Origin of the sequence: Streptomyces sp. CY-1 (assembly GCF_047218265.1) — a bacterium.
In the GTDB taxonomy this organism is placed as follows: domain Bacteria; phylum Actinomycetota; class Actinomycetes; order Streptomycetales; family Streptomycetaceae; genus Streptomyces; species Streptomyces niphimycinicus.
This window is the reverse complement of record NZ_CP178393.1, coordinates 5308707-5363802: the sequence shown is the minus strand read 5'-3', so window position 1 is coordinate 5363802 and position 55096 is coordinate 5308707. Positions and strand designations below refer to the sequence as shown.

The 55096-nt window shown below is 71.9% G+C and carries 55 protein-coding genes (2 of these 55 only partly in view); 28 read left to right on the top strand and 27 right to left on the bottom strand.

From position 1 onward, the window contains the following. On the top strand, nt 1–582 hold the final stretch of the coding sequence (glmM, locus tag ACK1X7_RS22880) for a phosphoglucosamine mutase (protein WP_385138323.1). Its footprint begins 777 nt before the window's first position; only the last 582 of its 1359 coding nucleotides appear in the window; the start codon falls outside the window, past its left edge; its stop codon occupies nt 580–582. A gap of 260 nt (nt 583–842) precedes the next feature. Here glmM and ACK1X7_RS22875 read toward each other — a convergent pair whose 3' ends face one another. The 3 genes from ACK1X7_RS22875 to ACK1X7_RS22865 form a co-directional block, all read right to left on the bottom strand. Beyond that, a complete protein-coding gene (locus ACK1X7_RS22875; RefSeq protein ID WP_385157563.1) occupies nt 843–1763 on the bottom strand; it encodes a DUF389 domain-containing protein in 921 nt (306 codons plus the stop codon). Nucleotides 1764–1779: 16 nt separating this feature from the next. Continuing rightward, nucleotides 1780–2757, bottom strand: a complete 978-nt coding sequence (gene coaA, locus ACK1X7_RS22870) for a type I pantothenate kinase (protein ID WP_385157569.1) — start codon at nt 2755–2757, stop codon at nt 1780–1782. A gap of 118 nt (nt 2758–2875) precedes the next feature. After that, nucleotides 2876–3709, bottom strand: a complete 834-nt coding sequence (locus ACK1X7_RS22865) for a hypothetical protein (RefSeq protein WP_413115586.1) — start codon at nt 3707–3709, stop codon at nt 2876–2878. A gap of 130 nt (nt 3710–3839) precedes the next feature. On the opposite strand from ACK1X7_RS22865, the gene glmS reads away from it, so the two are divergent. Both glmS and ACK1X7_RS22855 read left to right on the top strand, forming a co-directional pair. Next, a complete protein-coding gene (gene glmS / locus ACK1X7_RS22860; RefSeq protein ID WP_216342596.1) occupies nt 3840–5687 on the top strand; it encodes a glutamine--fructose-6-phosphate transaminase (isomerizing) in 1848 nt (615 codons plus the stop codon). 16 nt (nt 5688–5703) lie between these two features. Continuing rightward, nucleotides 5704–6072 (top strand): holo-ACP synthase, encoded by a 369-nt coding sequence (locus ACK1X7_RS22855; RefSeq protein ID WP_208515769.1) that lies wholly within the window; start codon nt 5704–5706, stop codon nt 6070–6072. A 603-nt stretch (nt 6073–6675) separates the two neighbouring features. On the opposite strand, the gene ACK1X7_RS22850 is transcribed toward ACK1X7_RS22855, so the two are convergent. The 4 genes from ACK1X7_RS22850 to ACK1X7_RS22835 form a co-directional block, all read right to left on the bottom strand. Then, complete coding sequence (locus ACK1X7_RS22850; protein ID WP_390794438.1) at nt 6676–7923, bottom strand: MFS transporter; 1248 nt, start codon at nt 7921–7923, stop codon at nt 6676–6678. Next, nucleotides 7920–9053, bottom strand: a complete 1134-nt coding sequence (locus tag ACK1X7_RS22845; protein ID WP_390794439.1) for a PLP-dependent cysteine synthase family protein — start codon at nt 9051–9053, stop codon at nt 7920–7922. The genes ACK1X7_RS22850 and ACK1X7_RS22845 overlap by 4 nt, the downstream gene beginning before the upstream one ends. Before the next feature lie 128 nt (nt 9054–9181). Beyond that, a complete protein-coding gene (locus tag ACK1X7_RS22840; protein ID WP_385145500.1) occupies nt 9182–9592 on the bottom strand; it encodes a hypothetical protein in 411 nt (136 codons plus the stop codon). Nucleotides 9593–9629: 37 nt separating this feature from the next. Next, the gene (locus tag ACK1X7_RS22835; RefSeq protein WP_413115585.1) at nt 9630–11108 is read right to left on the bottom strand and encodes an NAD(P)H-hydrate dehydratase; all 1479 of its coding nucleotides are present in this window, start codon (nt 11106–11108) and stop codon (nt 9630–9632) included. Between the two features lie 84 nt (nt 11109–11192). Between ACK1X7_RS22835 and alr the strand changes: the two genes are divergently transcribed. Next, complete coding sequence (gene alr / locus ACK1X7_RS22830) at nt 11193–12347, top strand: alanine racemase (protein ID WP_385145496.1); 1155 nt, start codon at nt 11193–11195, stop codon at nt 12345–12347. Nucleotides 12348–12349: 2 nt separating this feature from the next. Next, on the top strand, nt 12350–13573 hold the full coding sequence (locus tag ACK1X7_RS22825) for an alpha/beta fold hydrolase (protein ID WP_385114456.1): 1224 nt from the start codon (nt 12350–12352) through the stop codon (nt 13571–13573). Nucleotides 13574–13655: 82 nt separating this feature from the next. Here ACK1X7_RS22825 and ACK1X7_RS22820 read toward each other — a convergent pair whose 3' ends face one another. Further along, nucleotides 13656–14438 carry an MBL fold metallo-hydrolase gene (locus ACK1X7_RS22820; protein WP_385145494.1) on the bottom strand — a complete coding sequence of 261 codons (783 nt, stop codon included), beginning with the start codon at nt 14436–14438 and terminating at the stop codon, nt 13656–13658. Nucleotides 14439–14530: 92 nt separating this feature from the next. Between ACK1X7_RS22820 and ACK1X7_RS22815 the strand changes: the two genes are divergently transcribed. From ACK1X7_RS22815 to ACK1X7_RS22805, 3 genes are all read left to right on the top strand, one after another. After that, on the top strand, nt 14531–15133 hold the full coding sequence (locus tag ACK1X7_RS22815) for a TetR family transcriptional regulator C-terminal domain-containing protein (protein ID WP_390794441.1): 603 nt from the start codon (nt 14531–14533) through the stop codon (nt 15131–15133). A gap of 163 nt (nt 15134–15296) precedes the next feature. Next, nucleotides 15297–15815, top strand: coding sequence for a tRNA (adenosine(37)-N6)-threonylcarbamoyltransferase complex ATPase subunit type 1 TsaE (gene tsaE / locus ACK1X7_RS22810; RefSeq protein WP_385145490.1), 519 nt, complete (start codon nt 15297–15299; stop codon nt 15813–15815). Nucleotides 15816–16025: 210 nt separating this feature from the next. Continuing rightward, nucleotides 16026–16220: a hypothetical protein gene (locus tag ACK1X7_RS22805; RefSeq protein WP_385145488.1), complete on the top strand. Its 195-nt coding sequence runs from the start codon at nt 16026–16028 to the stop codon at nt 16218–16220. A 59-nt stretch (nt 16221–16279) separates the two neighbouring features. Here the strand turns inward: ACK1X7_RS22805 and ACK1X7_RS22800 are convergent, their stop codons facing one another. Continuing rightward, nucleotides 16280–16819 (bottom strand): hypothetical protein, encoded by a 540-nt coding sequence (locus tag ACK1X7_RS22800; RefSeq protein WP_385145485.1) that lies wholly within the window; start codon nt 16817–16819, stop codon nt 16280–16282. Nucleotides 16820–17025: 206 nt separating this feature from the next. On the opposite strand from ACK1X7_RS22800, the gene tsaB reads away from it, so the two are divergent. The 4 genes from tsaB to ACK1X7_RS22780 are packed head-to-tail and all read left to right on the top strand — an operon-like array spanning nt 17026 to nt 19712. After that, nucleotides 17026–17694 carry a tRNA (adenosine(37)-N6)-threonylcarbamoyltransferase complex dimerization subunit type 1 TsaB gene (gene tsaB, locus ACK1X7_RS22795; RefSeq protein ID WP_385145483.1) on the top strand — a complete coding sequence of 223 codons (669 nt, stop codon included), beginning with the start codon at nt 17026–17028 and terminating at the stop codon, nt 17692–17694. A 26-nt stretch (nt 17695–17720) separates the two neighbouring features. Next, on the top strand, nt 17721–18335 hold the full coding sequence (rimI, locus tag ACK1X7_RS22790; RefSeq protein ID WP_390794449.1) for a ribosomal protein S18-alanine N-acetyltransferase: 615 nt from the start codon (nt 17721–17723) through the stop codon (nt 18333–18335). Beyond that, nucleotides 18328–19452 carry a tRNA (adenosine(37)-N6)-threonylcarbamoyltransferase complex transferase subunit TsaD gene (tsaD, locus tag ACK1X7_RS22785; RefSeq protein WP_361501974.1) on the top strand — a complete coding sequence of 375 codons (1125 nt, stop codon included), beginning with the start codon at nt 18328–18330 and terminating at the stop codon, nt 19450–19452. Before rimI ends, tsaD begins: the two co-directional genes overlap by 8 nt. Beyond that, nucleotides 19449–19712, top strand: a complete 264-nt coding sequence (locus tag ACK1X7_RS22780; protein WP_385145481.1) for a hypothetical protein — start codon at nt 19449–19451, stop codon at nt 19710–19712. Before tsaD ends, ACK1X7_RS22780 begins: the two co-directional genes overlap by 4 nt. A gap of 41 nt (nt 19713–19753) precedes the next feature. Here the strand turns inward: ACK1X7_RS22780 and ACK1X7_RS22775 are convergent, their stop codons facing one another. Next, on the bottom strand, nt 19754–22243 hold the full coding sequence (locus tag ACK1X7_RS22775) for a BTAD domain-containing putative transcriptional regulator (RefSeq protein WP_413115584.1): 2490 nt from the start codon (nt 22241–22243) through the stop codon (nt 19754–19756). Nucleotides 22244–22347: 104 nt separating this feature from the next. On the opposite strand from ACK1X7_RS22775, the gene ACK1X7_RS22770 reads away from it, so the two are divergent. Further along, the gene (locus ACK1X7_RS22770; RefSeq protein ID WP_390794443.1) at nt 22348–23271 is read left to right on the top strand and encodes an alpha/beta fold hydrolase; all 924 of its coding nucleotides are present in this window, start codon (nt 22348–22350) and stop codon (nt 23269–23271) included. A 188-nt stretch (nt 23272–23459) separates the two neighbouring features. Here ACK1X7_RS22770 and ACK1X7_RS22765 read toward each other — a convergent pair whose 3' ends face one another. The 4 genes from ACK1X7_RS22765 to ACK1X7_RS22750 form a co-directional block, all read right to left on the bottom strand. Continuing rightward, complete coding sequence (locus tag ACK1X7_RS22765) at nt 23460–24599, bottom strand: ABC transporter permease (RefSeq protein WP_385145508.1); 1140 nt, start codon at nt 24597–24599, stop codon at nt 23460–23462. A gap of 62 nt (nt 24600–24661) precedes the next feature. Next, nucleotides 24662–25423 carry an ABC transporter ATP-binding protein gene (locus ACK1X7_RS22760; protein WP_385145506.1) on the bottom strand — a complete coding sequence of 254 codons (762 nt, stop codon included), beginning with the start codon at nt 25421–25423 and terminating at the stop codon, nt 24662–24664. Nucleotides 25424–25464: 41 nt separating this feature from the next. Further along, entirely contained in the window at nt 25465–26529 is a 1065-nt protein-coding gene (locus ACK1X7_RS22755) for a peptidoglycan-binding protein (RefSeq protein WP_413115583.1), read from the bottom strand. Further along, nucleotides 26526–27080 carry a hypothetical protein gene (locus tag ACK1X7_RS22750; protein ID WP_385145474.1) on the bottom strand — a complete coding sequence of 185 codons (555 nt, stop codon included), beginning with the start codon at nt 27078–27080 and terminating at the stop codon, nt 26526–26528. The genes ACK1X7_RS22755 and ACK1X7_RS22750 overlap by 4 nt, the downstream gene beginning before the upstream one ends. A gap of 219 nt (nt 27081–27299) precedes the next feature. Here ACK1X7_RS22750 and ACK1X7_RS22745 point away from each other — a divergent pair, with 219 nt between their 5' ends. Together ACK1X7_RS22745 and ACK1X7_RS22740 are read left to right on the top strand one after the other, a co-directional pair. Next, nucleotides 27300–27974, top strand: coding sequence for a response regulator transcription factor (locus tag ACK1X7_RS22745; protein WP_361498202.1), 675 nt, complete (start codon nt 27300–27302; stop codon nt 27972–27974). Nucleotides 27975–28000: 26 nt separating this feature from the next. Continuing rightward, nucleotides 28001–29179, top strand: coding sequence for a sensor histidine kinase (locus ACK1X7_RS22740; protein WP_385145472.1), 1179 nt, complete (start codon nt 28001–28003; stop codon nt 29177–29179). A gap of 34 nt (nt 29180–29213) precedes the next feature. Here the strand turns inward: ACK1X7_RS22740 and ACK1X7_RS22735 are convergent, their stop codons facing one another. Further along, nucleotides 29214–30080, bottom strand: coding sequence for a polysaccharide deacetylase family protein (locus ACK1X7_RS22735; protein ID WP_385145470.1), 867 nt, complete (start codon nt 30078–30080; stop codon nt 29214–29216). Between the two features lie 228 nt (nt 30081–30308). Between ACK1X7_RS22735 and ACK1X7_RS22730 the strand changes: the two genes are divergently transcribed. Then, entirely contained in the window at nt 30309–31034 is a 726-nt protein-coding gene (locus ACK1X7_RS22730) for a hypothetical protein (protein WP_385145468.1), read from the top strand. On the opposite strand, the gene ACK1X7_RS22725 is transcribed toward ACK1X7_RS22730, so the two are convergent. The 4 genes from ACK1X7_RS22725 to ACK1X7_RS22710 all read right to left on the bottom strand — a co-directional run bounded on the left by ACK1X7_RS22725 (nt 30992) and on the right by ACK1X7_RS22710 (nt 33416). Beyond that, nucleotides 30992–31324, bottom strand: coding sequence for a hypothetical protein (locus ACK1X7_RS22725; RefSeq protein ID WP_382961270.1), 333 nt, complete (start codon nt 31322–31324; stop codon nt 30992–30994). The genes ACK1X7_RS22730 and ACK1X7_RS22725 overlap by 43 nt on opposite strands. A gap of 101 nt (nt 31325–31425) precedes the next feature. Beyond that, complete coding sequence (locus ACK1X7_RS22720) at nt 31426–32259, bottom strand: arylamine N-acetyltransferase family protein (protein ID WP_385145466.1); 834 nt, start codon at nt 32257–32259, stop codon at nt 31426–31428. An 82-nt stretch (nt 32260–32341) separates the two neighbouring features. Continuing rightward, on the bottom strand, nt 32342–32554 hold the full coding sequence (locus ACK1X7_RS22715; RefSeq protein ID WP_361498212.1) for a DUF397 domain-containing protein: 213 nt from the start codon (nt 32552–32554) through the stop codon (nt 32342–32344). Between the two features lie 10 nt (nt 32555–32564). Then, on the bottom strand, nt 32565–33416 hold the full coding sequence (locus tag ACK1X7_RS22710; protein ID WP_361498214.1) for a Scr1 family TA system antitoxin-like transcriptional regulator: 852 nt from the start codon (nt 33414–33416) through the stop codon (nt 32565–32567). A gap of 189 nt (nt 33417–33605) precedes the next feature. Between ACK1X7_RS22710 and ACK1X7_RS22705 the strand changes: the two genes are divergently transcribed. Then, on the top strand, nt 33606–34073 hold the full coding sequence (locus ACK1X7_RS22705; RefSeq protein WP_413115582.1) for an ATP-binding protein: 468 nt from the start codon (nt 33606–33608) through the stop codon (nt 34071–34073). Nucleotides 34074–34103: 30 nt separating this feature from the next. Here the strand turns inward: ACK1X7_RS22705 and ACK1X7_RS22700 are convergent, their stop codons facing one another. Continuing rightward, a complete protein-coding gene (locus ACK1X7_RS22700; protein WP_390794446.1) occupies nt 34104–35513 on the bottom strand; it encodes an acyltransferase in 1410 nt (469 codons plus the stop codon). Nucleotides 35514–35668: 155 nt separating this feature from the next. Next, a complete protein-coding gene (locus tag ACK1X7_RS22695) occupies nt 35669–36850 on the bottom strand; it encodes a class I SAM-dependent methyltransferase (RefSeq protein WP_385145460.1) in 1182 nt (393 codons plus the stop codon). A gap of 77 nt (nt 36851–36927) precedes the next feature. Here ACK1X7_RS22695 and ACK1X7_RS22690 point away from each other — a divergent pair, with 77 nt between their 5' ends. The 3 genes from ACK1X7_RS22690 (at nt 36928) to groL (ending at nt 40262) form a co-directional block, all read left to right on the top strand. Further along, nucleotides 36928–37992: a polysaccharide deacetylase family protein gene (locus tag ACK1X7_RS22690; protein WP_385145458.1), complete on the top strand. Its 1065-nt coding sequence runs from the start codon at nt 36928–36930 to the stop codon at nt 37990–37992. Nucleotides 37993–38236: 244 nt separating this feature from the next. After that, complete coding sequence (groES, locus tag ACK1X7_RS22685) at nt 38237–38545, top strand: co-chaperone GroES (RefSeq protein ID WP_014054228.1); 309 nt, start codon at nt 38237–38239, stop codon at nt 38543–38545. Nucleotides 38546–38636: 91 nt separating this feature from the next. Then, on the top strand, nt 38637–40262 hold the full coding sequence (gene groL / locus ACK1X7_RS22680; protein ID WP_216346313.1) for a chaperonin GroEL: 1626 nt from the start codon (nt 38637–38639) through the stop codon (nt 40260–40262). Nucleotides 40263–40561: 299 nt separating this feature from the next. On the opposite strand, the gene ACK1X7_RS22675 is transcribed toward groL, so the two are convergent. Both ACK1X7_RS22675 and ACK1X7_RS22670 read right to left on the bottom strand, forming a co-directional pair. Beyond that, the gene (locus ACK1X7_RS22675; RefSeq protein ID WP_385139234.1) at nt 40562–41335 is read right to left on the bottom strand and encodes an SDR family NAD(P)-dependent oxidoreductase; all 774 of its coding nucleotides are present in this window, start codon (nt 41333–41335) and stop codon (nt 40562–40564) included. A 72-nt stretch (nt 41336–41407) separates the two neighbouring features. Next, complete coding sequence (locus ACK1X7_RS22670; protein WP_398159755.1) at nt 41408–42076, bottom strand: MOSC domain-containing protein; 669 nt, start codon at nt 42074–42076, stop codon at nt 41408–41410. 80 nt (nt 42077–42156) lie between these two features. Between ACK1X7_RS22670 and ACK1X7_RS22665 the strand changes: the two genes are divergently transcribed. Continuing rightward, nucleotides 42157–43059, top strand: coding sequence for a LysR family transcriptional regulator (locus ACK1X7_RS22665; RefSeq protein ID WP_385139227.1), 903 nt, complete (start codon nt 42157–42159; stop codon nt 43057–43059). 70 nt (nt 43060–43129) lie between these two features. Here ACK1X7_RS22665 and ACK1X7_RS22660 read toward each other — a convergent pair whose 3' ends face one another. Then, the gene (locus ACK1X7_RS22660) at nt 43130–43444 is read right to left on the bottom strand and encodes a WhiB family transcriptional regulator (RefSeq protein ID WP_014054233.1); all 315 of its coding nucleotides are present in this window, start codon (nt 43442–43444) and stop codon (nt 43130–43132) included. A gap of 408 nt (nt 43445–43852) precedes the next feature. Between ACK1X7_RS22660 and ACK1X7_RS22655 the strand changes: the two genes are divergently transcribed. The 5 genes from ACK1X7_RS22655 to ACK1X7_RS22635 all read left to right on the top strand — a co-directional run bounded on the left by ACK1X7_RS22655 (nt 43853) and on the right by ACK1X7_RS22635 (nt 49572). Then, nucleotides 43853–44464, top strand: a complete 612-nt coding sequence (locus tag ACK1X7_RS22655) for a response regulator transcription factor (RefSeq protein WP_003948568.1) — start codon at nt 43853–43855, stop codon at nt 44462–44464. Between the two features lie 290 nt (nt 44465–44754). Continuing rightward, a complete protein-coding gene (locus ACK1X7_RS22650) occupies nt 44755–45366 on the top strand; it encodes a sigma-70 family RNA polymerase sigma factor (protein ID WP_243979620.1) in 612 nt (203 codons plus the stop codon). A gap of 157 nt (nt 45367–45523) precedes the next feature. After that, a complete protein-coding gene (guaB, locus tag ACK1X7_RS22645) occupies nt 45524–47026 on the top strand; it encodes an IMP dehydrogenase (protein ID WP_014054235.1) in 1503 nt (500 codons plus the stop codon). An 84-nt stretch (nt 47027–47110) separates the two neighbouring features. Then, on the top strand, nt 47111–48238 hold the full coding sequence (locus ACK1X7_RS22640) for a GuaB3 family IMP dehydrogenase-related protein (RefSeq protein WP_014054236.1): 1128 nt from the start codon (nt 47111–47113) through the stop codon (nt 48236–48238). Nucleotides 48239–48330: 92 nt separating this feature from the next. Further along, complete coding sequence (locus ACK1X7_RS22635; protein WP_413115268.1) at nt 48331–49572, top strand: IS30 family transposase; 1242 nt, start codon at nt 48331–48333, stop codon at nt 49570–49572. A gap of 72 nt (nt 49573–49644) precedes the next feature. Here the strand turns inward: ACK1X7_RS22635 and ACK1X7_RS22630 are convergent, their stop codons facing one another. Both ACK1X7_RS22630 and ACK1X7_RS22625 read right to left on the bottom strand, forming a co-directional pair. Beyond that, nucleotides 49645–50358, bottom strand: a complete 714-nt coding sequence (locus ACK1X7_RS22630) for a hypothetical protein (protein WP_385139220.1) — start codon at nt 50356–50358, stop codon at nt 49645–49647. 210 nt (nt 50359–50568) lie between these two features. Continuing rightward, complete coding sequence (locus ACK1X7_RS22625; RefSeq protein WP_398159752.1) at nt 50569–51012, bottom strand: hypothetical protein; 444 nt, start codon at nt 51010–51012, stop codon at nt 50569–50571. Between the two features lie 89 nt (nt 51013–51101). Between ACK1X7_RS22625 and ACK1X7_RS22620 the strand changes: the two genes are divergently transcribed. Together ACK1X7_RS22620 and ACK1X7_RS22615 are read left to right on the top strand one after the other, a co-directional pair. Continuing rightward, the gene (locus ACK1X7_RS22620) at nt 51102–52259 is read left to right on the top strand and encodes a rod shape-determining protein (protein ID WP_385139213.1); all 1158 of its coding nucleotides are present in this window, start codon (nt 51102–51104) and stop codon (nt 52257–52259) included. A gap of 125 nt (nt 52260–52384) precedes the next feature. After that, nucleotides 52385–54760: a DUF6049 family protein gene (locus ACK1X7_RS22615; RefSeq protein ID WP_413115581.1), complete on the top strand. Its 2376-nt coding sequence runs from the start codon at nt 52385–52387 to the stop codon at nt 54758–54760. Nucleotides 54761–54771: 11 nt separating this feature from the next. Here ACK1X7_RS22615 and ACK1X7_RS22610 read toward each other — a convergent pair whose 3' ends face one another. After that, nucleotides 54772–55096 carry the 3' end of a nucleotide sugar dehydrogenase gene (locus ACK1X7_RS22610; protein ID WP_216347819.1) on the bottom strand. 950 nt of this gene lie beyond the right edge of the window, so the window shows 325 of its 1275 coding nt (coding positions 951–1275); its start codon lies off the right edge, out of view; the stop codon is at nt 54772–54774.

Below are 55096 nucleotides of genomic sequence, written 5' to 3'. Positions count from 1 at the left end.
CGCGAGGTCGACGGCGACCAGATCCTCGCCGTCCTCGCCCTGGCCATGCGCGAGGCGGGCGAGCTGCGGGGGGACGCGGTGGTCGGCACCGTGATGTCCAACCTCGGCTTCAAGCTCGCCATGAAGCGCGAGGGCGTCGACCTGGTCCAGACGGCGGTCGGGGACCGCTATGTCCTGGAGGAGATGAAGACCCGCGGCTACGCGCTCGGCGGCGAGCAGTCCGGCCATGTGATCGTCCTCGACCACGCCACGACCGGTGACGGCACCCTCACCGGACTCCTGCTGGCGGCCCGCGTCGCCGCGACCGGCCGTACCCTGGCCGACCTCGCCGCCGTCATGGAGCGACTGCCCCAGGTGCTGGTCAACGTCCCCGACGTGGACAAGTCCCGCGTCGCCTCCAGCGCCGACCTGGCCGCGGCCGTCGCCGAGGCCGAGCGCGAGCTGGGCGAGACCGGCCGCGTCCTCCTCCGCCCCTCGGGCACGGAGCCGCTGGTGCGGGTCATGGTCGAGGCCGCCGACATCGAACAGGCCCGCTCGGTCGCGGGGCGCCTGGCGGACGCGGTGAAGTCGGCCCTGGGCTGATCGCTTCGCGGGAAGCGGCGCAAGGTGCGGTCGTTCCGCGGCCGCGTCGTGGCTGGTCGCCCACGCGGCGGAGCCGCACATCGACACAGCCGCGGCGGAGCCGCACAACGGCACAGCCCCGCGCCCCTTCGGGGCGCAACCGAACCGCACCGGACTTCTCGCGCCTGAGGGGCTGGAAAATCCAGCCCCTCAGGGGGCACATCCAAGCGGTAGCTGGGGCAGCTTGAGGAGCGGGGTCCGGGGCGGAGCCCCGGTGGGAGCTACCCCCGCCGTCCCCACAAAGCCTTCTGCACTCCCAACGTCAGCGTCCCCGCCACCACGATCCCCACCAAATTCAGCAGCAGCTGCTCCGTAGAGCCCCACATCTGGTCGATCTCCCCGTACCCCAGCGCCACCGCCGCATTGGCCGCCGCCGGCACCGTCGTCACCGAGATCGCCACCCCCACCAGCGCCCCGGACTTCGCCGACGTCAGCGAAAGCGTTCCCGCGATCCCCGCGAGCACGGCGACCACGAACGAGAACATGTCCGGCTTCCAGATGAAGTCCGTGTTCGGCCGGGCGCGCTCCAGCATGTCCCTGCCGAAGAGCCCCACGGCGTCCATCGCGATGCTGAAGCCGGTGGTCAGCGCCATCGCCGCGGCGAACCCGACCAGCAGCGCGATCGCCGATCGCGCGGCCAGCCGCGGCGCGCGCCGCACCAGCGCGGTGCACAGCCCCGCCAGCGGCCCGAACTCCGGCCCCACCGCCATCGCGCCGACGATCAGGATCGCGTTGTCCAGCACCACACCGCACGCCGCGATCATCGTCGCGATGACGAGGAAGGCGAGATAGGTGACCGAGAGCGTGGACTCCTCATGGGTGGCCTCCGCCAGGTGCTCCCACAGGACCGCGTCCGCCCCCTCGCCGGGCGCCTCCTCCTCCGCCTTGTCGGCGCGCTGGGACAGCGAGAGGTCGATGTTCTCCACCGCGATCGACCCGGTCTCGTCAAGACCCAGCTCGCGCAGCTCGCCCAGCAGCCCGTCCCCGGCCTCGCGTGCCACGTCGCACATGACGACGTCCCCCGCGGGGTCGCGGGCGGCGCCCGGCAGCACCACCAGATGGGCGGTGCCGACCGTCCGCTCGACGGCGCCTACCACCGCCTCGGTGCGCTCGGCGGGGACGATCAACCGCAAGTGCAGCATGGCGTACGTACGCTCCTCACAGCTTGCGCAGGGACAGCCGCTGGACCTTGTGGTCCGGCCCCTTGCGCAGCACCAGCGTCGCCCGGCCCCGCGTGGGCTGGACGTTCTGCTTCAGATTGGGCTTGTTGATGGTCCGCCAGATCATCCGGCCGTAGTCCAGCGCCTCCTCCTCGGAGACCTGGGTGTACTTGCGGAAGTACGAGGAGGGGTCCTGGAAGGCCGTCTCCCGCAGCTTCCTGAAGCGGCCCAGATACCAGCGCTCGATGTCCTCGGTCCGGGCGTCCACGTACACGCTGAAGTCGAAGAAGTCGGCGAGCCCCACCCGGGTCAGCCCGTCGTTCCCCGGCAGCGCGGGCTGGAGCACATTGAGCCCCTCGACGATCAGGATGTCGGGGCGGTGCACGGTCAGCCGCTCGTCCGGCACGATGTCGTAGATCAGGTGCGAGTAGACCGGCGCGGACACCTCCGCCCGGCCCGCCTTCACATCGGCGACGAAGCGGGTCAGCGCCCTGCGGTCATAGCTCTCGGGGAACCCTTTGCGGGACATCAGCCCGCGGCGCCGCAGCTCGGCGTTGGGATACAGAAAGCCGTCGGTGGTGACCAGCTCCACCCGCGGATGCTCGGGCCAGCGGGCCAGCAGCGCCTGGAGCAGCCGGGCGGTGGTCGACTTGCCGACCGCGACACTGCCCGCCACGCCGATGACGAAGGGCGTACCGGGCTGGGCGCCGTTGCCCCGCTTGGTGTCGCCGAGGAAGGTGTTGAGCGCGCCGCGCAGATTGCCGGTGGCGGCCACATAGAGGTTGAGCAGCCGGGACAGCGGCAGATAGACGTCCCGCACCTCTTCGAGGTCGATGACGTCGCCCAGCCCCCGCAGCTTCTCCACCTCCTCGGCGGTCAGCGGCAGCGGGGTCTTGTCCCGCAGCGCGCTCCACTCGGCGCGGGACAGATCCACATACGGGGTTGCCTCGCCGCTCCGCCGCTGCGGGCCGCGCACGGTGCGCGCCGCGCGCGCGCTTGACGTGATCACCCCCTCATTGTCATGGCAGGGACCGGCCGAGTGAGCGGTGCGCGGGCGTGGGGTCGGTCACCCCGGCCCGGGGCCGGAGGAAACGTCACCCGGGGAGCACGCCCGAGACGGCGTCGGTCGGGATGGTCCTGGACGGGTCCGGGACCGTCACCTTCACGGGCTTCCCGAAGTCGGTCAGGTCCATGGTGGCGGTGACGGTTTGCGTGTTCAGCGCGGCGGACAGCTCGATCCGGGCCGGCCGTCCCTCCGCGTCCACCCAGACCCGCGCGGACGAGGGCAGCCCGCCGCCCATCGCCTTCCGGACCGCGTCGAGCCGCCCGCGGTGCTCGTCCACCAGGCCGAGGGTGAGCGTCCGGTAGTCGAGCGTGCCGCGATAGAGGTGCACCGGACGGCCGTCGATCGTGGTCGTGCCCCGGTCCGACACGTCGCGGATGGCCGACGCCTGGCGCAGGACGAGCTCGGGGTCGTTCAGCGGGGCCCGCAGCAGGGAGTGGGCCCTGGCCTTGGCACGGTCGATGACGGCCCAGTGGCCCTTGGGCACGGTGCGGGTGAGATAGACCTTGCCACCGTTGAAGACCTCGTCCATGTGGTCGACTGCGCCGTCCGGGAAGTCGACCGACAGTTTGCCCCGGTCGGCGGCCAGGTCGAACGGGCCCGCGATGGAGAGGGTGAATTCCTTGCCCTCGCCACGGGTCACCACGGTCTCGTCGATCCGCGCGCTGGTGGCGCGGGCCTTCGCCACGGCGCTGCGGATGATGTCGATGGGTCTGCCGTCCGCGCTTTTCGTGGCGGACGCTTTCGCTCCGGCCTTCGCGCCTGGTTTCTCGGCGACGCGGGCCTTCTCGTTCGAAGCCGATGAACAGCCGGTGCCGAGCGCTAAGAGCAGTACGGCGACGGACGGCATGGTGATATGGCGCACGATCCCCCCCAGGGAAGTGAAAAGTAAAAGGGCGGCCCCCCAGCCGCTCGTGCGCATTATGCACGGCATGCGAGGGGCCTGGGCGTGGCCGGTTGTCGGTCTGCCACCCCGGGGGTCGTACGCTGCGTCCATGTGCGGAATCGTTGGTTATGTGGGAGGGCAGTCGGCCCTCGATGTCGTCCTCGCCGGGCTCAAGCGGCTGGAGTACCGCGGCTATGACTCGGCGGGTGTCGCCGTGCTGGCCGATGGCGGACTGGCGGCCGCCAAGAAGGCGGGCAAGCTGGCCAACCTGGAGAAGGAGCTGGCCGACCGCCCGCTGCCCACCGGCAGTACCGGCATCGGCCACACCCGGTGGGCCACCCACGGCGGCCCCACCGACGCCAACGCCCATCCGCACCTGGACAACGCGGGCCGGGTCTCGGTCGTCCACAACGGCATCATCGAGAACTTCGCCGCGCTCCGCGCCGAGCTGGCCGAGCGCGGCCACGATCTGGCCTCCGAGACCGACACCGAGGTCGTGGCGCATCTGCTCGCCGAGTCGTTCTCGTCCTGCGGCGACCTCGCCGAGGCGATGCGCCAGGTCTGCCGCCGCCTGGAGGGCGCCTTCACGCTGGTCGCGGTGCACGCGGACGCGCCCGATGTGGTGGTCGGGGCGCGCCGCAACTCGCCGCTGGTCGTCGGCGTCGGCGAGGACGAGGCGTTTCTCGCCTCCGATGTGGCCGCCTTCATCGCCCACACCCGCGAGGCCATCGAGCTGGGCCAGGACCAGGTCGTGGAGGCCCGCCGGGAGGGTGTGGTCGTCACCGACTTCGAGGGGGCGCCGGCCGAGGTCCGCCCGTACCACGTGGACTGGGACGCCTCCGCCGCCGAGAAGGGCGGCTACGACTACTTCATGCTCAAGGAGATCGCCGAGCAGCCGAAGGCCGTCGCCGACACCCTGCTCGGCCGGATCGACCTGGCCGGGAACCTCTGCCTGGACGAGGTGCGCATCCCGGCTTCGGTGCTGCGCGAGGTCAGCAAGGTCGTGATCGTGGCGTGCGGCACCGCCTACCACGCCGGCATGATCGCCAAATACGCCATCGAGCACTGGACCCGGATCCCCTGCGAAACGGAGCTGGCCAGCGAGTTCCGCTACCGCGATCCGATCCTGGACCAGCGGACGCTGGTGATCGCCATCTCCCAGTCCGGCGAGACCATGGACACCCTGATGGCGCTGCGCCACGCGCGCGAGCAGGGCGCGAAGGTGCTGGCCATCTGCAATACGAACGGCTCCACGATTCCGCGCGAGTCGGACGCGGTGCTCTACACCCACGCCGGGCCCGAGGTCGCCGTCGCCTCCACCAAGGCGTTCCTCACCCAGCTCGTGGCCTGCTACCTGGTGGCCCTCTACCTGGGCCAGGTGCGCGGCACCAAGTGGGGCGACGAGATCCTCTCCGTGATCCGCGAGCTGTCGGAGATCGCGACCCAGGTGGAGGAGGTCCTGGAGACGATGGAGCCGGTACGGGAGCTGGCCCGCACCCTGGCCGACAAGAACACCGTGCTGTTCCTGGGGCGGCATGTCGGTTACCCGGTCGCCCTGGAGGGCGCGCTCAAGCTCAAGGAACTCGCGTATATGCACGCCGAGGGCTTCGCGGCGGGCGAGCTGAAGCACGGGCCGATCGCGCTGATCGAGCAGGACGTACCGGTCGTGGTGGTCGTGCCGTCGCCGCGTGGGCGGTCCGTGTTGCACGACAAGATCGTCTCCAACATCCAGGAGATCCGGGCGCGCGGCGCCCGCACGATCGTCATCGCCGAGCGCGGGGACGAGACGGTGGCCCCCTACGCCGACCACCTGATCGAGATCCCCGCCACGCCTACGCTGCTCCAGCCCCTGGTCGCGACCGTCCCGCTCCAGGTCTTCGCGTGCGAGCTGGCCACGGCGCGCGGCAACGAGGTCGACCAGCCCAGGAACTTGGCGAAGTCGGTGACCGTGGAGTGACCCGACGGATGACGGCGTGATCGTCGGCGTGGGCATCGACGTGGCCGGTATCGACCGTTTCGCGGAAGCGCTGGAGCGCACGCCCGGGATGGCGGACCGCCTCTTCGTCGAGCGCGAACTGTGGCTGCCGAGCGGGGAACGCCGCGGTATGGCCTCCCTGGCAGCCCGCTTCGCGGCCAAGGAGGCCCTGGCCAAGTCCCTGGGCGCCCCCGGCGGCCTCCGCTGGACGGACGCCGAGATCCTCACCGAGCCGAGCGGCCGCCCCCGTCTCTCGGTTCGCGGCACGGTCGCGGTATGCGCGGAGCGGCTGGGGGTGCGGGGGCTGCATGTCTCCCTGAGCCATGACGCGGGGGTCGCGTCGGCGGTGGTGATCGCGGAGGGGTGAGGGTTCCGCTGGGTGAGGGTTCTGCTGGGTGCGGGTGCGGGTGCGGGTGCGTGGTGGTTGCTGAGGTGCGCGGTGGGTTGTGTGGTGGGTGCCGGGGGCGGGGCCTCCGGTGCGGCGCCCTGGACCGCGTATTTACGGCGCCGGTGCTCGGGGGCGTGGTGTGGGCCGGGGGTTGGCGCCACAAATATGCGAGAGCGTCCAGGACACCACCCCTGCGACCCCGCCCCCTCCCGTCTCGTCGGCGTCCGCGCGCCGGTGGCGTGAATTTCAGTCCCTCCGGCGTTTGAGGAGCGGGGCGAGGCGGAGCCGGGAATTCAGCCCCTCCGGCGTTTGAGGAGCGGGGTCCGGGGCGGAGCCCCGGCAGGGGTCTAGGGGGCGGAGCCCCCCACGCGGCGGAGCCCCCCACGCGGCGGAGCCCCCCACGCGGCGGAGCCGCGTATTGATGCTGTGGGAAGGGGCGGGGTGGGGGCTGTCCGCCGGAGGCGCCCACGGCCCGCACTCGGAGTGCGGACCGTGGGCGCGGGTGTTGGGTGGGTGCGGCCCCTCCCGTCGTCCTGCGGCCACCCGCCGGGCTGGTTCCGGGCCGCCTGGTGGCGGGTGCGATCAGGCGGGCGCGGCCCGGGGTGCGGTGGTGAGGCGCCCGTTGCGGGCCAGCGCGCGCACGGCCGCCGCGCAGCCCAGACCGGTGGCGGTCAGCACCAGCCAGGGCAGCCAGGCGACGTTGTGGCGTTGGGCGTGGTCCCAGATCGCGCCGGTGGCCAGGTTTCCCAGGGTGATGCCGAGCCCGGAGACGGTGTTGTAGAGCCCGTAGTGGGTGGCCACCAGGCGGCCACTGGCGAGGGAGACGACGGTGTCCATCTCGAAGGGGTAGACCACCGCGCTGCCCACCGCGAGTAGCGTTACGGCGGCGGCGAGCGCGGTCACGACCGCCGCGGTGGCGGACGGCGTCAGGGCGAGCGGGAGGAAGGCCAGGCCCATCAGGGTGAGCCCGCGGACCAGGGCCTGGTCCGCGCTCCAGCGCCGCCTGGCCCAGCCGGTCAGCCGCAACTGTCCGGCCACCGCGACGGCGGCGGAGAGCACGAACAGGCCGCTGGTGGCCTTTGTGCCGTCCGTGCCCAGTGCCCGGTCGGCGGCGAGCGGGAGTGCCAGGTAGACCTGGAACGTCAGTACGTAGGAGCCGATCATCGCGGCGGAGAAGAGCAGGAACGGTCGGTTGGCGACGACCGTGCGCCACTGGGCCAGCACCCCCGCTGTCCCCTCGCCCGCCGTCTCGTCGGCGTGGCGGGCGGGCAGGGCCCGCCACTGGAGAACGCTCAGCAGCGCGAAGATCAATGCCGCGCTCGTGCATACGAGGCGGAAGTCGGCGGCCAGCAGCGCGAGGCCGACCAGTGGGCCGAGCAGCATCCCGGCCTGGTAGTAGACGTTGAACGTCGCGAACGCCGCCACCCGCCGCGTCCCCGCCTCGGCCGCGAGGTAGGCGCGGACGGCGGGGTTGAACAGCGCGCCGGCGAAACCGGTGGCCGCCGAGGCGATCACCAGGGCGGGCAGCGCGTCCACCCAGCCCAGCAGCGCGAATCCGCCGGTCCGCAGCAGACACCCGGCCATGATCGGGGCCTTGTAGCCGTAGCGGTCGGCGAGGGTCCCGCCGATCAGGAACATGCCCTGCTGGGAGAGGTTGCGCACCCCGAGGACCAGGCCGACGGCCCAGGCCGCCAGGCCCAGGTCCCCCGTCAGATGGGCGGCGAGGTAGGGCATGAGCATGTAGAACGCCAGATTGATGGCGAACTGGTTCGCCATCAGGAGCTGGGCGCTGGGCGGGAAGGAGCGGGTGCTGCGCCACAGGGCCTTCATCGCCGCACCGCCGTGGTGTGGGTGAGGTCGGCGAGCGGGTCGGTCACCGTGGTGCACCGGGTCCAGGAGGTGACCGTCCGCTCCCGGGGATGGGCGATCTCCTGCGGTGCGTCGGGCGGGAAGTGGCACAGCAGACCGTGTTCGCGGCAGTAGGTCTCGCAGAAGACGGTGCCGGTATATCGCTGGGGTCCGTCGGGGAAGATCGCGGCGATCCGGGCCTCGGCGGGCAGGACCCCGGCGAGCCAGCGGGCGGTCAGCGCGACCGCGCCCACGCTCCAGCCGCCGGTGGCGTAGTGGCAGCGGGCCAGCCGCCGAGCGGCCCAGACCGCTTCGGGGGCGGCGACCCAGTGGACTTCGTCGAAGAGGTGGTAGGCGACGTTGCGGGGATGGATGCTGCTGCCCAGGCCGCGCATCAGCCGCGGGGCGGCGGGCTGGCCGAAGATGGTGGAGCCGGTCGTGTCCACGCCCACTACCTTCAGGTCGGGGAAGAAGTCGCGCAGCACCGAGCCGACACCGGCCGAGTGGCCGCCGGTGCCGACGCTGACCACCAGGGCGTCGATCCGCCCGAGCTGGGCGACCAGCTCATGGGCCAGCGGCCGGTAGGCGGCCACGTTGTCGGGGTTGTGGTACTGGTCCGGGCACCAGGTGTCCGGGTGGGCGGCCAGCAGTTCGGCGACCTTGTCCCGGCGGGCCTGCTGCCAGCCGCCGGCCGGATGCGGCTGCGCCACGACGTGGACGGTGGCGCCGTAGGCGGCCAGCAGGCTGCTCATCATCGGCTCCATGCCGGGGTCGGTGACCACCGTGACGGGGTGGCCGAAGGTGTTCCCGGCCAGCGCCAGGCCGAGGCCCAGGGTGCCGGAGGTCGATTCCACGATAGGGGCGCCGGGCAGCAACTCGCCCCGGTCGCAGGCGGCTTGGACCATGTACAGGGCGGTGCGGTCCTTGATTCCGCCGGGGTTGGCGCCCTCCAGCTTGGCCCAGAATCCGCGGCCCGGGGCGGCGAACGGCTCGCCCACCCACAGCAGCGGGGTGTTGCCGACCAGCCCGGCCGGGGTCCGTGCGCTGGGTGCGGTCGCGGCCAGCAGGCCGGCGGGAGGGCAGGGGGAAGTCACAGCGGTGATGGTGTTCATCGGCGTCTCTTTCGACGGCCCGGCCCGCTCCGGGGCCGGCCGCTCGGGTTGGCGAAGAAGATGGCCTGCGTACCGCCGCGGACACGGGAACGGCGACGGTCCGCGTCCCGCTCCGTGCGCGGCCCCTTCTAGATCCGCCAGACCCCCAGTACCGCCCGGCCCCCGGCGGGCGGCGCCCTCTTGCCCCCGCCCGCCCCCGCCTGCCAACCGGGCGACGGCATGTCATCCGCGGCGAACGCGGCGCCGGAGGCGGCCACCGCGCCGGGAAGCGTCAGGGGGCAGTCCTGCTGGACCCGGCCGGGCTCGTCGCCGTCGTGACAGCGCGAGGCGGCATCGCCGTCCGCCGCCCGGAGATGGTCGCCGGTCGCGACGGGCGCCGTCGCCGCCGAGCGGACAGCACTCAGCGAATCCACGCCGCCCATCCGCTGCGGTCCGTGCGCACAGGCAAGGAGATGGACCAACGTGGCCAGCGCTGTGACCAGCCCGGCCAGGGCCCACCACCCGGCCCGGCCGCCACGGTGCGGCACTCCGACAGTCACATCGCTCAAAGTAGCCGATCGACTGCTTAGGGTGTGCTCAGGCCAGCACGTCCCGCCACGTGTCCGTCAGCGCCGTCGAGACGTCGTACGCGGCGATGGGGGCGCCATGCGGGGTCGTGGCGCGGCGGGCGGCCAGGCCGTGGAGGTAGGCGCCGACGGAGGCGGCATCGCGGGCGGGGAGGCCCGTGGCGAGGAGGGAGCCGATCAGGCCGGAGAGCACATCGCCGCTGCCCGCCGTGGCCAGCCAGCCGGTGCCGGTGGGGTTGACGCGTACCGGCTGGTGCTCGGCGGCGATCAGCGTGGTGGACCCCTTCAGGAGGACGGTCGCGCCGTAGCGTTCGGACAGGGTCCGCACGGCGGCGAGGCGGCCCGACTCGACCTCCTCGCGGCTCACGCCGAGCAGCGCCGCCGCCTCGCCCGCATGCGGGGTGAGGACGGTGGCCGCCTCGCGTTTGCGCACGTCGCTCCCGGTGGGCAGCAGGTGGAGCCCATCGGCATCGACCAGGACCGGGACGTCGGAGGCGAGGACGTCGTCCAGGGAGTGCTTGGCCGCCGCTCCGTCGCCGAGGCCGGGGCCGACGACCCACGACTGGACGCGGCCCGCCTTGGCCGGGGGACCGGTGTGGACGAGGGTCTCGGGGAAGCGCGAGATGACGTCGTCGGCGGCGGGGCCGACGTAGCGCACCGCCCCCGCGCCGCCCCGCAGCGCCCCCGAGACGGCCAGGACGGCCGCGCCCGGGTAGCGGGCGGAGCCCGCGACGACGCCCACCACGCCGCGCCGGTACTTGTCGCTCTCGGGCGTCGGCCGGGGCAGCAGCGCCGCCACGTCCTCGTGCTGGAGCGCCTCCACGTCGGGGTCGGCCGGGAGATGGGGGCCCAGGCCGATGTCGATCAGCCGCAGGGCGCCCGCGTGGGTGTGGGCGGGGTCGATGAGCAGCCCCGGCTTGTACGCGCCGAAGGTGATCGTGGCGTTCGCGCGCACGGCGGAGCCGCGTACCTCGCCGGTGTCGGCGTCGACCCCGCTGGGCAGGTCCACGGCGACGGCGATGCCGCGCACCGCCCGGACCAGCCGCTCCGCGTCGGGCCGCAGCCCGCCCTTGCCGCCGATGCCGACGATTCCGTCGATGACGAGGTCGGCGCGGGCCACGGCCGCTTCGGCGCTCCCGTCCGCCGCCGGGCCGCCGTCCGCCGCCGCGTCACCGGCGGTCACCACCCGCCCGCCCGCTGCCCGCAAGGCGGCAAGGCCGCCCCCGTGCGCCCGGTCGGGGTTGAGCAGCACCGCCGTGACCCCGGCGCCGCGCCGGGCCAGCCGGGCGCCCGCGTAGAGCGCGTCACCGCCGTTGTCGCCGCTGCCGACGAGCAGGGCCACCCGGGAGCCGTACACCCGGCCCAGCAGATCGGCGCACGCGGCCGCGAGCCCCGCCGCCGCGCGCTGCATGAGCGCTCCTTCGGGCAGCCGCGCCATCAGTTCGCGCTCGGCGGCCCTTACGGTCTCCACGCTGTAGGCAATCCTCATGCTCTTAAGTCTCCCGAACAGAGGGCACTCCGTGCGTGGAAGCACACACTCCGGTGGGCTGATCGGCCTGAGAGACTGACGGAGATGGACGAGACACCGATGCGCGCCCGTGCCGTGGTCGATCTGGCCGCCCTACGGGCCAACGTAAGGGTGCTGCGCGACGCGGCACCCACGGCCGAGCTGATGACCGTGGTCAAGTCGGACGCCTATGGCCACGGCATGATTCCGTGCGCGCGTGCCGCCCGTAAGGCGGGCGCGAGCTGGCTGGGCGCGGCCACGCCCGAGGAGGCGCTGGCGCTGCGGGCGGCGGGGGACACGGGCCGGCTGATGTGCTGGCTGTGGACGCCCGGCGGCCCGTGGCGGCAGGCGATCGAGGCGGATATCGACGTCTCGGCCAGCGGGCTGTGGGCGCTGCGCGAGGCCGTCGCGGCGGCCCGCGCGTGCGGCCGTACGGCGCGGCTCCACCTCAAGGCGGACACCGGGCTCGGCCGTAGCGGCTGCCAGCCCGCCGACTGGCCCGCGCTGGTCGACGAGGCCCGAGCGGCCGAGGCGGAAGGGGCCATTCGGGTGGCGGGGCTGTGGTCCCACTTCGCCTGCGCGGACGAGCCGGGCCACCCCTCCATCGGCGCCCAGTTGTCGGTCTTCCGCGACATGGTGGCGCATGCCGAAGGGGCGGGGCTGCGGCCGGAGGTGCGCCATCTGGCCAACTCCCCGGCGACCCTGACCGTGCCCGAGTCCCACTTCGACCTCGTACGGACCGGCATCGCCACCTACGGCATCTCCCCGAGCCCCGAACTCGGCACGGCCGCCGACTTCGGCCTGCGGCCGGTGATGACGCTCTCCGCCGCGCTCGCCTCCGTCAAGCGGGTGCCGGGCGGACACGGCGTCTCCTACGGGCACCGCTATGTGACCCCCGGCGAGACGACCCTCGCGCTGGTGCCCGTCGGGTACGGGGACGGCATTCCGCGCCATGCCTCGGGCACCGGCCCGGTGCTGGTCGCGGGGAAGTGGCGGACCATCGCGGGTACGGTCGCCATGGACCAGTTCGTGGTGGACTTGGGCGGGGACACCGCCGCCCCGGGGGACGAGGCGGTGCTGTTCGGCCCGGGGGACCGGGGCGAGCCGACCGCCGAGGACTGGGCACGTGCCGTGGGCTCGATCGCCTACGAGATCGTGACCCGAATCTCGGCCCGGATTCCCCGCGTTTATGTAGGTGAGGACGGGGGCACAGGGAACTGACCATGGGCGACGAGAGCACGGCCGGCAGTACGGCAGAGATGGCGACGAGAGTCGCGGCGGGGGCCACAGCCGTGAGCTGGCGCCGGGGCGCCGGATTCGCGGGAGCCACGATCGGCGTGCTCGCGGCGGGGGCGGCCGCGGGCGTCGCGCTGGAGCGGCTGACGGTCGGCCGCGGCGTACGGCGCAAGGCCCGGCTCGCACTGGACGCCGAGGGCCCTTACGGCACCCTGCGCGGCACCCCGGGCAGGGCGATCGCCGACGACGGCACCGAGCTGTACTACGAGGTGGAGGAGGTGCGGGAGAACGCCGCCGCGCCCTCGCCGCGGCGCAAGCGGCGGTTCGGGCGCCGCACCCCCACCCCCGTCACCATGGTCTTCAGCCATGGCTACTGCCTCGGCCAGGACTCCTGGCACTTCCAGCGCTCCGCGCTGCGCGAAGTGGTCCGCACCGTCTACTGGGACCAGCGCTGCCACGGCCGCTCGGCGCGCGGCTGCGCCCAGGCGGACGGCGAGGCGATCAGCATCGACCAGCTCGGCCGCGATCTGAAGGCGGTCATAGACGCGGCCGCGCCCGAGGGCCCGCTGGTGCTGGTCGGCCACTCCATGGGCGGGATGACGATGATGGCGCTCGCCGCGCAGTACCCCGACCTGGTGCGCGAGCGCGTGATCGGAGCGGCCTTCATCGGCACCTCGGCGGGCCGCCTGGGCGAGGTCAGCTTCGGCCTCCCGGTGGTCGGGGTGAACGCGGTGCGGCGGGTGCTGCCGGGGCTGCTCAAGGCGCTGGGCTGGCAGGCCGACCTGGTCGAGCGGGGGCGGCGGGCCACCGCCGATCTCTTCGCGGGGCTGATCAAGCGCTATTCGTTCGGCTCGAAGGACGTGGACCCGGGGGTCGCGCGGTTCGCCGAGCGGCTGATCGAGGCCACGCCGATCGATGTGGTGGCGGAGTTCTACCCGGCGTTCATCGCCCACGACAAGGCGGCCGCGCTGCCGCACTTCGACGGGCGGCCGGTGCTGGTGCTCGCGGGCGACAAGGACCTGATCACCCCGATGGAACACAGCGAGGCGATCGCGGAGCTGCTCCCCGGCGCCGAGCTGGTGATCCTCGAAGAGGCCGGGCATCTGGTGATCCTCGAACATCCCGAGGTGGTCAACGGCCATCTGACCGAGCTGCTCTCGCGGGCCGTGGACGGGGCGGGCGACCGGGCGAAGCGGGGCGTGTCGGGCTGAGGGGCCGGGCCTGTGGGGGCCGCCGTGCCGGGCCGCCGCGGCGGCCTGGTGCCCGTGCTCGGTGGAGCGGCGGAGTCTCCGGTCAGGTGGCCAGGTCCAGCCATTCCCCGACGGCAAGCACATGTGCGCGCCGTCCGGCGTGGGTGCGGAACTCGTTCTCCGGGTCGGAGACCTCGACATAGCCCGCGATCTTGTCCGGCTGTTCCGTCTCGTAGTGGATCGGCACCGCGTACCGGGCGTCGAGGATCTCCGCGGCCGCGGCGGCCTGCCTCGGGTCCATCGCGGCGGGCAGCGGGCTCGGCGGCTGGAGGTGCGGCGCGTCGACCACCGCGCCGTTGGCGGGCAGGAACACCGCGTCGAACGGGCTGAACCGGCGCGCGATGAGCCACCAGTAGCCGTGGAACATCGTGTCGCCGCCGTGGAAGACCCGCTGCCCGTCGGCCTGTACCACCCAGTTCAGTTGCGGGTCGCCCAGCCCGTCGACGGAGGGGACCGCGGTGACGCGGAACGGCCCGATGTCGCGGGTGGACCAGGCATCCACGACCTCGGCGGCCAGCCGGTGCAGGACCAGCTCGCGCTCGGCCGGCAGCGTCGTCACGTTGTCCACGTCGTCGCCGTGACCGGGCGCCGGTCGCAGCACCGGTGCCCCCGGCGTCAGCGCGTTCGCGAGCGCGGACGCGTCGGTGTGGTCCCGGTGCAGATGGGTGAGGAGTGCGGCGGTGACCTTCCCGCTCGGCACCGCCAGCCCCTCGCCGGGCTTCCACCCCGTGAACAGCGGTGAGAGGTCCCGCACGTAGTCGATCACCAGTCGCTCGCCGCCTGCCTCGATCTCCAGTCCGGCCCAGCCCAGTCGTCGCACCCGCATCCCGCACTCCTTCGTTCCGGTGGTTGCCCCGGAATTTAGCGTACGGTCGTTCTCCAAAGCAATAGCGAACAGGCGTACGCTATCCTTGTCGTATGTCACCACGACGCTCAGCGGCGGAAGCGCGGGCCACCAGGGGCCGGATCCTCGGCCGTGCCGCCGAGATCGCCTCCGAGGAAGGGCTGGACGGCATCACCATCGGCCGGCTCGCCGAGGAGCTGGAGATGAGCAAGTCCGGGGTGCACAAGCACTTCGGCACCAAGGAGACGCTCCAGATCTCCACGCTGGACAAGGCGTTCGTGGACTTCTGGCACCGGGTGGTCGAGCCCGCACTGGCGCAGCCGCCGGGTCTGCGGCGGCTGCGCGCGGTGTGCGCCAACTCCGTGGGCTACCTGGAAGCGCCGCTGCTGCCCGGCGGCTGCCTGATGACCGCGGCACTCAGCGAGTACGACGGCCGCCCCGGCCGGGTCCGCGACGCGGTGGCCGAGGTGTGGTCGCGCTGGCGGGAGCAGTTGCGGGCGGACCTGGCCGCGGCGGTGGAGATGGGCGAGCTGCCCGCCGGGTTCGACGTCGACCAGGCGCTGTTCGAGATCGTCGCCGCCGGGCTGGCGCTGAACGCGGCCATGCAGCTCCAGCACGACCGGGCGGCCGCGGGCCGGGCCCGCCGAGCGATCGAACGGGCCTTGGACCAGTCCTGACCGGTCCTGACCGCACGCCGGACCGGGCACCGGTATCCGGTGGGCGGGCTCGATGTCTGTTTCGACGGTGCCCGCGTGGCCGTCCGTTCGGCTGTCCGACCGCCCGGCCAGGGCGTTCGTGCCGGTCCGCGCCGGGCTTTCGCTGCCCGTACCATCGGCGAGTATGGACGTAGGCACGCGCATCACCGTCACCTCTCCCGACCAGATGCGGGACCTGGGCCGCAGACTCGCCAAGCTGCTGCGCCCCGGCGATCTGGTCCTGCTCACCGGTGAACTCGGCGCGGGCAAGACGACCCTGACGCGGGGCCTGGGCGAGGGTCTGGGCGTTCGTGGCGCCGTCACCTCGCCCACCTTCGTGATCGCCCGGGTGCACCCCTCGCTGGGCGACGGCCCGCCGCTGGTCCATGTCGACGCGTACCGGCTGAACGGCGGCCTCGACGAGATGGAGGACCTGGACCTCGACGTCTCCCTGCCGGATTCGGTGGTGGCCGTGGAGTGGGGCGAGGGGAAGGTCGAGGAGCTGGCGGAGGACCGGCTGCATGTGGTGATCCAGCGGACGGTGGGCAGCGATATGGCGGTCACGGACGCGATGGCCGCCGACGTGGACGACGTACGGGACGTGGTGTTGACGGGTGTCGGCCCCCGCTGGGCGGGGGAGGACCTGGCGTCGCTCGCGGGGTAGCGACGCGGGGTGGCGCCGGGGTGGCCCACGGGGTGGCCCGGCCCGGCGGGGCCGCCGGGTAGAGCTCGCGTGCAGATGCCGGGTAGTTTCCGACAAGCCGTCGGCATGCTGTTGCATTCCGGGCATCGCCCGTGGTCACATGGGGAGAGAAAGCGTGGGTTAGGTCTGCCTAACTCCGCTCGACTGCCCCAGCACCCTCAGGAGGCATCCATGTCGGCCCACGACCCCGTGGCCGGGACCGGCGCGCGCGACGACCGGTCACCGTCGATGTCGGAGCTCCTGGCGGCGTGTGCGGCGGCGAGCGCGGTCTCGACGCCCCCGCGGCCGACCGAGGAGGAGACTCCCGCGTCCGCCGAGTCCGAGCCCGAGTCCGAGGTGGACGACGAGGAGCGCGACGCGGCGTAGCGCCCGTCGCGGACGCGTCGTCTCCGCCACGGATCATGGGGGATTACGCGACTACGGGGCTACGGGACGACGACGACCTTCGTGTCCACCTGGGCGAACTCCCACATCGCCGCACTGTCCGCCCGGCTCTCCCGGACGGCCCCGGTTCGCTTGCGCGCGTTCGGGTCCGGCATCGACCCGTCCACCGCCGCGCTGAAACCGAACACGACTCCCCCTTCCGAGTGGAAGACGACGACGTGCTCGACCTGCACTCCGTCCGATCCGACCCCGCCCTTGTTGCGCGACGTCACGGAATAGGTCCCCGGGTCGGGGCTGGCCGGGCTCGGGCCCACCCGGAAGGTGTGAGTGGCCTTACCGTCGGCACCGACCAGCCAGACCCGCTTGTCGCCCAGTGCGTAGACGACCCGTACGCCGGTGCCGGAGCCGGCCGGAAGGGCGGTGGACTTCTGCTTCGACCCCGCGTCGCCCTTGTCCTTCTTCTTGGACTCGGCGGCGTGCGACCCGGGCCGGGCCTGAGTCGGATGGTCGGGCGCGGTCGCGGCGGCCTGGTAGCCGAGGAACCCGACGACGCCCAGCGCGGCGGCGGTGAGTACGGCCACAGCAGGCCCGGTACTGCTCCTTGGCACGGCGGCAACCCTCTCCTGCGGTCAGTACGTGCTGACGGCCCGTACACACTTACGGCGACGGTAGCACCGGCGCCCGCCGCCCCGCCGCGCTCCGGCCGAGCGGTGACCGAGCTGTTCCACCGTCGGTACGAAAGGGCGGTATGAAAGAACGACCTCCCGGCGCGCCGTAGGCTGTTCTCGTGCTGTTGCTCGCTCTTGATACCGCCACCCCCGCCGTGACCGTCGCCCTGCACGACGGCTCCGCCGTGATCACCGAGTCCTCGGACGTGGACGCCCGCCGCCATGGCGAGCTGCTGCTGCCCGCCGTGCACCGGACGCTGAAAGAGGCGGGCACGGAGCTGGCCGCGGTGACGGAGATCGTCGTCGGCGCGGGCCCCGGTCCGTACACCGGACTGCGGGTGGGCCTGGTGACCGCGGCCACCTTCGGGTCGGCCCTCGGCGTGCCCGTCCACGGGCTGTGCACCCTGGACGGGATCGCGTACGCCGCCGGGCTGGCCGGTCTGGACGGCCCCTTCGTCGTGGCCACGGACGCGCGGCGCAAGGAGGTCTACTGGGCGCGCTACGACGACGCCCGGACCCGCGTCACCGAGCCCGCCGTCGACCACCCCGCCGATCTCGCCGAGCGGATCGCCGGGCTGCCCGCGGTCGGCGCGGGCGCGCTGCTCTACCCGGCGGCCTTCGCCGACGTACCGGCCGGGATGCCGGAGTACCAGTCGGCCGGGGCGCTCGCCGCGCTCGCCGCCGAGAAGCTGGCGCGCGGCGAGGAACTGCCGCCGCCCCGGCCGCTGTATCTGCGCCGCCCCGACGCCAAGGTGCCCGCCAACTACAAGGTGGTCACCCCGAAGTGAGCGGCGCGACCGTGACGCTGCGCGAGATGCGCTGGTGGGACCTGGACCGGGTGATGGAGCTCGAAGAGGAGCTGTTCCCCGAGGACGCCTGGTCGCGGGGGATGTTCTGGTCCGAGCTGGCCCATGCGCGGGGCCGGGACGCCACCCGGCACTATGTGGTGGCGGAGAGCGGGCCCCGGCTGGTCGGATACGCCGGGCTCGCCGTCTTCGACCGCACCGGCGACGTCCAGACCATCGCCGCCGCCCGCGACCACTGGGGCACCGGCCTCGGCGCCCGCCTCCTCACCGACCTCCTTATGGCCGCCACCGCCTTCGAATGCCGTGAGGTGCTGCTGGAGGTGCGGGTCGACAACGCCCGCGCGCAGCGGCTGTACGAGCGCTTCGGCTTCGAGCCCATCGGCATACGCAGGGGCTACTACCAGCCCGGCAATGTGGACGCCCTGGTCATGCGGCTGTCGGACCCGGCGGCGCCGGGTGTGGCGACCGCGGCGTCCGCCGACCCCAACGCGTCCACCGAGACCATCACGTCCACCGAGACCAACGCGTCCACCGCGAACACAGCGGCCTCCGCGAACCCCACGAACCCTGCGGCCTCCGCGAACCCCGCGACCTCAGTACAAGGAACCGAGACCCATGGCTGACGAACCCCTCGTCCTCGGCATCGAGACCTCCTGCGACGAGACCGGCGTCGGCATCGTCCGCGGCCACACCCTCCTCGCCGACGCCGTCGCCTCCAGCGTGGACGAGCACGCCCGCTTCGGCGGTGTCGTCCCCGAGGTCGCCAGCCGCGCCCATCTGGAGGCGATGGTCCCCACGATCCAGCGTGCGCTGAAGGAGGCCGGGGTCGCCGCCTCCGACCTCGACGGCATCGCCGTCACCGCGGGCCCCGGGCTCGCGGGCGCGCTGCTGGTCGGCGTCTCGGCCGCCAAGGCGTACGCCTACGCCCTCGGCAAGCCGCTCTACGGCGTCAACCACCTCGCCTCCCACATCTGCGTCGACCAGTTGGAGCACGGGCCGCTGCCCGAGCCGACGATGGCGCTGCTGGTGAGCGGGGGCCACTCCTCGCTGCTTCTCGCGCCCGACATCACCTCCGACGTCCGCCCGCTCGGCTCGACCATCGACGACGCGGCGGGCGAGGCGTTCGACAAGATCGCCCGGGTGCTGAACCTGGGCTTCCCCGGCGGCCCCGTCATCGACCGCATCGCCCGCGAGGGCGACCCGGACGCGATCGCCTTCCCGCGCGGACTGACCGGTCCGCGGGACGCCGCGTACGACTTCTCCTTCTCGGGGCTGAAGACCGCCGTCGCCCGCTGGATCGAGGCGAAGCGGGCGGCGGGCGAGGAGGTGCCGGTCGCCGATGTCTCGGCCTCCTTCCAGGAGGCGGTCGTGGACGTGCTGACCCGTAAGGCCGTGCGCGCCTGCAAGGACGAGGGCGTGGAGCATCTGATGATCGGCGGCGGCGTCGCCGCCAACTCCCGGCTGCGGGCCATGGCCGAACGCCGCTGCGAGGACGCGGGGCTCACCCTGCGGGTGCCGCGGCCGAAGCTGTGCACGGACAACGGGGCGATGGTCGCGGCGCTCGGCGCGGAGATGGTGGCGCGGGGCCGGTCCGCCTCGGCCTGGGACCTGTCGGCGGACTCCTCGCTTCCGGTGACCGATCCGCACGTCCCGGACCCGAACGCGCACACCCACTCCCACTCGCACGGTCACTCTCATGACCATGTGCACGAGCTGAGCCGGAAGAACCTGTACGCATGACCGTCGCGCTGATGTGGGAAGCCCGGGCCGTGGCGGGGAAGGGCGCGGAGCTGCTGGCGTGGGCCACCCGCCAGCCCCTCGACCCGGCCCCGCTGCGCCGCGAGACCTTCCGCGCGCCCGAGGACCGCGTCCTCGTCATCACCTGGTGGGACGGCGCCTACGACACCCCGGACCTGCCGGAACTCCCCGAACCGGGGGAGGACTTGGCCCGACGCGCGGTGCACCGCTGGCGCTTCGAAGCGGTCACGGACCAGAACTGATCCGAACGGCATGCCTCGGCCGTACCGCCCCGGCCACGCCCTCACCCTTTCCGGAGGGCGTCGCCGAGATCGGCCAGGTGCCGGGAGACCGGGCCCAGGGTGAGCAGTCCACTGCCCGCCCCGGCCAGCTCGGCCGCCGCCGGGGCAAGGGCGGTGTGGGCGCGCGCCATCGTTTCCCGGTCGCCGACGGCGATGGCCGCCCGGCCGGTGAGACACCACAGGGCCTCCAGCAGCAGATCGCGGGGCGGCTCCGGGACCGCGCGCAGCGCCGCCGCGGCCTCGGCGGGCCGGTCCCGGGCCAGCAGCACCAGCGGGCGGACCCAGGGCGCGTACGGCCCCCAGTCGAGGTCCGCGTCGGTCGGTGCGGGCCGCCCTCGCTCCACACGCAGACAGAGCAGCGCGAGCGGCAGCAGACCGTGTTCCAGACCGGGCATACCGGCGCCGTCCAGCCGTGTGGCCGCGTCCCGGTAGGCCGCCTCGGCCTCGGCGGCCTGCCCGGCCGCGGCAAGCCGCAGTGCCCGGTACCACTCGGTGAACACGCTTACCAGCGGCCGTTCGTGGCGTTCGCCCAGACGGTCGGCGGCTGCCGCGTGCCGGTCGGCCGACGCGAAGTCCGCGAGCGCGCTGCGGGCCTGGAGCCGGATGAGATGGCCGAGCACCTCGAAGGTGACCAGACCGTGCCGGGCCGACAGGGCGATCAGCTCGGCCCCGGTCGCGTCCCGGCGCGGCGCCAGCCCCGCGCGGTCGAACGTCTGCATGAAGACGCCGTTGAGGGCGAACGCCAGCAGCGCGGGATCGTCCAGCCGCCGGGCGATCTCCTCGGCCTGCCGAGCCGCTTGGCGGCCACGTTCGGAGCGACCCCCACGCGACTCGACGGCAACCGTCGCCAACAACCGCGCCCGCACCGCCTCATAACGCGGCGCCGCCTCGCCGGTGGGCCCGGGCTCGACGGCCTCGTGGCCGGAGGCCCAGCGGCTGGGCAACCCGCGCCCGGTCACCGCGCGCCCCGGCGAGCCGTGGTCGGGCGCATCGCGGCCGGTTGCCCCGTGGCCGGGGGACTCGCGAGCTGGGCCCTCGTGAGCAGTTGCCCCATGCCCGGGGGCCTCGTCGCCCAGTGGCTCGTGCCCGGGGCCCTTGTGCCCGGTCACCGCGCGTCCCGGTGCTTCGTGGCCGGGCGCGTCGGGGCCGGTTGCCCCGTGGTCGGGCGCCCCGTGGCCGGTTGTCTCATGGCTGGGCGTCCCGTGGCCGGGGGCCCGGTGAGCGCGCGTCTCGTGGCCTGAGGGCTCATGGCCGGTTCCCTTGCGAACGCCGGCCGCGTGATCGGTTGCCCCGTGGCCGAGGGCCTCACGACCGGGGGTCTCGTGAGCGGGCTCCCCGGGAGCAGGCCCCCCGTGGTCTGGCGGCTCAATGTCAGGGGCCCCGTCGTCCGGCACCCCGGGACCGGCCGCGAGAGCGGCCAGCGTGCGTTCGGCCGCCGCTACGATCGACGCCGCCTGTTCCGGGTCGTCCAGGCGGGTCCAGATGGCCGGGACGTCGTAGGCGCCGATGACGCGGGCGGTCAGTTCCGGGTCGCCCAGTTCCTCCGCTGCCGCGACGGCGGCCACGCGTTGCTGTCGGGCCGTCCGGAGGCCGCCGCCTCCGGTCATCGAGAGGTCGCGGAGCAGACCGACCGTGGACTCCAGACGGGCCCGCGCGCCGGAGGCCACCGTGCGGTCGTAGGCGGCGGCGGCCTCCGCCCATACCTGGGCGGCCGCCCCGCCGCGGGCCGTGGCGGGGTCGAGGTGGGGCGCCTGGTCGAGGATGTCGGTCTCCAGGCGGCGCAGTTCCGGGCCCGGGTCCAGGCCCAGTTGCTCGACCAGCAGCGTCCGGGCCCGGCGCAGGACCGCCAGCGCGTCGCCCTGGCGGCCGGTGCGGTACAGCGCGAGGGCCAGCGCCCGCCAGGCGCCCTCGCGCCAGGGGTGCTCGGCCAGGTGCGCCTCCAGGTCCGGAACCGCCTCGGCGGCCCGGCCCAGGGCCAGGCGGGCCTCCGCCTGGCGTTCGACGGCGTGCAGCCGCAGCTCCGCCAGCCGGGAGCGCTCGCCCCGGGCCCAGTCCTCGTCGGCGAACTCCGCGTACGCGGGGCCGCGCCACCGGCTCAGCGCCTCCTCCAGCCGGGGCAGCGCGCCGTCCGGCGGCAGGGTCGCGGCGGCGGACACGTCCTGTTCGAAGCGCCAGGCGTCCACCGCGTCCGCATCGGCGCGCAGCGCGTATCCGGGCCCCTCGGTGACCAGCAGCCGGGCCGGGGTGCGGGGCGGGCGCTGTGGTTCCAGCGCGCGGCGCAGCGCGGACACGAACGTACGCACCGCGCCCACCGCCCCCGCGGGCGGCTCCGTCCACAGGTCCTCGACCAGCCGGGATACGGGTACGACGCGGCGGCGGGCGACGATCAGCCGGGCCAGCACCGCGCGGTGCCGTGGCCCCTTCAACGCGATGGCGCGCCCGTCGGCGTCCCAGGCCACCACCGGCCCCAGCACCCCGAACCCGACCCGCATGCGGTCACCGTAGCGCGCTGATCGGATGCTCATCCGCACCCGGCAGGCTGACGGGCACCTGGTCACACCAGGGCACCTGGAACATTCACAGCAAGGGCGGAAACATGGGCCTTCTCATCCCCGGCTTCGACTACCGGCGCGTCCCCGTCGCCGACGGCGTGTCCCTGAACGTGGCCGTCGCGGGCTCGGGCAGCCCCGTCGTGCTGCTGCACGGCTTCCCGCAGACCCACCTGATGTGGCGGCATGTCGCCGCCGACCTCGCGGCCGACCACACCGTGATCTGCCCCGACCTGCGCGGCTACGGCGCCAGCGACAAACCGGCCGCCGGCACCGGCACCGGCACCGGCACCGGCACCGACGCCACTGCCGATGCCGAGGGCGCCGCCTACGCCAAGCGCACCATGGCCGCCGACATCGTCGCCCTGGCCCGCGCCCTCGGCCATGACCGCTTCGCCCTGGCCGGGCATGACCGCGGTGCCCTGGTCGCCTTCCGGGCCGGCCTCGACCACCCCGCGGCCATCACCCACCTCGCCTGCCTGGACGTGCTGCCGACCCTGGACATGTGGGACGTGATGCGCGGCACCACCGCCGCGGTCGGCTTCCACCTCTTTCTGATGGCCCAGCCCCCGGGGCTGCCCGAGCGGATGATCGCCGCCTGCCCCGACGACTTCTTCGGCCACTTCCTCGACCTGTGGGCGGGCGACCCGGGGGCCATCCCCGCCGAGGTCCGCGCCGCCTATCTGGACGCCTGCCGCGCCGCGGTGCGCTCGATCGTGGCCGACTACCGCGCCTCCGCCGGTGTCGACGTCGACCACGACCGGGCCGACCGGGACGCCGGGCGCCGGCTGACGATGCCGGTCACCGTGCTTCAGCAGGACTGGGGCGCCGCCCTCGGCTATGACGCGGCGGCGGTGTGGCGCGCCTGGGCCGACGACCTGGAGCACCGCACCGTCGGCTACGGCCACTTCATGGCCGAGGAGGCACCCGCCGACATCGCCGAGCACCTGCGGGAGCTCCTCGCCCGCTAGGAGTTGTCGTCACATGTCACGCCCACATCAGCGGGGATGCGAGGGTGACGGTCTGTGCGGTACAGCGCCTGGTGGCCGCGTCCTGAGGGCCCTGGTGGCCGCGCCCCTGAGCGCCCTGGTGGCCGCGCCCCTGAGCGCCCTGGTGGCCGCGCACAGCGGCCGGTTTCGCCGTGGCGGGGCCGCCTGGATCAGGTTGCGTGGAGAGCGAGGGTCGGGGACAGATGGGAGGCGCGGACCGCTGGGTAGAGGCCCGCGAGGGTGCCGATGACGAGGGTGGCGCCGAAACCGCCACCGATCGTCCACGGCGGGATCACCCAGGGAATGCCGTTGCTGATCGCGTAGCCGCCGGTGGCGGCGGCACCCAGGAGGATGCCGGCGAGACCACCGAGCCCGGACAGGAGCAGCGACTCGGTGACGAACTGGCCCCGGATCTGACCTCGGGTCGCGCCGATGGAGCGGCGCAGGCCGATTTCGTAGCGGCGCTCCAGCACTGAGATGATCATGGTGTTGGCGACGCCGACCCCGCCGACCAGGAGGGCCACTCCGCCGAGTCCGAGCAGCAGGTTGCTGAAGGCGCCCTCGGTGGCGGCCTTGGCCTGGAGTCCGGATGACGGGTCGGTGACCTCGACGTTATGGGGCGTTTGGGGGTCGACGGTTCGCGGGATCAGGCTGTGGACCGATTCCACCCTGTCGTCGGCGGAGCGTTCGTAGAGCGTGGTCGGCCGGCCGTCGAAGCCGAGTCGGGTCTGTCCGACCTCCCAGCCGACCAGGGCGGAGCGGGCGATCTCGGGGGCCAACGGCAGTTCGTCGAGGATGCCGAGGACGGTGAAGTACTCGTTGTCGATGTAGACCCGCCGGCCGGGCTCGGTAATGCCGAGGCGCTGAGCCGCGACGTCGCCGAGCACCACCGAGGGGTACTTGCCGGTGGCCGCGTTGAGCCAGGTGCCGCTGCGCATGCTGCCCCGCAGGGTGGCCAGCAGGTCCTCGGTGGCACTCTGGACCGAGATACCACCGGTGATCATGTCGTCGATCTTCTCCGACCGGCGGACGGCGTGATCCAGCAGGCCGGTGGCGCCGACGTGTTCGACGCCGTCGATCCGGGCCACCCTGCCTGCCGCGTCCTTGGCCATCGGCACCTTCTTCTGGGTGACCAGATCCTGGCCGGGGGTGACGACCAGCATGTTCGTGCCGAGCTTGTCGAGTTCTTGGAGGAGCTCCTCCTTGCTGGAGGCGGAGATGCCCACCACCGAGATCATCGTCGCGATACCGATGGCGATACCGAGAGCGGACAGCACGACGCGCATCGGGCGGTTGCGCATCCCGGCCATTCCGGTGTGCAGGATGTCCAGCGGTGTCAGACGGGCCGGTGTGAGCACCGACCGCCGCCGCCTCACCGGGCCTCGCTCGGTACGTGGCCGGGGGTATGCGCGTGCCCCTGGTCGTGGGCGGTGTCCTGGACGATGTTGCCATCGCGGATCCGCACCTGCCGGGGCAGTTCGCCGGCGATCTCGGTGTCGTGCGTGATGACCGCGATGGTCGCGCCCTCCTTGTTGAGTTCATGGATGAGTTCCACGACGGCCTCGCCGGAGGCGGAGTCCAGCGCGCCGGTCGGCTCGTCGGCGAGGAGCAGATCGGGCGCGCCCACGACCGCACGGGCGATGGCGACTCGCTGCTTCTGACCGCCGGACAACTCATGCGGCCGGTGGTTCAGCCGGTCGCCGAGGCCGACCCGTTCCAGGGTCTCGACCGCGCGCCTGCGGCGTTCGGCGCGCGGCAGACCGGAGTAGAGCAGGCCCTCGGCGACGTTGGCCTGCGCGCTCATGCCCGGTACGAGGTGGAACGCCTGGAAGACGAAGCCGATGTGCTGGGCGCGCAGCGCGGACAGGGCGCGGTCGCTGAGCCCGGCCGCGTCATGGCCCGCGATGCTGACCGAACCGGCCGTGGGCTGGTCGAGGGTGCCCACGATGTGCAGCAGGGTCGACTTGCCCGACCCCGACGGGCCGACGATGGCCACCAGTTCGCCCCGGCCGATGGTCAGATCCACACCGCGCAGGGCCACCACCCCGCCCGGATACTCCTTGGTCACACCCCTCAGCCGCACCACGGGTCCGGTCCGGGCGGCATCGCCGACGGGCACGTCAGCGGCGGGCATGGCGTCGGCGGTCGCGTCAGCGACCGGGAGGTCAGGGGTGGTCATGTCGTGGGCACCCCGACGCGCATACCGTCCCGCAGCCCGGCGCCGGAGACCTCGACCCGGCCTTGAGCGAACATGCCGAGCCTCACCTTGATCTCGCGTGCCTTGCCGCCCGCGACGACCTGGACGCCGAACGAGCCGTCCTCCAGGGCGAGCAGAGCGCTGACCGGAACGCTGAGCACGTCCTTGCGGATCCGGCCGGTGAACACGACGGTGGCGGGGGACTTGTCGACGCCCTCCACCGCGCCGGGATCGTCGAAGGTGACCGTGACGTCGACCTTCGGGGTCTTGTCGTTCGAGTCGTCCCCCATCGTGGCGACCTCGCCCACGGAGGAGACCGTCCCGTCGGCGACGGTTCCGCCGGGCAACTCCACCCGCACCTTGTGGTCCGGCTTGGCCAGCGCGGCCTCGGAGACCTTGACCTCAAGGCGCACGAGCCGGTCGGAACCGGTGGTGGTCATGATCTTCTGGCCCGGCGCCGCCACGTCGCCGGCCGCCGCGCTCACGCTCTGCACCCGCAGCGGGCCGGACGCGAAGGCGATCTGGTCGGGCCCGATCCGCCCGGTCTCCGCCAGCCCGTGGTGCTCCTGCCAGCGCTCGACGGCCGCGGTCGTGCCTGCCGTGAACTCGTCGTTGGCGACGAGGGCGCCGCCGTACCCGAGCTCGACGAGATTCTCCTTGAGCTGCTTGACGTCGGTGCCCGTGTCGCCTTCCTTCAGCGTCCGGTACATCGGCTCGCTTCCGTACATCAGGCGTACGTCCTTGCCGCCGAGGGCGTACAGACGGCCGTCCCGCTTGACGGTGGAGCCGCTGCGGGGCACCCAGGTGAGGGTGCCGGCCGCCCCGGAGTTGAGCTTGCGTTCCCGGGAGTAGCCGAGCGTGCCGTCGACGCTGGTGCTGCTGGTCAGGTCGCCGCGCTCAACGGGTTGTGTCGACGCGGGCAGTTGGGACCGCTGCGGCCCGGATTCGTCCTTCCGCGGCTGGGCCAGTCCCGTCACGGCGATGCCGCCGCCGACGACGGCCGCGACCGCCACCAGCGAGAGGACGATGGCTGCCCGCCTCATGCCGCACACTCGTTGAGGGCCTTGAGGAACTTGTCGGGGTCGGCTCCCTTCGGGATCCGGAAGCCGGGGTTGGCCCCGCCGCTGCCGGGCTTCGGGTCGGGCATGTCGAAGCCCTTGCCGCGCACGCACTCGGCGATCTTGACCTGCTGGTCGAGCGCGTCCTGCTGGTCGGCGGCGCCGCCGGAGCCGCCCCCGGCCATGGTGGATCCGCAGTCCTTGAGCGCCTTGGACCACTTTGCCGCGGATGTGCCCTCCGGCTGCGCGAGTGTCGCCGAGTGCGGGTCCTCACCCGGCTTGAGGTCGGGAACGTCGATGCCCTTGCCGCGCAGACACGTGCGCAGCTTCTGGGCCTTGTCGAAAGCGGCCGAGTCCGAGCCGCCCGAGCCACCGGATCCGCCCGAGCTGCCGGATCCGCCCGAGGCGGCGGAGTTCTCGGACGAGGACGAATCCTTGGACCCGCCGGAGTCGGACGAGCCGGAGCAGCCGGTCACGAACAGGGCCAGACCGGCCGCGGTGGCCGCCAGGGTCAGGGTGAGCCTGTGGTTCCTCACGGTTCTCTCTCCTCGCGAACGAGCCGCCGCCCGTGCTGCGTGCCGTGCGGCGACCGCGTGGTTGCGGACAGAGCGGAGAGTGATCGATGGGACTGTTTCGTTTCTCTTACAGACGCACGGGTCCCTTACGGACGTACGGGCGCCTCGCCCGGCGCCGCGGGGCGGCACCACGGACACCTGTAACAACGGCGAAAGGCGCCCGTCGGGTAGACAGGGGCCATGCGTGTTCTGGTGGTGGAAGACAACGCGTTCCTCGCCGAGATGATCGCGGAGGGCATGCGCCGCGACGCGATCACGGTCGATGTCGCCCTCGATGGAGTCAGCGCTCTGCGCAAGCTCCAGTTCGGCGACTACGACGTCCTCGTACTCGATCGCGACCTTCCCGGTATGCACGGCGACGAGGTGTGCCGCCGTCTGGTCGCCAAGGGGCTGCTCACCCGGGTGCTGATGCTCACCGCCTCGGTGACCGTCGCCGAGCGGGTGGAGGGCCTGAGCCTCGGCGCCGACGACTACCTCACCAAGCCGTTCGCCTACGAGGAGTTGGTCGCCCGCGTGCTCGCGCTCGGCCGCCGCGTCCAGCCCGCGCTGCCGCCGGTGATCGAGCGTGCCGGGATCACCCTGGACACCGCCCGCCGGCAGGCCGACCGCGACGGCGTGGCGCTCTCCCTGACCCGCAAGGAGTTCGCCGTCCTCGAAACGCTGATGCGCGCGAACGGCGCCGTCGTCAGCGGCGAGGACCTCATCGAGAAGGTGTGGGACGAGAACGCCGGGTACGACACCAACCCCGTGCGCGTCGCCCTCAGCCGCCTGCGCACCAAGCTCGGGGGCCCGCCGGTGATCGAGACCGTACCCGGCGCCGGATACCGCATCGCCGCCTCCCGGGCCGGGCGATGATGCGCCGACCGCTTCCCATGACCGCGATGATGCGCCGACTGTGTCCCACGACGGAGCGGGCCCGCCTCACCGCCCTGTACGGCGGGCTCCTGCTGCTGGCCGGAGGCGTGCTGGCCGGCGTCATCTACGCACTGGTCCAGGACGACCTGGACGCACGTCTCGGCAGCGCGATCACCCCCGTGCCGCGCGGGCCGCGGATCACCTCCGACGAAGACATCCCTCCCGGCTCCGTCCGGGGGGACGAGTACACCGTGGTCCTGGCGAACAAAGCGGGCGAGGCGGCCAAGACAAAGACGGTGGCGGCCCTCACCGCCACCACCCTCAACCGTCTGCTGACCGTCTCGGGCATCGCGCTCGGCGTCTTCGCGGTGCTCTCGCTCCTCCTGGCCTGGTGGATGGCGGGCCGGGTGCTGCGCCCGGTCGGTGTCATCACCGCCACCGCGCGCAAGCTCTCCGGGGAGAACCTGCACCAGCGCATCGGCCTCAAGGGGCCGCCCGGGGAGCTCAAGGCACTGGCCGACACCTTCGACCAGATGCTGGGTCGGCTGGAGCAACTGGTCACGGCCCAGCAGCGGTTCGCGGCGAACGCCGCGCACGAGCTGCGCACACCGCTGGCCGTCCAGCGGGCCGCCGCCGAGATCGGCCTGGCCGACGCCGACCCCGAACGGGTGGCGTGGATCCGGGCCGAGCTGATCAAGGCCGCGGACACCAGCGAAAGACTCATCGAGTCGCTTCTCCTGCTCGCCGCCACCGACCAGGGCATCCAACGCCGCGAGGACGTCGAGATGGACGAGACGGTCGCGGTCGTCACCGCCGGATTCTCCGACGAGGCCGGCGAAAAGGCGATCACTGTCACGACCACGGTGGAGCCGCTGACGGTTCCGGGCGACCCGGTCCTGCTCGCCCATCTGGTCCGCAATCTCGTCGCCAACGCGGTGGCGTACAACCACCAGGGCGGCCGCATCGGCGTCCACCTCGCCGACCGGGTGCTGCGGGTTTCCAACACGGGCCCGGAGATCCCCGCGGACACCGTCCACCGGCTCTTCGAACCGTTCCGCCGGCTGAACGAGCGCACGCACACCGCCGGGGAAGGCGCCGGACTCGGCCTGTCCATCGTCGCGTCCATCGCGCGGGCCCACGGCGCCGAGGCCACCGCGGACGCCAACCCGGGCGGCGGCCTCTCGGTCAGGGTCCGCTTCCCATAAGGGGTGCGGTCCTGACCGGCCTCGGCTCACGCCGTCACGCCGTCACCGCCGCCCCGGCGTAGTGCTCGGCGATCTCGTCGCTGGTCGTCACCCACACCCCGGGGTGGTTCACGACGTACTCCAGCGCCTGGTCCACGTACTTGTGCCGGAACGGCTGGTTGATCACGAACGGATGCAGCACCAGGGACATCACCCGGCCGCTGGTGGCCGCGTCGGCGTAGAGCTGGTCCAACTGGTCCTTGACGATCCGGACGAAGTCCGGCCCGCTGAGGCTCTTGCCGACGAACATCTGGACGTCGTTGACCTCGATCGAATACGGCACGCTCAGCATGCCCGGCACGTTGAGCCGGTACGGCTGGTCGTCGTTGGCCCAGTCCAGCACGTACGCCAGCCCCAGCTCGGCCAGGAGCTCCGGGGTCCGGAAGGTCTCGGTCAGCGCCGGTCCCAGCCAGCCGCGCGGCCTGCCGCCGGTGGCCCGCTCGATGGTGTCGATCACCTCGGTGAGGTAGGCGCGCTCCTCCTCCGGGGACATGTCCGCCTGGAGGATCGAGTTGTTCTTGCCGTGCGCGGCCCACACCCAGTTCCGCTCGCGGCCGGCCCGGATGATCTGGGGGTAGCGCTCGGCGACATCGGAGTTGAGCATCACGCTCGCCCGTACCTGGTGCCGGTCCAGGCTCTCGATCAGCCGCCAGATGCCGACCCGGGGCCCGTAGTCCCGCCACCCGTAGTTCAGCGGGTCGGGCGCCAGCGCCCTGGTGTCGGCGAAGATACTGGTCGAGGGTCGGTCGACCTGGTAGTGCTCGACGTTCAGCCCGACGTAGAAGGCCACGCGGGCGCCGTCCGGCCAGTGGATCGGTTCCCGCTCGACGATGGGGCTGTAGTCGAAGAGCTGGTTGTCCATCAGAGCTCACCTCATAGGTGCGGTGCGGCGGTTCGGATCGGTTCGCTTGATGGGCATCGTGAAACCCTCACATCAGTGAGAAGGTCAAGCGGGGGCCGCGCACGCGGGGCTTCGCATGAGGAGTGACCACGCGAGCTGAGAGACTGCGTCGGCGTATCCCGCTGTGCTGTGAGCGCCACGAATGACGTGCGTGCCAGCAGTGCCATGAGTGCCATGAGGAAGGACGTCATGACGCCGCCCATCGAGCTTCCGCCACCGCCGCCCGGCCCGGACGAGCGGCCGTGGAAGGACCGCGCAGGGTTGCTCGACGAGCGGGCGCGGGCGATGGGCGCGCTGGCGCGGTGGTACCTGGCACCGCATCGGGCGCTGCTGCTGTGGCTGTCCACGCTCGTCTTCGCGCTGGGCTGGAGCCTCGCGGTCTCGGGGTTCCAGTTCCTGGTGAAGGGCGAGATCATCGAGCACGTCCTGGGCGTGATCTTCCTGGGTCTCGCCCTGGGCGCCACGGTCCCCTCCAGCCTCGGGGTGGCCTCGGGCATCCGGCGCGACGTCTTCGTGGGCGCGTGCCTGCGCGACTGGGCGGAGCTGGAGCGCGACCCCCAGACGCTGCCGCGCTGGCGCGTCTCCGGCGGCGCGCTCCTGTGGCTGGGCCCGTCCATCGTGCTGACCTGCCTCGGGCTGGCGCTGGGCGGGTTCGCCGTCGTCGCGGACATCGGTACGGAGAGCTTCGGCACCGTCGCCGGTATCGGCATCGTCTTCGCGGTCGCCGGGGCGCTCGGCATGGCCAAGGCGATCGACTACTACCGCCTGGTCAGCCGCGAACTCCGCCCCGACGCAGGCGTTCCGGATGCCTACGGCCGCGATGCCTACGGCCGGGATGCCTGCGCTCCGGACGCGCCCGGTCCCGGCTCCCCCTACGACGACGGCTTCTGCGACGACGGCTTCTGTAGTGACTGAAAGCGGTGCCGCAGCTCCTCGTACCGCTCGTTCGGGCTCTCCCCGCGCTGCTTGGCCGCCTCCTCGATGCGGGTCAGCAACTGCCTGACCCGCACGGCGTCCATGTAGGCGTCGCGTTCCAGCTTCTTGTACGCGGCGGCGGCGGGCCCCTTGTGGTCGTCCGGGTCGACCGACTGCTTCAGGTGGCCGAGACGCTCGATCTGTTCCTCAAGGTAACTGAGCATTCCCTCAAGGTCTTTGATGAGATCCGACAGATCCTGGTCCGATACGGACAGTTTGTCTTTACTCATGTTCCATCCGTCTCTGCCATCCTCCCATCGGCCCATTCGCGGGATGATCGTGCCATGACCGGGGCCGGTGTGGAGAGTCACCCGGAGTTTCTTGCCGGAGGTCAGTCCGGCAGGACGGTCTCCGGGGGCAATTCGATGCCGAAGTCGGCGGCGAGAACGCCCAGCACCTCGTCGTTGTCGGCGAGTTGGCGCTCCTTACGGGTGCCGTCGGAGCCGGTCTCGACGAGGGTCCGCCCGGACAGGGAGAGATGGCGGTCCAGGGTGGTGCGCTGGACGTAGAGGCTGTGCTGGAAGGGCGAGCGCGGGCTGGTGGCGACGTACCAGTTGACCACCCCGTAGTCGGACGGGTCGCAGGGCTCCCGGGTGAAGGCGTACTGGTCCTGCCAGGTGCCGTCGAGGAACGCCTGGAGCACCCACAGGTCCTCCAGCCCGCCGGGGTACGGCTCGCGGACGTAGCGATGGCGCCGGGTGCCGTCGTGGAACTCGGTGTCGGCCACGAGCGGCACGGCCTCCAGGAGGCTGCCGATGCTGCCGAAGCCCACATCGGCCACGTAACGCCGCTCCTCGCCCGGTATCTGGACCAGCAGCAGCATATGGGTGCGCGGACGGACCGCCCCGGGGGCCGCGCCGACCCGGACGCGCCCGGAGAGGCCGGTGACGCCGAAGCCGAGGGCGGTGAGGGCGGCGGTCAGCAGCGTGTTGTGCTCGTAGCAGTAACCGCCGCGCCGACCGCGGACCAGCTTGGCCTCGAGGTCGGGGAGGGCGAGGGAGGGGGCCGAGCCGAGGAGGGGTTCGAGGTTCTCGAACGGGATGGACGTGAGGTGCGCCCGGTGTACCGCCCGCAGCGTCTCCACGGTGGGCGCGGGGCGCCGTTCGCCCGTCCAGCCGATACGGGCCAGATAGGCGTCAAGATCGAGGTCGGTGCGGGGTTCCATACTGCCGACCGTAACGCCGCGGCCTCGGCATCGGCCTCCGCTCATGGTGGGGACCGCACCTGGTCCCCTGGACGTAGGTCCGCTACGCCTTCGGCGCCGCCGCGAGGTGATCGAGCCGGCCCGCCTTGATGGACCGGAGCAGGGCTCCCAGCTTCACGGGGGTCGTGGCGAGGACGGTGCGGGGGTCGTCGCTCTCGCGGAGGGCGACGGTGGTGCCTATGAGGGCGAGTTCTATGCAGGAGTTTCCGTCCCCCGCGCCGGAGTAGGAAGACTTGCGCCAGTTGGCCTCGGACATTCTTTCGCCCTCACATCTGTTGAACGGTCTCGCGGATGAAGTCACGTGACTCCTTCTCTGACAACGCCAGCTCTTCGGCCCGGTCCATGACCGCCCGGTAGTTCAGAAGCTGGGACTCCCCGTCGAGGAACGCCGCGTCCTGCGCGACGTCGAGTTGAACGGTATCCAACTGCGGCACGGGGCCTGTGGCGTAGGTGACGGAGATGCCAGCGACGTGGAATCCTCCGGCCGCGATCGGGACGACCCGAGCGGAGACGTTCGGACGGTCCGAGGACTCCAGCAGACTGTCGAGCTGTGCGCGCATCACGCGTTGATCGCCGAACCGTACGCGGAGCGCCGTCTCGTGGATGATGAATGTGCAGGGCGGCGGGTCGTCCAGGTCCAGGATGTCCCGGCGTTTCATGCGGTGGGAGAGTCTTCGGCGGAGTTCCGTGGGAGACCAGCCGGGGACAGCCGTGCTCAGTACCGACCGGGCGTAGTCCTCGGTTTGCAGGAGTCCGGGGATGTGCATCAGCTCCACGACGCGCAGGCTCGTGGCGAAGTACTCCAGTTCCGCCAGATCGAGACCGGCGGCGCCGAGCGTCCCCCGGTACTCCTCCCACCACCCACGCTTGCGCTCGGTCGCCATCGCGACCAGCGCGTCGACGTATGCCTTGTCCGGGCAGGCGTAGTTGGCGGCGAGTGTGCGTACGCGCTCTTCGCTGACGCCGAACCGGGCCAGCTCCATGTTGGTGACATGCGAGCGGTTGGTGCCCAGCCGGTCGGCCGCTTCCTGGATGGTGAGACCCGCGTGCTCGCGCATCCTCCGAAGCTCCGTGCCAAGTCGGCGTTGACGTGCCGTGATGGTGGTCCTCGAAGCCATGCCTGCCTTCCTCGTGGGTCGTCACCCAGTGTGGCGCGTGGCCACGAATGGGTCTATCTACTCACTAATTTCGACGATCTGGTGGCACTAGTTAGGTGGCAACCTCTACCGTAGGTGTCGTTGCCGCTACTGCGCGTTGATCGCCGTAACGGTACGCGCGCTGTCGGCCCCCTCACAGGGAGTTGCCCCATGGATTCCGATCACGAGTCCGACGACCGTCCCCCACGCCGCCCGCCAGTTCCCTCCAGGGACCCGTACGTCTACACCCTCCAGAGCAGCCGCCACGCGACCTCCCCCAAGGTCTGCCGGGACTTCGTGGCCTGCGTCCTGAACTCCGTGGGGCAGGAGGAACTGGTCGACACGGCGACGCTGTGCACCTCGGAGCTGGCCACCAACGCGTTTCTGCACGCCGAGGGCGACTCCCTGATGCTGCGCGTGGTGATCGAGCCGCCCCGCTTCCGGGTCCTGGTCTACGACGCCTCCGCCGAACTCCCCACCGCCGCACGCCTCCCCGAGGGTGATCGTCTCCGCGGCCGCGGCCTCGGACTGGTGGCGGCCCTGGCCGATGCGTGGGGGACGGCGGAGGGGGATGTGGTCGGGACGTACGCGAAGGGGGTCTGGTTCGAACTCGCGGGCAAGGAGGAGGGCGAGGGCTAGCCTCGGCCTTTCATGGTTTTACGGATTTCCTCACCGCTTCGCTTTGGCGTCCATGAAAGTCAGCGGAAATGTCTCGCCGGACTCCGCGTAACGGTGGAACCGGCCCGCCCAGGACGGCTCCCGAAGGGCCCGGGCCTGGGTGCGGGGCAGTGCCATATGCACATCGCGGGCGCCGTTCTGGTCGGCCGGGGCCGGCGCTATGTGCACGGTCCAGGGAATGGGGATCGAGGCGAAGTCGTACCAGAAGGGGGCACCCTGGCCGAAGTCGATGCGGTAGAAGGGGAGCTTCGACCAGTTGTTGATCGCGATGGTGCTGTCGAACGCGTCCAGGCCCATGGTGTTGATAACGCGGTTGAAGCGTCCCGCATCGCGTTCGGCGCAGAGGAACGCCGTTTCCTCGCGGATTCTCTCCTCCGTGTTTTCGGCATGGCCCGCGCGGACCGCCGCGGCGACCTCGCCGAGAGGGCGGGAGCGCAGTTCGGCCGCGGTCATTCCGGGCCGGGTGTTGGTGACGGCGTTGCCCCAGTAGTCATCCGGTATGGCTTCGCCGGCCGACGAACGGAAGTCGGCGATGAGGCCGAGCCTTTCCTCGCTCGCGTCGGGGCGGTCCCGCAATGCGCCGAGCACTTTCCACAGATGGGCGGTCAGCGCGTCATTGGTCGACACCCACCGCTCCGTGCCCGCGAGGTCGGCCATCGCGGTGTCCTTCATGGTGGCCATTTCCGCGGCCGTGAAACGGGTGGTCACCGTCGTCACGTTGCCGAGGCTGCCCAGCAGGGCGCGGCCGATGAAGGCGGACTTCCGGGCCCGCCCGATGATCGTGAGATGGGCACTGCCCATACGGGTGTCGCCCGCGGCGGCGGCGCCGAGTGTGTCGATGACGCCGCGGTCATGGCTGGGTTTGGCGTATCCGAGGCCCCGGTGCTCGTTCATCCAGCTTTCCAGGAAGCTCATATAGCTGGACCCGTCGCCCACGGCGTGGTTCATCGTGAGGCCCAGGATGGAGCCGCCGCCCTTCATATGGGTGAGCTTCACCGTGAAAAGCGGCGTATCGCGGTCGACCACCCAGAAGGGCATGGCGTGGCTGAGATGGCGCTCCAGTCCCTTTTTCGCCGTGTGGCGAGGCCCGTAGTCCGGCATGGGCTCGGACGCGTATGCCTCGACGAAGCGCACCCCGCCATCGTCGCAGAGCACACTGAGGCCGCCGTCGGGATCCCTCTTCATCCGGCCGGAAAGGATCGGGAAGTTGCGCAATGTCCGGCCGAGGGAGGCGCGGAGCGCCTCGCCGTCGAGGGTCTCCCGGTAGAAGAAGGCACGCGGTGTATAGACCGGGCCGATGAGCATGTCGTAGACGGTCAGCCGTATGCGGTCACCGCTCGCCTCCCCGGCACGCACGGTGAACGTTCGCTTGGCGCCGCTCTCGGTGGCGGATGCCGTCATACTCACACGCTCTTTCGTCGGGACCGAACACGCTGTCGCGTCGACGCGTTGACCCTAACGCCCCGGTCGCGAGCGGCCTCATGAACTGGAGCCGGGTTTAGGGAAATTCGGCACCTTCCGTTCGGCCTCGATCTTTCTCAGCGGCCGTGGCCGTGTTAAGCCGGGTGCCCCAGAAGCATCGTGGGGGAGCCCTTCGAGCGCGTCAGCACGATGGTGCAGGCGTTTCCGCCCTCGAGCCGGAGCTTCTTGCGGAGCTGCTCCGGCTCGACCGCGGAACCGCGCTTCTTGATGGTCGCGATGCCGACCTCCCGCTCCCGCAGCAGCGCCTTGAGCTTCTTCAGATTGAACGGCAGCACATCGGTGATCTCGTACGCGGTGGCGAACGGCGTCGGGCGCAGCTCGTCCGTCGTGATGTAGGCGATCGTCGGGTCGATCAGCCGGCCGCCGACGCGGGCCGCGACATCGGCGACGAGATGGGCGCGGATGACGGCCCCGTCCGGCTCGTAGAGCCAGCGGCCGACCGGGCCGGGCTCGGGGGCGGGGAGATGCGGGGTGCCGACGAGGGAGTGGGCGCTCGGCAGAAGGGTGGCGCGGCGCAGCCCGGGGCGGGCGGTGCCGAACCACAGGACGGCCTCCTTCACCTGGCCGTGGTCCGAGATCCACTCGGCCTCCGCGTCCTCGGGGACCGCCTCGTGCGGCACGCCGGGGGCGATCTTGAGGGCGGCGCGCGGGGTGGTGCGGGCGGCCTCGATGGCCCAGGAGAGGGGCGGGGAGTACGCCTCGGGGTCGAAGACGCGGCCCCGGCCGCCGCGCCGGGCCGGGTCGACGAAGACCGCGTCGAAGGGCCGGGTGTCGATGTCGGTGACATCGGCGCAGCGGATCTCGATCAGCTCGGCCAGGCCGAGCGCCTGGGCGTTGGCGCGGGCGACGGCGCAGGTCAGCGGGTCGCGGTCGACGGCGAGTACGGAGATCCCGGTGCGGGCGAGCGCGATCGCGTCGCCGCCGATGCCGCAGCACAGATCGGCCATGCGGCGGACGCCGAACTCCGCGAAGCGGGCGGCCCGGTACGCGGCGACGGAGGTGCGGGTGGACTGCTCCACGCCGTTCGGCGTGAAGTACATGCGGTGCGCGTCCTCGGGGCCGAATTTGGCCACCGCCCGCTGCCGCAGCGTGGCCTGGGTCAGGGCCGCCGAGACCAGCGCCGGGGGGTGATCGCGGCGCAGCCGCGTCGCGGTGGCGAGCTCCTTCACCGGGTCGTAGTCGCGGAGCCCGGCGAGCAGCGCCTGCCCCTCGTCGCCGAGCAGTGAGTCGAAGGCGTCAACGTCCACATGGCCCATTCTCCCCGCTCCCGCGGGCGCATTCGCCCGCGTACGGCGCGCATATCCACGCCTCTGGACCGAAGATCGCTTATGTGATGATGATCAAGACTGGTTTTCCTCGCTCTCTGGTTCTCGTCGGCGCGGCGGCCGTGCTCACGGCCTGCGGATCCCTCGGCGCCGCCACCGAGCCGCACACCGGCTCCCGTCACGGCGCTCCCATGCCGCCGGCCTCCCTCGCCTCCCGGCTGGACGACCCGCCGTCGCCCTCGCGGCCGCCATCCGGACGGGAGCCGGAGCGGCGGCCACCGGCGTCGTCCGGGCCGGGGCACGAGGAGTACGAGGGCGAGGCCCGGGACGGCGCGTTCCCGGACGGGTCGCCGCGCTCCGGTGACCCCTCGGCGTCGGCCCCGGCCGCGGGGCCGTGCGGCGCGTGTGCCGGGCTGCCGCGCACGGCCCCGATGGGCACGCCCGACGGCTACCGCCGCTGGGGGCTGGACCGGCCGCTGGAGCGGCCTCCGGCCCCGCCCGCCGTCAAACCCGCGCTCGGGCGGTCGGGGCCGCAGGAGTGGGGGCTGCCGCCGATCGTGCGGCAGGTGCCCACCGACAAGCGGGTGGTCTTCGTGACGATCGACGACGGGATCGAGAAGGACCCGCGCTTCGTGGAGCAGGCCCGCGAGCTCGGGCTGCCGTTCACCGCGTTCCTCACCGACAACGTGATCGGGGACCACTACGACTACTTCGACCGGTTGCGCCGGCTCGGCAACCCCATGGAGAACCACACCCTCACCCATCCCAGCCTGGCCGGTATGGCCTACGACGACCAGGTGCGGGAGATCTGCGGCCAGCGGGACAACCTGTGGGACCACTTCGGTCAAGCCCCGCGCCTCTTCCGTCCCCCTTTCGGGGACTACGACGAGACGACGCTGCGGGCGGCGGGCTTCTGCGGGGCGCGGACGGTGGTGCTGTGGCGCGCCGAGATGGAGACCGGCGGGCTCGCCTACCGCTCCGGCGACCATCTGCTGCCGGGGGACATCATCCTCGCGCACTTCCGGGGGCCGGATCAGCTCGAGGGCCAGTCGATGACCGAGTGGATCACGGCGCTGGTGCGGGCGATCCAGGCCCAGGGATTCACGATCGGGCAACTGGAGGACTATGTGTGACGGCCCTGGGGGGAGGGCGTGGCGGGCGGCGGCGATGAGGTGGCGAGCGGGGGCCGCCACCATGTCGCTTGGCACTCTAGTTGACTGAGTGCTAACCGCGTCATAATGTCGAGGCTGGCACTCGGGACCGATGAGTGCCAAGGGATACAGCGACGGGCAGGTCCGGCACCCGCGACGACGGATCCACCTGGTCGCCACCTCAGACAGTTGACCCCGTGAGATCTCCGAAGGGGGAGGTCGGATCGTGACGACCACCAGCTCCAAGGTTGCCATCAAGCCGCTCGAGGACCGCATTGTGGTCCAGCCGCTCGACGCCGAACAGACCACGGCTTCGGGCCTGGTCATTCCGGACACCGCCAAGGAAAAGCCCCAGGAGGGCGTCGTCCTGGCCGTGGGCCCGGGCCGCTTCGAGGACGGCAAGCGCCTTCCGCTCGACGTCTCCGTCGGTGACGTCGTGCTCTACAGCAAGTACGGCGGCACCGAGGTGAAGTACAGCGGCGAGGAGTACCTCGTCCTCTCGGCTCGCGACGTCCTCGCGATCGTCGAGAAGTAATCACCGAAGTTTTGCCTATGAGCCGCGCCCCGGTGCCCGCGTCTGAAACCGGGGTCGGGGCGCGGTTCGTTTGAGAGGACATACGGAACTCATGGCGAAGATCCTGAAGTTCGACGAGGACGCCCGTCGCGCCCTCGAGCGCGGCGTCAACAAGCTTGCGGACACCGTCAAGGTGACGATCGGCCCCCGTGGCCGCAACGTCGTCATCGACAAGAAGTTCGGTGCTCCGACCATCACCAACGACGGTGTCACGATCGCCCGCGAGGTCGAGGTCGAGGACCCGTACGAGAACCTGGGCGCCCAGCTCGTCAAGGAGGTGGCGACCAAGACCAACGACATCGCGGGTGACGGCACCACCACCGCGACCGTGCTGGCCCAGGCCCTGGTCCGCGAGGGCCTGAAGAACGTGGCCGCGGGCGCCTCCCCGGCCGCCCTCAAGAAGGGCATCGACGCGGCGGTCAAGGCCGTCTCGGACGACCTGCTGGCCACCGCCCGCCCGATCGACGAGAAGTCCGACATCGCCGCCGTGGCCGCGCTGTCCGCGCAGGACAAGCAGGTCGGCGAGCTGATCGCCGAGGCGATGGACAAGGTCGGCAAGGACGGTGTCATCACCGTCGAGGAGTCCAACACCTTCGGCCTGGAGCTCGACTTCACCGAGGGCATGGCCTTCGACAAGGGCTACCTCTCGCCGTACATGGTCACCGACCAGGAGCGGATGGAGGCCGTCCTCGAGGACCCGTACATCCTGATCCACCAGGGCAAGATCGCCTCGATCCAGGACCTGCTGCCGCTCCTGGAGAAGATCATCCAGGCCAACGCCAGCAAGCCGCTGCTGATCATCGCCGAGGACGTGGAGGGCGAGGCCCTCTCGACCCTCGTCGTCAACAAGATCCGCGGCACCTTCAACGCCGTCGCGGTGAAGGCCCCGGGCTTCGGTGACCGTCGTAAGGCCATGCTCGGCGACATCGCCACCCTTACGGGCGGCACCGTCATCGCCGAAGAGGTCGGCCTCAAGCTGGACCAGGTCGGTCTGGACGTGCTGGGCACCGCCCGCCGCGTGACCGTCACCAAGGACGACACCACGATCGTCGACGGTGGCGGCAAGAGCGACGAGGTCACCGGCCGCGTCAACCAGATCAAGGCCGAGATCGAGGCCACGGACTCCGACTGGGACCGCGAGAAGCTTCAGGAGCGGCTCGCGAAGCTGGCCGGCGGCGTATGCGTGATCCGCGTGGGCGCGGCCACCGAGGTCGAGCTCAAGGAGAAGAAGCACCGTCTGGAGGACGCCATCTCCGCGACCCGCGCCGCGGTCGAGGAGGGCATCGTCTCCGGTGGTGGCTCCGCGCTGGTCCACGCCGCGAAGGTGCTGGAGAACGGCCTGGGCCTGGAGGGCGACGAGGCCACCGGTGTCGCGGTCGTCCGCCGCGCCGCGGTCGAGCCGCTGCGCTGGATCGCCGAGAACGCCGGTCTCGAGGGCTACGTCATCACCTCGAAGGTCGCCGAGCTCGAGAAGGGCCACGGCTACAACGCGGCCACCGAGGAGTACGGCGACCTGGTGAAGGCCGGCGTCATCGACCCGGTCAAGGTCACCCGCTCCGCGCTGGAGAACGCGGCGTCGATCGCCTCGCTGCTGCTCACCACCGAGACGCTGGTGGTCGAGAAGCCGGCCGAGGAAGAGGCCGAGGCCGGGGGCCACGGCCACGGTCACGCGCACTGACGCACTTGCGCATTGCCGCTGTGCGAAGGCGCGGCCGCCCTGGGGGCGGCCGCGCCTTCGTCGTTCGCCCCCGGTTGTGTGGTGGGTGCCGGGGGCGGGGCCTCCGGTGCGGCGCCCTGGACCGCATATTTACGGCGCCGGTGCCCGGGGGCGTGAATTTCAGCCCCTCCGGCGTTTGAGGAGCGGGGTCCGGGGCGGAGCCCCGGCGGGGGTGAGGGGGCGGAGCCCCCCCACGCGGCGGAGCCGCCACGGCCCGCACCCGGTGTGCGGCCCGGCGGGCACGGGCGATCCCGAGAGGGCTATGCCTTGGCCGGAGGGCGGCCGACCTTGGAGGAGAGGGTGGAGATCGCCGAGCGCGGGGCCAGCTTGGCCAGACCGGTCATCGCCTTGTAGCGCGGGTCCGGAATGGACAGCGACTTGCCCCGGGCGAAATCCTTCAGCGCCGCCGTGACCAGCCGGTCCGCGTCCAGCCACATCCAGCTCGGCACGCTCTCCCGCTTGATTCCCGCTCGCGCGTGGAACTCCGTACGGACGAACCCCGGGCACAGCGCCATCATCCGTACGCCCGCGCTCGCCAGATCCTTCGCCGCGCCCTGGGTGAACTGCACGACCCACGCCTTGCTCGCCCCGTAGGTTCCGCGCGGGAAGAAGGCCGCGATCGACGCCACGTTGATCACCCCGCCGCGGCCGCGGCCGCGCATCGTTTCGGCGCCCGCGCTGGTCAGCCGGAGCACCGCCTCGCAGTGCAGCTTCAGCATCCGCAGCTCATCGGTGATCGGCACCTCCAGATAGCGGTCGCGGTTGCCGAAACCGGCGTTGTTGACGAGCAGATCGACCGGGTGGGTGCGGTCCCTGAGCCGGGCCTCGACCGCGGCGATTCCGTCATCCTCGGACAGGTCCGCCACCAGCACATCGGCCTCCACGCCGTGCCGGTCGTGCAGATCCGCCGCCTGCTCCCGCAGCCGCTTCTCGTCGCGTGCGACGAGCACCAGATTGTGGCCGTCGGCGGCGAGCCGGCCCGCGAAGGCGGCCCCGATGCCCGCGGTGGTCCCGGTGATCAATGCAGTCGTCATACGCGCACGTTATCGGCCGGGCGGACCGCCGAGCGGGACCGTGAGCGATCTGGGCCGGAATGAACACTTCCGTCAGCCGGACCGGTACTTGAGGGCGGCCTCCCGCGCCTCCGGATGGAGTGCGTCGCCCGCCACCAGCACCCTAGGCAGCAGCTCCCGCTCGGTGGTCTCGGCGCGGAAGAGGAAGGCGACCGTCACCTCGTGGTCGGGCCGGTGCACGATCTCGACGGGGTCGCCCGAGCGGATCTCGCCGGGTTCGAGCACCCGCAGATACGCCCCCGGGACGGCGGCCTGGGTGAACCGCTTGACCCATCCCCGCTCGCCCAGCCACCCCGCGAACGTACGGCAGGGGATGCGCGGTGAGGTCACCTCCAGCAGCAGTTCGTTCCCCACCCGCCAGCGCTCGCCGATGCGGGCGCCGTTGACGTCGATGCCGCTGGTGGTGAGGTTCTCGCCGAAGACGCCGTTGGGCAGCTCGCGGCCCAGCTCCTGTTCCCAGACGTCGAGGTCCTCCCGGGCGTAGGCGTAGACGGCCTGGTCGTCGCCGCCGTGGTGGCGGGTGTCGCAGACATCGTCACCGGACAGACCGCTGGTGCCCTGGCCCTTCGGCCCCGGGGCCGCGACCCGTACCGGGTGTTCGACGGGCCGCTTGTCGATACCGGTGCCGGTGGGGCAGTCGGTGTAGTCGGTCCGCATCGCGCGGCCCAGATTCACCGTGAGAACGGTGGGAGTGTGCAGCATGACCGCACGGTAGGGCAGGGCGGTCAAAGCGTCGACGTAATATCCCGGCCCATCCCCAAGGGTCGCTTATGCTCGGAGCCATGATCGAGGCCCGCCATCTCAGGGTGCTGCGCGCGGTGGCCGCCACCGGCTCCTTCTCCGCCGCCGCCCGTGAGCTGGGCTGCACCCAGCCCGCCGTCAGCCAGCAGATGAAGGCCCTGGAGGGCGCCGCGGGTACCCCGTTGCTGATCCGCAGCGGGCGGGAGATGCGGCTGACCGAGGCGGGCCGGGCGCTGGTGCGGCATGCCACCGGGATCCTGGCCGGGCTGACCGCCGCCGAGGAGGAGGTCGCGGCGATCGCCGGGCTGCGGGCGGGCCGGGTGCGGCTGGTGTCCTTCCCCAGCGGCAGCTCGACCCTGGTGCCCATGGCGCTCGCCGAGCTGCGCGCGGCCCATCCGGGGACCCGGGTCTCGCTGGTGGAGGCCGAGCCGCCGGGTTCGGTGGAGATGCTGCGCTCGGGCGACTGCGAGATCGCGCTGGCCTTCCGGTATCCGCAGATGGGCGAGGAGGCTTCGGGCGAGTGGGACGACCTGGTCCTGCGGCCGCTGCTGAACGACCGGCTGGTGGGCGTGGTGCCGGAGGGGCACAAGTTCGCGGGCGCCGGGGCGGTGGGCATCGCCGAGCTGGCCGGGGAGCCGTGGATCGCGGGCTGCCCGCGCTGCCGGGGGCATCTGGTGGAGGTGTGCGAGTCCGAGGGGTTCACGCCGCGGATCGACTTCGCGACGGACGACTATCCGACGGTCATCGGCCTGGTCGGGGCCGGGCTCGGGGTCGCGGTGCTGCCCGAGCTGGCGCTGGAGTCCGTACGGGCCAAGGGCGCCACGACGCTGGAGGTGGAACCTGCGGTGCGCCGGGAAGTGGTGGCGCTGACCCTGCCCGACCTCGCCCGCGTCCCGGCGGTGGCGGCGACGCTGGACCGGCTGGAGCAGGCGGCCCGCAGGTGAGCGGGTGTTTTCGCGCACCGGGTGGTGAACGGAAGGAACGTTTCTTCGATTGGCTGCGACCGGGTTCCGATCAGGATCCGGGGGCCCCGGTGCCGGCGACCGCGCGGTGGCGTGCCCGCCCCATGAGCTCCTCGCGCTCGTCCTCGGTCAGTCCGCCCCACACTCCGTAAGGCTCGCGTACGGCGAGGGCGTGCGCGGCGCACTGTGCGCGTACCGGGCAGCGCATGCACACCTCTTTCGCCGACATCTCGCGTGCGCTGCGGGCAGCGCCGCGCTCCCCCTCCGGGTGGAAGAAGAGCGAGCTGTCGACCCCGCGACACGCGGCCAGGAGCTGCCAGTCCCACAGGTCGGCATTCGGGCCGGGAAGACGGGAGAAATCTGCCATTGCCTTATCTCCTCGATGCGATCGGCTGCGGACGCTGCGTCCTGGGTCGTACACCTACGGTGTAAGTAGATGTAAATATGACTCATTGCGAATCTAGCCACACAGACCCGCAAATTGGAAGCAAGGTCGCCAAATGCCACCGAAGGGACTGCCTCGGGGACTGCCCTATGGGGGAGACGCGAGGCGCGCGACCTGTGCCGCGAAGCTGCTCCGTGTCCGGGCCCTCACGTAGAGTGTCGAAGGTGGCCGCCGAACCCCGTAACTCTTTCGGGTGACCGTCGTTGAGAGTGCGGAGGCGGTTGATGGGTAAAGCTCTCGGACAGATATCCGGGGCTGTCAATCGCTCAGGTGACGATATGTACCAGCCTGGAGGCTCAAGGTGACGCGCATTAGCTGCGGAGGACGGCCATGACATCCGTCCTCGTCTGCGACGACTCCCCGCTTGCCCGAGAGGCGCTGCGCCGTGCGGTGGCGACCGTGCCCGGCGTCGAGCGTGTGACGACGGCGGCCAACGGCGAGGAAGTCCTCCGCCGCTGGGGCGCCGACCGCTCGGATCTGATTCTGATGGACGTGCGGATGCCCGGTCTCGGCGGAGTCGAGACCGTGCGGCGGCTGCTCTCCGCCGACCCGGGCGCCCGGATCATCATGCTCACGGTCGCCGAGGATCTCGACGGCGTCGCGCTGGCCGTGGCCGCCGGTGCCCGTGGCTATCTGCACAAGGACGCCTCGCGCGCCGAGTTGCGCGCCACCGTGACCCAGGCGCTCGCCGACCCCACCTGGCGGCTGGCCCCGCGCCGGCTGCGCTCGGCCGAGATGGGCGCCGCGCCCACCCTCACCGCGCGGGAGATCCAGGTGCTCGAGGGCATGAGCCACGGCCGCTCCAATGCGGAGATCGGCCGTGAGCTGTTCCTGTCCGAGGACACGGTCAAGACGCACGCACGCCGGCTGTTCAAGAAGCTCGGCGCGTCCGACCGGGCCCATGCGGTGGCCCTCGGGTTCCGCTGGGGTCTGGTCCGCTGACTCGGCCACGACCGTTCTGACGTGCTGCGCAGCGGGGGCGCTACGGTCCCCGCCCGCCGGGTGGCGGGCGGGGCGAGAGCGTGCGCGGCGGGCCCTGTCGCGGTGGCCTGTACCAGTTCCCCGCGCTATGCCGCATCCTTGAAGGTGTGGAGTTCCTCGGGGACGAGTCGGTCGGGCGTGAGGGGAGAGCGCAGGACGTGACGACAGCCGGCGCACCTGCTCATAACGCTTCAGCGCACAACTATGGACGCGGTGCCACGGAGCCACCTGGCCCGAGGCACCATGGATGGATGCCGCGCGACGACGAGAACCCAGGAGCCGCCAAGGGCGCTCCCGGGGGCACGGGGCCGATCGGCGCCCTCGTCGGGCGCGCCGTCGAAGGGGACGAGCAGGCCACTCATGACCTGCTGGCCCTGGTCCATCCGCTGGCCCTGCGGTACTGCCGCACGAGGCTGTCCCGACTTCCGGGTGATGCCCGCCACTTCGTGGACGACCTGGCGCAGGAGGTCTGTCTCGCGGTGCTGTGCGCGCTGCCGCGCTACCGCGACACCGGAAAGCCCTTCGAGGCGTTCGTCGTGGCCATCGCCTCCCATAAGGTCGCCGATCTCCAGCGGGCCGCCATGCGCCACCCGGGCTCCACGGCCGTCCCCTCGGACGAGATGCCGGAGCAGCCGGACGATTCACTGGGTCCCGAGGAGCGGGCGCTGCTCAGCAGCGACGCGGAATGGGCCAAGAAGCTCCTGGCCAACCTTCCGGAGAACCAGCGCGAGCTGGTGCTGCTGAGGGTCGCGGTCGGGCTGACGGCGGAGGAGACCGGGCAGATGCTCGGCATGTCGCCCGGAGCGGTGCGGGTCGCCCAGCACCGGGCACTGAGCAGGCTGCGCGCGCTCGCCGAGCAGTGAGCCGAGGGCCGACCAGTCGCTGGTCGCGCTCGTTACCTCGTTGTGCCTTCCGTATTTGGCAGCTCACTGAGAAGTTGTCCACAGGGCGGAATGAGGCACTCGGGGAGCCCGTTAGCATGGGAGTCCGCGCTGGGGCAAGACCATTTGGAAGGGTGTCATGACTGACAACGTCGACGGAGTGCCTGAGAAGTTCGCCATGCTCGGGCTGACGTACGACGACGTGCTGCTGCTGCCGGGCGCCTCCGAGGTGCTGCCGAACGCGGTCGACACCTCGTCCAGGGTCTCTCGGAATGTCCGGGTGAATGTGCCCCTGCTGTCCGCCGCCATGGACAAGGTCACCGAGTCCCGGATGGCCATCGCCATGGCCCGGCAGGGCGGGGTGGGCGTGCTGCACCGCAATCTGTCCATCGAGGACCAGGCCAACCAGGTCGACCTGGTCAAGCGCTCCGAGTCCGGCATGGTCACCGACCCGATCACGGTCCGGCCGGACGCCACGCTGCACGAGGCGGACGCGCTGTGCGCGAAGTTCCGCATCAGCGGTGTGCCGGTCACGGACGCGGTGGGCAAGCTGCTCGGCATCGTCACCAACCGTGACATGGCCTTCGAGGTCGACCGGGGCCGTCAGGTCCGCGAGGTCATGACCCCGATGCCGCTGGTCACCGGCAAGGTGGGGATCTCCGGCGAGGACGCGATGCAGTTGCTGCGCCGCCACAAGATCGAGAAGCTGCCGCTGGTCGATGACGCGGGCGTGCTCAAGGGCCTGATCACGGTCAAGGACTTCGTGAAGGCCGAGAAGTATCCCCACGCGGCGAAGGACGCGGGCGGCCGGCTGGTCGTCGGTGCCGCCGTCGGCGTCGGCGACGAGGCGTACGAGCGGGCGCAGGCGCTGGTCGAGGCCGGTGCCGACTTCCTGGTCGTGGACAGCGCGCACGGCCACAGCCGGGGCATCCTCGACATGATCGCCAAGGTCAAGTCCAATATCTCGGTCGATGTGGTGGGCGGCAATGTCGCCACCCGGGACGGCGCCCAGGCGCTGATCGACGCGGGGGTGGACGGGGTGAAGGTCGGCGTCGGCCCGGGCTCCATCTGCACCACGCGCGTGGTCGCGGGCATCGGAGTGCCGCAGGTGACGGCGATCTACGAAGCGGCGCGGGCCTGCCACGCGGCCGGGGTGCCGCTGATCGGCGACGGCGGTCTTCAGTACTCGGGCGATATCGCCAAGGCGATCGCCGCCGGTGCGGACACGGTGATGCTGGGCAGCCTGCTGGCCGGCTGCGAGGAGTCGCCGGGCGAGATGGTCTTCATCAGCGGCAAGCAGTTCAAGTCCTACCGGGGCATGGGTTCGCTGGGCGCGATGCAGACGCGCGGCCAGGCCCGCTCGTTCTCCAAGGACCGCTACTTCCAGGACAATGTGCTCTCCGAGGACAAGCTGGTCCCCGAGGGCATCGAGGGCCAGGTGCCCTACCGCGGTCCGCTGGCCTCGGTCGCCCACCAGTTGGTGGGCGGTCTGCGGGCGTCGATGGGCTATGTCGGCTCGGCCAATGTGGCGGAGCTGAAGGAGAAGGGCCGCTTTGTGCGGATCACCTCGGCGGGTCTCAAGGAGAGCCACCCGCATGACATCCAGATGACCACCGAGGCGCCGAACTACTCCGGCCGTTGACCCGCGCCGTTCACCCGGGCGACCCTGCGCGGGTCCGGGCAGGGATACTGGGACGGCTGTTCGTGAACAGGGAAAGGCACCCACGTGACTGAGATCGAGATCGGGCGCGGCAAGCGCGGCCGCAGGGCGTACGCGTTCGACGACATCGCCGTTGTGCCGAGTCGTCGCACCCGGGACCCCAAGGAGGTCTCGATCGCCTGGCAGATCGATGCCTACCGCTTCGAGCTGCCGTTCCTGGCCGCGCCGATGGACTCGGTGGTCTCGCCCCGCACCGCGATCCGCATCGGTGAGCTCGGCGGCCTCGGGGTGCTGAACCTGGAAGGGCTCTGGACCCGTTACGAGGACCCGGAGCCGCTGCTCGCGGAGATCGCCGAGCTGGACGAGCGCACCGCGACCACCCGGATGCAGGAGATCTACGCCGAGCCGATCAAGGAAGAGCTGATCGGCCAGCGCCTGAAGGAGGTGCGGGACGCGGGCGTGGTGACCGCTGCCGCCCTGTCCCCGCAGCGCACGGCGCAGTTCTCCAAGGCCGTGGTGGACGCGGGCGTCGACATCTTCGTGATCCGTGGCACCACGGTCTCCGCCGAGCATGTCTCCGGCGCCGCCGAGCCGCTCAACCTCAAGCAGTTCATCTATGAGCTGGACGTCCCGGTGATCGTGGGCGGCTGCGCCACCTACACGGCCGCGCTGCATCTGATGCGCACCGGCGCCGCCGGTGTGCTGGTGGGCTTCGGCGGCGGTGCCGCCCACACCACCCGCAATGTGCTGGGCATCCAGGTGCCGATGGCGACGGCGGTCGCCGATGTCGCCGCCGCGCGCCGGGATTACATGGACGAGTCCGGCGGCCGCTATGTGCATGTGATCGCCGATGGCGGCGTCGGATGGAGCGGCGATCTGCCCAAGGCCGTCGCCTGTGGCGCGGACGCGGTGATGATGGGCTCCCCGCTGGCGCGGGCCACGGACGCACCGGGCCGCGGTCACCACTGGGGCATGGAGGCCGTGCACGACGAGGTGCCGCGCGGCAAGCGGATGAACCTGGGCACGGTGGGCTCCACCGAGGAGATCCTCCTCGGTCCCTCCTCCATCCCCGACGGTTCGATGAACTTCTTCGGGGCGCTGCGCCGGGCCATGGCCACGACGGGCTACTCGGAGCTGAAGGAGTTCCAGCGGGTCGAGGTCACGGTCGCCCCGTCGGCCCGCGACAAGAGCTGAGCGTTCTTCATCAGCCGGTTCAGCAAGGGGAAGGCCCCGACCGCCTCCTTGGGTTCTAGGAGTCGTCGCAACACCCCAGCTCAAGGGGTGCGATGGAGTTCGAGATCCGCAAGGTACGGACGGTGGCCCAAGGCCGTAAGAAGCTGGTCCGTGAGCGGGAGGAATACTTCCGGCTCATGGACCAGGGCCTGACCAGCTACGAAGCGTGCCGGATCGTCGGGATCAACTACCGCACCGGCAAGCGGTGGCGAAATGGCCGCACCCCGTCCGGCAGGACGAAGGGGGCGTCCCCGGCTCAGCGGCCGATGGCGCCCCCGGCGGGCCCGTCCCGGTACCTGCGGGAGACCGAGCGGATCTACATCGCCGACCGGCTGCGGGAGAAGGCCACGATCCGGGCCATAGCCGCCGAGCTGGGTCGCAGCCCCTCCACGGTCAGCCGGGAGATACGCCGCAACGGCATACCGCTGCGCGGGGATGCCTCCCGCTGGGCCTACCGCCCCTACGCCGCGCAGGCCCGCGCCGACGCCCGCCGGCCCCGGCCCAAGCCCGGGAAGATCGGCCAGAACGCGCTGCTGAGGAACTTCATCCAGCATCACCTGGACCTACGGTGGAGCCCGGAACAGATCTGCCAGGCCCTGCGGGCCCGGTTCCCCGACCGGCCGGAGATGCACGTGGTCCACGAGACGGTCTACCAGGCCCTCTACGTCCAGGGCCGCGGTGAACTGCGCCGGGAGCTGGCCAGGGCACTGCGCACGGGCCGGGTGCGGCGCAAGCCCCGCCGCCAGGCCCAGCGGCGCCAGCCGCGTTTCCGCGAGCCGATGGCCATGATCAGCGAGCGTCCCGCCGAGGCGGAGGACCGGGCAGTGCCCGGACACTGGGAAGGCGACCTGATCATCGGGAAGGACGGTGGCTCCGCCATCGGCACCCTCGTCGAGCGTTCCACCCGCTACGTGATGCTCCTGCACCTACCCGACGGCCGCAGCACCGAGCTGGTCCGCGACGCCCTGGTGGACACCGTCCAGACGTTGCCCGCCCATCTGCGGCGGTCGCTGACCTGGGACCAGGGCACCGAGATGGGCCGCCACCACGAGTTCACTCTCGCCACCGACATCCCGGTCTACTTCTGCGACCCGGCCAGCCCCTGGCAGCGCGGCTCCAACGAGAACACCAACGGCCTGCTACGGCAGTACTTCCCCAAAGGCACCGACCTCTCCGTCCACGCCCGGGACCACCTCGACACCGTCGCCGCCGAACTCAACAGCCGCCCACGCAAAACGCTCGACTGGGCAACCCCAGCCGAGCGCCTCGCTAAGCTCCTGGCCACAGCCAGTTGATCACTTGTGTTGCAACGACCCCTGGAATCCGCCCTCGCGGTCGGGGCCTTCCCCTTGCTGTGTTGTCAGGGCTCAGCGGTTGCTGATCCGGTAGGCGGTGCTGACCGCGGCGACCGGCGCGAGCGCCATGAAGATGTAGGTCATGGCGTCGGAGTCTTCCTTCCAGCCGTCGAACAGTCCGCCACCCGGCATGCCCTTGACCAGGGGGGTGTTGAAATGCTGGAAGAAGATCTCAGACGCGGACATCGGCTTCATGCCGACGGACTGCAACTGGTCCGCATGCTTGTCCAGGAGATCGCTCATGATCATGGCGTAGCCGTAGAGCTCGCCCAGAAACACTGCGGCCAGGGCCAGAACCGCGCCGACCACCCAGAGCGCCGGGTTCCGGCCGCCGAACTTGGCAACGAGAAAGCCGATGAGGGCACCCACGATCACGCCGGCATAGGCGAACTGCGTGACCTTCACCTCGGGGCCGTCCGTGTCCGCCATCGAGCTCAGCAGGAACGCGTAGAGGAACGCGCCGACGAGAGTGGCCACGATGGCGGCACCCACCGCCAGCATCGGGTTGCCCGGGCGGCCGACCGGCGGCGGGGGCGGCGGGAAGCCGCCGCCGTACTGCGGCTGGGGCTGCTGCGGCTGCTGGGGCTGCCCCTGCGGGTAGCCGTAGCCCGGCTGAGGGGTGCCGTAGCCACCGGCCTGCTGGGGCGGGGCGGGCTGCTGTGGGTAACCGCCCGGCTGCTGTGGGTAACCGCCGGGCTGCTGTGGCTGCTGCCAGTTCTGGCTCATGGAATTCCCCCGGGGATGAAGGTGTTGAGACCGCGTTCCGGGGACAGCCGAGCTGATGAGCGGCGGCCGGCTGGGAACGCGGATGGAAACTATCGAGCCATAAAAGTAACAGGCAGGGATGACAATCAGACAAGTCGTGTCTGACGTCCGTGACATGGCTGGGACCGGACGGAGACACGCTGGCCCGGCATATGCCGATTTCGTCGGCCGCTACTCGGCGATCCGCTTCGCGACGAGGTAACTCTCCGCTCCGGCCACGGCGTAGAAGGTGATGTCGTTGCGCCCCAGGATGTCATCGCGCCAGTGGTCCATGACCAGGCCGAAGTGCCCGATCAGGGTGTCCGCGGTGGGCCAGGAGCTCTCGTCCCCCATCAGCACCGCGACGCCGAGCAGTTGCGCCAGCGAAACACCGGCCACCGCGAGCGGTATCCCGATGAGCGCCAGCAGCGGCGCGCGGCCGCCCAGCTTGCCCAGCGCGGCACCGGTCAACAGTCCGATGCACAGCGCCCAGTAGCCGACCTCCTGGCCGCGGTGGCCGATTTTCCCCTGGACGAAGCCGAAGACCAGCGCCCCGAGCAGTGCCGCCGCGCTGCCCGCCGCGAGACCGCGGGCCGGTCGTGGGGCCTGAGCTGCGGACGTTGCGGACGCGATCATGACCGCAAGGTAGCAGTGGCATAGCCGTACGGTGGTGCGAATGACATCAGTGCCGGGACAGAATCCGGCATAAGCAATAATGTCAACTTATGGCGCAGAACAAGTCGTTCAATGGGCGTGACATGGGTATCGACCTCGGCACCGCCAACACACTGGTGTACGTACGGGGCAGGGGCATCGTGCTCAATGAGCCGTCGGTTGTGGCAGTGAACACAGCCGACGGCAGTGTGCTGTCGGTGGGTTCGGCGGCCAAGGAGACCATGGGGCGGACGCCGACGAACATCGTCGCCGTGCGACCGCTGCGCGATGGCGTGATCGCCGATTTCGAGATCGCCGAGCGCATGCTGCGGTACTTCATCAAGAAGGTGATGGGCAGCCGCCGGCTCGCCCGTCCCCGCGTGGTCGTCTGCGTGCCCTCCGGGATCACGGGCGTTGAGCGGCGCGCGGTGATGGAGGCCGCCACCCGGGCCGGGGCGCGTCAGGTGCATCTGGTCGAGGAGCCCATCGCGGCGGCGATCGGGGCCGGGCTGCCGGTGAGCGAGCCGACCGGCTGCATGGTCGTCGACATCGGCGGCGGTACGACGGAGGTCGCCGTGGTCTCGCTGGGCGGCATCGTCACCGCGCGGTCGGTGCGCACCGCGGGCGACTCCATGGACGTGGCGATCACCTCCTATGTGAAGAAGCAGTACGCGCTGGCGATCGGTGAGCGGACCGCCGAGGAGATCAAGGTCTCCATCGGGTCCGCCTCGCCCGCCGGGCCGCTGTCCGTGCCCCGGGTGTCGGAGGCCGTCCGGCGGCCCGAGCGGAATGTCGAGGTGTTCATCCCGGGCCAGAGCGAGGACCCCGAGGACACCCAGGCGCTGCTGCCGCCGGACCGCTGCACCATCCGCGGCCGGGACCAGGCGACCGGGCTGCCCAAGGTGCTCGAACTGACCGCGGACGAGGTGCGGCACGCCCTCTCCGAGCCGGTGGACAGCATCGTCGCGGCGGTGCGGGCCACGCTCGACGAGACCCCGCCCGAGCTGGCGGGCGACATCATGGACCGCGGCATCGTGCTGACCGGCGGCGGTGCCCTGCTGCGCGGTCTGGACGTACGGCTGGGGCGCGAGCTGAACATCCCGGTGCTGGTGGCCGACGACCCGCTGGACTGTGTCGCCATCGGCACCGGCCGCTGTGTGGAGGACTTCGCCTCACTGCGCACCGCGATGGACGCACGGCCCCGCAGGCCGGACACGGTGCGGGTGTGACGCTTCGGGGGCGGGCCCCGCGGGGTCTCCCGGGGCGGGGCCTCCCCGGGCCCTCCCCGGGGCGGCGGTCTTGAGCGTGCGGCATCGTCCCCGGCGTGGTGGGCTGGTGACACCGCGTCGGTCCCGTGCGGCGCGGGCGGACGGCAGACGCGGGCGTCGAGGTGGTGGTCGTGGGGCGCGGCGGGACGTACGGGCGGGCGGTCGTCGCGACCGTCACCACGATCCTGGTCGCGATCACTTCCGTACCGGCGACGCCCACCGGGCCCGCCGAGGCCATGGGCCGGCCGCCCGGCCGCGGGCCGTACGGCGCCACTGCGGTGCGGGTCCCGGGCGCCACGACGGCGCAGGGCCCGTCGCGTTCGTACGGCTCCACCACGGCGCAGGGCCCGTCGCGTCCGTACGGCGCCACCTCGCCACAGAGCCCCTCGCGGCCGTACGGCGCCACCGCGCCGCAAACCCCCTCCCGTTCGTACCCCGTCTCCGTCGAGCTGGCCTCCCTGACCCCCGCGGTGATCCGCCAGGGCGGTGAGCTGAGGATCAGCGGGCGGGTCACCAATACCTCCGGGCGGCGCCTCGGCCCCGCGCATATCGGGGTGCGGATCGGCGCGTCCGGTGCGATCGACACCCGCGGCGGGCTCTCCGTCGTGGCCCGCCGTACGCCCCTGACCCGGGCCGACGGCCCCGAGGTGCCCGGCCGTACGGCCCGTCTCGCCGCGCTGCCGACCGGCGCCGAGCGCGGCTTCCGGCTCACCGTGCCCGTCCCCGATCTGGAGCTGGACGATGCCGGGGCGTACGCGCTCACCGTGGACGTCGTCCGCGAGGGCGGCGCCGGTGCCGGGACCGTGCTCGGGCTGACCCGCACCCATCTGTCCGCGTACCCCGACGCCATGCGGCTGGAGCCGCTGCGCACCACCGTGCTGTGGCCGGTCCTCGACACCCCGCGGATGGAGGCGCTGACCCTGCGCACCCCGGACAGCGTGCTGCCGGTCTTCCGCGACGACGAGCTGACCGCCGCCTTCGGGCCGGGCGGCCGGTTGCGGCGGCTGGTGGAGATGGGCAAGGGGCAGCCGGTCACGTGGGTGCTCGATCCGGATCTGATCGTCCAGGCGCGGGCCATGGCCGCCGGATACCGGGTGGCCCGTACCCCCGGCGGCAGCGATCCGCAGGAGGCAGCCGAGGGGAAGGGCGGCGAGGCGGCGGCGGACTGGCTGGCCGCGCTCCGTAGGGCGGTCCGGGGCCGGGAGGTGATCGCGCTGCCGTATGCGGACCCGGATCTGGCCTCGCTCGCCCGCGGCGGCGGCGCCCCGCTCGCCGGTCTGCTGCGCCGGGCCTCCAGCACCGGCCGCAGCGTGGTGGACCGGGCGCTGGGCGTCCATGCCCGTGCCGGTGTGGGCTGGCCCGCGGGCGGTGAGCTGGACGACGGGATCGCCCGGTACGCCAAGGAGCTCGGCCTGGACACGGTGCTCGCCTCCGGTGCCGGGGTGGCCACCGAGGGCGAGCTGGTCTCCGAGGGGGCCACCGACGACGGCGCCGTCTCGCTCGAGGGCGGGACGACCGCGCTGCGCTACGACGCGGCCATCGCCGCCCAGCTCTTCGCGAGCCACCCGGCCGCGGGCGCCTCCGGCGAGCCCGCCCGGCTGCTGCTGCGGCAGCGGCTGCTGGCCGAGACGCTGACGGCCGCACGGGAGCTGCCGTACGCCCGGCGCGAGCTGGTGATGGTGCCCCCGCGCCGGATGCCGCTCGCGGTCGCCCGGGTGCTGCTCACGGTGGTGGCCGAGGGCCGGAAGGCGGGGTGGCTGGAACCGGCCGGGTTCGCGGCCGCGCTGCGCAAGCCCACGGCGGGGCGGCTGCGGGGCTTCGACGGCTATCCGCTCGCCCGGCACGCCTCCGAGCTGCCGCCCGCCCGGCTCGCGGCGGTGGTACGGGACCGCCGCCGGATGCGCGCCCTGGCCAAGGTGCTGTCGGATGCGCGGGCCACCGCCGCGTCCGTCCGGGCCGCGCTGGCCCGCTCCGTCGCGACCGCCTGGCGCGTCGACCCGTCGGGCGCGGCCTCGTACCAGCGGGGGGTGTCCCGCTATCTGACCGCCTCGATCGCCTCGGTGCGGCTGGTGCCGAAGTCCATGGTGGTGGTGGCCGGGGGCTCGGCGACCATCCCGGTCACCGTCGACAACGGGCTCCAGCAGGACCTCACCGGGGTGGAGCTGCGGGTCCTCTCCAGCCGCCCCGAGCGGCTGAACGCCCGGGACCGCGCGATGCCGGTCCGGGCGGCACGGGCGGTGAGCCGTACGGTGCGGATCCGGGTGAAGGCGTACGCGAACGGGCCGGTGCGGCTGACCGCCCAGCTCTACACCACCGCCGACGGACTGCCCTGGGGCGCGCCGATGACGTTCACGGCCGATGTGCGATCGGTGCCGTCGGGCGCGGTGATCTTCGTGCTGGGCGGGACGTCGCTGATCGTGCTGGCCGCCGCGCTCCGGCCGCGGCGTACCCGGCGGCGTTGACGAAGCAAGGGTCAGAGCCGGTGCGCCGTCCCCGCGGGACCCGCCCCCCGGGTGTCGAGCAGCAACTGAGCCTTCACCGCGAGTCCTTGCAGGTCGTACGTGCGGTGGGGCTGGAGCAGGACGGTCAGGTCGGCGTCGGCCGCCGCCTCGTACACCGAGTCGGCGCGGGCCACCTCGCGCCCCAGCACCCGCCATCGCGCGACATACGGGTCGTGGTAGCTGAGCCGGGCGCCCAGCTCGATCAGCCGGGAGGCGATCTCCCGGGCGGGCGAGCCCTCCGCGTCGGCGACGTCGGCCTTGTAGCCGACGCCCAGCAGCAGGACGTGCGCGCCGCGC

Coding starts and splice junctions, on each gene's coding strand:
- ACK1X7_RS22875 (WP_385157563.1), bottom strand. CDS start 1,763: ATGCTGCACTTGCGGTTGATCGTCCCCGCCGAGCGCACCGAGGCGGTG.
- glmS (WP_216342596.1), top strand. CDS start 3,840: ATGTGCGGAATCGTTGGTTATGTGGGAGGGCAGTCGGCCCTCGATGTC.
- ACK1X7_RS22850 (WP_390794438.1), bottom strand. CDS start 7,923: ATGAAGGCCCTGTGGCGCAGCACCCGCTCCTTCCCGCCCAGCGCCCAG.
- ACK1X7_RS22845 (WP_390794439.1), bottom strand. CDS start 9,053: ATGAACACCATCACCGCTGTGACTTCCCCCTGCCCTCCCGCCGGCCTG.
- ACK1X7_RS22835 (WP_413115585.1), bottom strand. CDS start 11,108: ATGAGGATTGCCTACAGCGTGGAGACCGTAAGGGCCGCCGAGCGCGAA.
- alr (WP_385145496.1), top strand. CDS start 11,193: ATGGACGAGACACCGATGCGCGCCCGTGCCGTGGTCGATCTGGCCGCC.
- ACK1X7_RS22825 (WP_385114456.1), top strand. CDS start 12,350: ATGGGCGACGAGAGCACGGCCGGCAGTACGGCAGAGATGGCGACGAGA.
- ACK1X7_RS22820 (WP_385145494.1), bottom strand. CDS start 14,438: ATGCGGGTGCGACGACTGGGCTGGGCCGGACTGGAGATCGAGGCAGGC.
- ACK1X7_RS22815 (WP_390794441.1), top strand. CDS start 14,531: ATGTCACCACGACGCTCAGCGGCGGAAGCGCGGGCCACCAGGGGCCGG.
- tsaE (WP_385145490.1), top strand. CDS start 15,297: ATGGACGTAGGCACGCGCATCACCGTCACCTCTCCCGACCAGATGCGG.
- ACK1X7_RS22805 (WP_385145488.1), top strand. CDS start 16,026: ATGTCGGCCCACGACCCCGTGGCCGGGACCGGCGCGCGCGACGACCGG.
- rimI (WP_390794449.1), top strand. CDS start 17,721: ATGCGCTGGTGGGACCTGGACCGGGTGATGGAGCTCGAAGAGGAGCTG.
- tsaD (WP_361501974.1), top strand. CDS start 18,328: ATGGCTGACGAACCCCTCGTCCTCGGCATCGAGACCTCCTGCGACGAG.
- ACK1X7_RS22780 (WP_385145481.1), top strand. CDS start 19,449: ATGACCGTCGCGCTGATGTGGGAAGCCCGGGCCGTGGCGGGGAAGGGC.
- ACK1X7_RS22775 (WP_413115584.1), bottom strand. CDS start 22,243: ATGCGGGTCGGGTTCGGGGTGCTGGGGCCGGTGGTGGCCTGGGACGCC.
- ACK1X7_RS22770 (WP_390794443.1), top strand. CDS start 22,348: ATGGGCCTTCTCATCCCCGGCTTCGACTACCGGCGCGTCCCCGTCGCC.
- ACK1X7_RS22765 (WP_385145508.1), bottom strand. CDS start 24,599: ATGGCCGGGATGCGCAACCGCCCGATGCGCGTCGTGCTGTCCGCTCTC.
- ACK1X7_RS22760 (WP_385145506.1), bottom strand. CDS start 25,423: ATGCCCGCCGCTGACGTGCCCGTCGGCGATGCCGCCCGGACCGGACCC.
- ACK1X7_RS22755 (WP_413115583.1), bottom strand. CDS start 26,529: ATGAGGCGGGCAGCCATCGTCCTCTCGCTGGTGGCGGTCGCGGCCGTC.
- ACK1X7_RS22745 (WP_361498202.1), top strand. CDS start 27,300: ATGCGTGTTCTGGTGGTGGAAGACAACGCGTTCCTCGCCGAGATGATC.
- ACK1X7_RS22740 (WP_385145472.1), top strand. CDS start 28,001: ATGATGCGCCGACTGTGTCCCACGACGGAGCGGGCCCGCCTCACCGCC.
- ACK1X7_RS22735 (WP_385145470.1), bottom strand. CDS start 30,080: ATGGACAACCAGCTCTTCGACTACAGCCCCATCGTCGAGCGGGAACCG.
- ACK1X7_RS22730 (WP_385145468.1), top strand. CDS start 30,309: ATGACGCCGCCCATCGAGCTTCCGCCACCGCCGCCCGGCCCGGACGAG.
- ACK1X7_RS22725 (WP_382961270.1), bottom strand. CDS start 31,324: ATGAGTAAAGACAAACTGTCCGTATCGGACCAGGATCTGTCGGATCTC.
- ACK1X7_RS22720 (WP_385145466.1), bottom strand. CDS start 32,259: ATGGAACCCCGCACCGACCTCGATCTTGACGCCTATCTGGCCCGTATC.
- ACK1X7_RS22715 (WP_361498212.1), bottom strand. CDS start 32,554: ATGTCCGAGGCCAACTGGCGCAAGTCTTCCTACTCCGGCGCGGGGGAC.
- ACK1X7_RS22710 (WP_361498214.1), bottom strand. CDS start 33,416: ATGGCTTCGAGGACCACCATCACGGCACGTCAACGCCGACTTGGCACG.
- ACK1X7_RS22705 (WP_413115582.1), top strand. CDS start 33,606: ATGGATTCCGATCACGAGTCCGACGACCGTCCCCCACGCCGCCCGCCA.
- ACK1X7_RS22700 (WP_390794446.1), bottom strand. CDS start 35,513: ATGACGGCATCCGCCACCGAGAGCGGCGCCAAGCGAACGTTCACCGTG.
- ACK1X7_RS22695 (WP_385145460.1), bottom strand. CDS start 36,850: ATGGGCCATGTGGACGTTGACGCCTTCGACTCACTGCTCGGCGACGAG.
- ACK1X7_RS22690 (WP_385145458.1), top strand. CDS start 36,928: ATGATGATCAAGACTGGTTTTCCTCGCTCTCTGGTTCTCGTCGGCGCG.
- groL (WP_216346313.1), top strand. CDS start 38,637: ATGGCGAAGATCCTGAAGTTCGACGAGGACGCCCGTCGCGCCCTCGAG.
- ACK1X7_RS22675 (WP_385139234.1), bottom strand. CDS start 41,335: ATGACGACTGCATTGATCACCGGGACCACCGCGGGCATCGGGGCCGCC.
- ACK1X7_RS22670 (WP_398159755.1), bottom strand. CDS start 42,076: ATGCTGCACACTCCCACCGTTCTCACGGTGAATCTGGGCCGCGCGATG.
- ACK1X7_RS22665 (WP_385139227.1), top strand. CDS start 42,157: ATGATCGAGGCCCGCCATCTCAGGGTGCTGCGCGCGGTGGCCGCCACC.
- ACK1X7_RS22660 (WP_014054233.1), bottom strand. CDS start 43,444: ATGGCAGATTTCTCCCGTCTTCCCGGCCCGAATGCCGACCTGTGGGAC.
- ACK1X7_RS22655 (WP_003948568.1), top strand. CDS start 43,853: ATGACATCCGTCCTCGTCTGCGACGACTCCCCGCTTGCCCGAGAGGCG.
- ACK1X7_RS22650 (WP_243979620.1), top strand. CDS start 44,755: ATGCCGCGCGACGACGAGAACCCAGGAGCCGCCAAGGGCGCTCCCGGG.
- guaB (WP_014054235.1), top strand. CDS start 45,524: ATGACTGACAACGTCGACGGAGTGCCTGAGAAGTTCGCCATGCTCGGG.
- ACK1X7_RS22635 (WP_413115268.1), top strand. CDS start 48,331: ATGGAGTTCGAGATCCGCAAGGTACGGACGGTGGCCCAAGGCCGTAAG.
- ACK1X7_RS22630 (WP_385139220.1), bottom strand. CDS start 50,358: ATGAGCCAGAACTGGCAGCAGCCACAGCAGCCCGGCGGTTACCCACAG.
- ACK1X7_RS22625 (WP_398159752.1), bottom strand. CDS start 51,012: ATGATCGCGTCCGCAACGTCCGCAGCTCAGGCCCCACGACCGGCCCGC.
- ACK1X7_RS22620 (WP_385139213.1), top strand. CDS start 51,102: ATGGCGCAGAACAAGTCGTTCAATGGGCGTGACATGGGTATCGACCTC.